General features: G+C 73.0%; 43 protein-coding genes and 1 pseudogene. 21 read left to right on the top strand and 23 right to left on the bottom strand.

What is annotated here, in order from left to right; all coding sequences use genetic code 11:
• Positions 1-316: 316 nt before the first annotated feature.
• Positions 317-1,630, top strand: coding sequence for an FAD-dependent oxidoreductase (locus AB0O09_RS29680; protein WP_363546728.1), 1,314 nt, complete (start codon positions 317-319; stop codon positions 1,628-1,630).
• Between the two features lie 48 nt (positions 1,631-1,678).
• On the opposite strand, the gene AB0O09_RS29675 is transcribed toward AB0O09_RS29680, so the two are convergent.
• Entirely contained in the window at positions 1,679-3,334 is a 1,656-nt protein-coding gene (locus AB0O09_RS29675; protein ID WP_363546725.1) for a regulator, read from the bottom strand.
• Between the two features lie 298 nt (positions 3,335-3,632).
• On the opposite strand from AB0O09_RS29675, the gene AB0O09_RS29670 reads away from it, so the two are divergent.
• The 7 genes from AB0O09_RS29670 (at position 3,633) to AB0O09_RS29640 (ending at position 11,092) form a co-directional block, all read left to right on the top strand.
• On the top strand, positions 3,633-4,406 hold the full coding sequence (locus AB0O09_RS29670; protein ID WP_363546723.1) for a 3-hydroxybutyrate dehydrogenase: 774 nt from the start codon (positions 3,633-3,635) through the stop codon (positions 4,404-4,406).
• 82 nt (positions 4,407-4,488) lie between these two features.
• Positions 4,489-5,832: an MFS transporter gene (locus AB0O09_RS29665; RefSeq protein ID WP_363546720.1), complete on the top strand. Its 1,344-nt coding sequence runs from the start codon at positions 4,489-4,491 to the stop codon at positions 5,830-5,832.
• An 86-nt stretch (positions 5,833-5,918) separates the two neighbouring features.
• A complete protein-coding gene (locus AB0O09_RS29660) occupies positions 5,919-7,829 on the top strand; it encodes a helix-turn-helix domain-containing protein (protein WP_363546718.1) in 1,911 nt (636 codons plus the stop codon).
• Positions 7,830-7,946: 117 nt separating this feature from the next.
• The gene (lipB, locus tag AB0O09_RS29655) at positions 7,947-8,717 is read left to right on the top strand and encodes a lipoyl(octanoyl) transferase LipB (protein ID WP_363546745.1); all 771 of its coding nucleotides are present in this window, start codon (positions 7,947-7,949) and stop codon (positions 8,715-8,717) included.
• Positions 8,718-8,837: 120 nt separating this feature from the next.
• On the top strand, positions 8,838-9,791 hold the full coding sequence (gene lipA, locus AB0O09_RS29650) for a lipoyl synthase (RefSeq protein ID WP_344626648.1): 954 nt from the start codon (positions 8,838-8,840) through the stop codon (positions 9,789-9,791).
• Positions 9,792-10,034: 243 nt separating this feature from the next.
• On the top strand, positions 10,035-10,238 hold the full coding sequence (locus AB0O09_RS29645) for a hypothetical protein (protein ID WP_363546750.1): 204 nt from the start codon (positions 10,035-10,037) through the stop codon (positions 10,236-10,238).
• A 164-nt stretch (positions 10,239-10,402) separates the two neighbouring features.
• Positions 10,403-11,092, top strand: a complete 690-nt coding sequence (locus tag AB0O09_RS29640; protein ID WP_344626646.1) for a DUF4191 domain-containing protein — start codon at positions 10,403-10,405, stop codon at positions 11,090-11,092.
• Between the two features lie 100 nt (positions 11,093-11,192).
• On the opposite strand, the gene AB0O09_RS29635 is transcribed toward AB0O09_RS29640, so the two are convergent.
• The gene (locus AB0O09_RS29635; RefSeq protein ID WP_363546714.1) at positions 11,193-11,660 is read right to left on the bottom strand and encodes an RDD family protein; all 468 of its coding nucleotides are present in this window, start codon (positions 11,658-11,660) and stop codon (positions 11,193-11,195) included.
• A gap of 228 nt (positions 11,661-11,888) precedes the next feature.
• Here AB0O09_RS29635 and glnA (AB0O09_RS29630) point away from each other — a divergent pair, with 228 nt between their 5' ends.
• Entirely contained in the window at positions 11,889-13,304 is a 1,416-nt protein-coding gene (gene glnA, locus AB0O09_RS29630; RefSeq protein ID WP_363546712.1) for a type I glutamate--ammonia ligase, read from the top strand.
• Positions 13,305-13,307: 3 nt separating this feature from the next.
• On the opposite strand, the gene murQ is transcribed toward glnA (AB0O09_RS29630), so the two are convergent.
• The gene (murQ, locus tag AB0O09_RS29625; RefSeq protein WP_363546709.1) at positions 13,308-14,276 is read right to left on the bottom strand and encodes an N-acetylmuramic acid 6-phosphate etherase; all 969 of its coding nucleotides are present in this window, start codon (positions 14,274-14,276) and stop codon (positions 13,308-13,310) included.
• Positions 14,273-14,524, bottom strand: a complete 252-nt coding sequence (locus AB0O09_RS29620) for a DUF6011 domain-containing protein (RefSeq protein ID WP_363546706.1) — start codon at positions 14,522-14,524, stop codon at positions 14,273-14,275. The genes murQ and AB0O09_RS29620 overlap by 4 nt, the downstream gene beginning before the upstream one ends.
• Positions 14,525-14,584: 60 nt before the next feature.
• Here AB0O09_RS29620 and AB0O09_RS29615 point away from each other — a divergent pair, with 60 nt between their 5' ends.
• On the top strand, positions 14,585-15,199 hold the full coding sequence (locus tag AB0O09_RS29615; protein WP_363546703.1) for an exonuclease: 615 nt from the start codon (positions 14,585-14,587) through the stop codon (positions 15,197-15,199).
• 1 nt (position 15,200) lies between these two features.
• Here the strand turns inward: AB0O09_RS29615 and AB0O09_RS29610 are convergent, their stop codons facing one another.
• Entirely contained in the window at positions 15,201-16,418 is a 1,218-nt protein-coding gene (locus tag AB0O09_RS29610; protein WP_363546700.1) for a cytochrome P450, read from the bottom strand.
• A gap of 179 nt (positions 16,419-16,597) precedes the next feature.
• Here AB0O09_RS29610 and AB0O09_RS29605 point away from each other — a divergent pair, with 179 nt between their 5' ends.
• Entirely contained in the window at positions 16,598-16,957 is a 360-nt protein-coding gene (locus AB0O09_RS29605) for an ArsC/Spx/MgsR family protein (RefSeq protein ID WP_363546697.1), read from the top strand.
• 66 nt (positions 16,958-17,023) lie between these two features.
• Here AB0O09_RS29605 and AB0O09_RS29600 read toward each other — a convergent pair whose 3' ends face one another.
• Positions 17,024-17,494: a pyridoxamine 5'-phosphate oxidase family protein gene (locus tag AB0O09_RS29600; RefSeq protein WP_344626638.1), complete on the bottom strand. Its 471-nt coding sequence runs from the start codon at positions 17,492-17,494 to the stop codon at positions 17,024-17,026.
• Between the two features lie 39 nt (positions 17,495-17,533).
• Between AB0O09_RS29600 and AB0O09_RS29595 the strand changes: the two genes are divergently transcribed.
• Positions 17,534-18,079, top strand: a complete 546-nt coding sequence (locus tag AB0O09_RS29595) for a DUF1697 domain-containing protein (protein WP_363546694.1) — start codon at positions 17,534-17,536, stop codon at positions 18,077-18,079.
• Positions 18,080-18,149: 70 nt separating this feature from the next.
• Here the strand turns inward: AB0O09_RS29595 and AB0O09_RS29590 are convergent, their stop codons facing one another.
• Positions 18,150-20,426 carry a terpene synthase family protein gene (locus AB0O09_RS29590; RefSeq protein ID WP_363546691.1) on the bottom strand — a complete coding sequence of 759 codons (2,277 nt, stop codon included), beginning with the start codon at positions 20,424-20,426 and terminating at the stop codon, positions 18,150-18,152.
• Between the two features lie 226 nt (positions 20,427-20,652).
• Entirely contained in the window at positions 20,653-21,621 is a 969-nt protein-coding gene (locus tag AB0O09_RS29585) for a DUF1152 domain-containing protein (protein WP_363546688.1), read from the bottom strand.
• Between the two features lie 135 nt (positions 21,622-21,756).
• Here AB0O09_RS29585 and AB0O09_RS29580 point away from each other — a divergent pair, with 135 nt between their 5' ends.
• Positions 21,757-23,163 (top strand): MBL fold metallo-hydrolase, encoded by a 1,407-nt coding sequence (locus AB0O09_RS29580; RefSeq protein WP_363546685.1) that lies wholly within the window; start codon positions 21,757-21,759, stop codon positions 23,161-23,163.
• A 9-nt stretch (positions 23,164-23,172) separates the two neighbouring features.
• On the opposite strand, the gene AB0O09_RS29575 is transcribed toward AB0O09_RS29580, so the two are convergent.
• Complete coding sequence (locus AB0O09_RS29575; RefSeq protein ID WP_363546682.1) at positions 23,173-23,862, bottom strand: TetR/AcrR family transcriptional regulator C-terminal domain-containing protein; 690 nt, start codon at positions 23,860-23,862, stop codon at positions 23,173-23,175.
• Positions 23,863-23,939: 77 nt separating this feature from the next.
• Between AB0O09_RS29575 and AB0O09_RS29570 the strand changes: the two genes are divergently transcribed.
• Positions 23,940-25,373: an FAD-dependent monooxygenase gene (locus AB0O09_RS29570; RefSeq protein WP_363546679.1), complete on the top strand. Its 1,434-nt coding sequence runs from the start codon at positions 23,940-23,942 to the stop codon at positions 25,371-25,373.
• 7 nt (positions 25,374-25,380) lie between these two features.
• Here the strand turns inward: AB0O09_RS29570 and AB0O09_RS29565 are convergent, their stop codons facing one another.
• Positions 25,381-26,106 carry a hemerythrin domain-containing protein gene (locus AB0O09_RS29565; RefSeq protein WP_363546676.1) on the bottom strand — a complete coding sequence of 242 codons (726 nt, stop codon included), beginning with the start codon at positions 26,104-26,106 and terminating at the stop codon, positions 25,381-25,383.
• A 343-nt stretch (positions 26,107-26,449) separates the two neighbouring features.
• A complete protein-coding gene (locus AB0O09_RS29560) occupies positions 26,450-27,484 on the bottom strand; it encodes an alpha/beta hydrolase-fold protein (RefSeq protein WP_344626630.1) in 1,035 nt (344 codons plus the stop codon).
• 435 nt (positions 27,485-27,919) lie between these two features.
• On the opposite strand from AB0O09_RS29560, the gene AB0O09_RS29555 reads away from it, so the two are divergent.
• The gene (locus AB0O09_RS29555) at positions 27,920-28,663 is read left to right on the top strand and encodes an SDR family oxidoreductase (RefSeq protein WP_363546673.1); all 744 of its coding nucleotides are present in this window, start codon (positions 27,920-27,922) and stop codon (positions 28,661-28,663) included.
• Positions 28,664-28,831: 168 nt separating this feature from the next.
• Positions 28,832-29,071 (top strand): annotated as a pseudogene (locus tag AB0O09_RS29550) (1,3-beta-glucanase); the annotation flags it as partial.
• 44 nt (positions 29,072-29,115) lie between these two features.
• Here the strand turns inward: AB0O09_RS29550 and AB0O09_RS29545 are convergent.
• The 3 genes from AB0O09_RS29545 to AB0O09_RS29535 form a co-directional block, all read right to left on the bottom strand.
• Positions 29,116-29,427 carry a hypothetical protein gene (locus AB0O09_RS29545; protein WP_363546748.1) on the bottom strand — a complete coding sequence of 104 codons (312 nt, stop codon included), beginning with the start codon at positions 29,425-29,427 and terminating at the stop codon, positions 29,116-29,118.
• Between the two features lie 35 nt (positions 29,428-29,462).
• The gene (locus tag AB0O09_RS29540; RefSeq protein WP_344626219.1) at positions 29,463-29,693 is read right to left on the bottom strand and encodes a hypothetical protein; all 231 of its coding nucleotides are present in this window, start codon (positions 29,691-29,693) and stop codon (positions 29,463-29,465) included.
• A 151-nt stretch (positions 29,694-29,844) separates the two neighbouring features.
• The gene (locus tag AB0O09_RS29535; RefSeq protein WP_363546670.1) at positions 29,845-31,941 is read right to left on the bottom strand and encodes a carbohydrate binding domain-containing protein; all 2,097 of its coding nucleotides are present in this window, start codon (positions 31,939-31,941) and stop codon (positions 29,845-29,847) included.
• 343 nt (positions 31,942-32,284) lie between these two features.
• On the opposite strand from AB0O09_RS29535, the gene AB0O09_RS29530 reads away from it, so the two are divergent.
• A complete protein-coding gene (locus AB0O09_RS29530; RefSeq protein WP_344626218.1) occupies positions 32,285-32,794 on the top strand; it encodes a SigE family RNA polymerase sigma factor in 510 nt (169 codons plus the stop codon).
• A 50-nt stretch (positions 32,795-32,844) separates the two neighbouring features.
• Positions 32,845-33,657, top strand: a complete 813-nt coding sequence (locus AB0O09_RS29525) for a hypothetical protein (RefSeq protein WP_363546667.1) — start codon at positions 32,845-32,847, stop codon at positions 33,655-33,657.
• A 17-nt stretch (positions 33,658-33,674) separates the two neighbouring features.
• Here the strand turns inward: AB0O09_RS29525 and AB0O09_RS29520 are convergent, their stop codons facing one another.
• The 4 genes from AB0O09_RS29520 to pulA all read right to left on the bottom strand — a co-directional run bounded on the left by AB0O09_RS29520 (position 33,675) and on the right by pulA (position 43,916).
• Positions 33,675-34,013: a P-II family nitrogen regulator gene (locus AB0O09_RS29520; protein WP_030269157.1), complete on the bottom strand. Its 339-nt coding sequence runs from the start codon at positions 34,011-34,013 to the stop codon at positions 33,675-33,677.
• The gene (locus AB0O09_RS29515; RefSeq protein WP_363546665.1) at positions 34,010-35,329 is read right to left on the bottom strand and encodes an ammonium transporter; all 1,320 of its coding nucleotides are present in this window, start codon (positions 35,327-35,329) and stop codon (positions 34,010-34,012) included. Before AB0O09_RS29515 ends, AB0O09_RS29520 begins: the two co-directional genes overlap by 4 nt.
• Positions 35,330-35,544: 215 nt before the next feature.
• Positions 35,545-37,839 (bottom strand): M4 family metallopeptidase, encoded by a 2,295-nt coding sequence (locus AB0O09_RS29510; RefSeq protein ID WP_363546742.1) that lies wholly within the window; start codon positions 37,837-37,839, stop codon positions 35,545-35,547.
• A 542-nt stretch (positions 37,840-38,381) separates the two neighbouring features.
• Positions 38,382-43,916 (bottom strand): pullulanase-type alpha-1,6-glucosidase, encoded by a 5,535-nt coding sequence (gene pulA, locus AB0O09_RS29505; RefSeq protein WP_363546662.1) that lies wholly within the window; start codon positions 43,914-43,916, stop codon positions 38,382-38,384.
• Positions 43,917-44,343: 427 nt separating this feature from the next.
• Between pulA and AB0O09_RS29500 the strand changes: the two genes are divergently transcribed.
• On the top strand, positions 44,344-45,309 hold the full coding sequence (locus AB0O09_RS29500; RefSeq protein WP_363546659.1) for a phosphatase PAP2 family protein: 966 nt from the start codon (positions 44,344-44,346) through the stop codon (positions 45,307-45,309).
• A gap of 39 nt (positions 45,310-45,348) precedes the next feature.
• Here AB0O09_RS29500 and AB0O09_RS29495 read toward each other — a convergent pair whose 3' ends face one another.
• Positions 45,349-48,372 (bottom strand): bifunctional [glutamine synthetase] adenylyltransferase/[glutamine synthetase]-adenylyl-L-tyrosine phosphorylase, encoded by a 3,024-nt coding sequence (locus tag AB0O09_RS29495; RefSeq protein ID WP_363546657.1) that lies wholly within the window; start codon positions 48,370-48,372, stop codon positions 45,349-45,351.
• 174 nt (positions 48,373-48,546) lie between these two features.
• Positions 48,547-49,755, bottom strand: coding sequence for a glycosyltransferase family 2 protein (locus AB0O09_RS29490; RefSeq protein ID WP_363546654.1), 1,209 nt, complete (start codon positions 49,753-49,755; stop codon positions 48,547-48,549).
• A gap of 379 nt (positions 49,756-50,134) precedes the next feature.
• Here AB0O09_RS29490 and AB0O09_RS29485 point away from each other — a divergent pair, with 379 nt between their 5' ends.
• Positions 50,135-50,938, top strand: a complete 804-nt coding sequence (locus AB0O09_RS29485) for a beta-glucanase (RefSeq protein WP_363546651.1) — start codon at positions 50,135-50,137, stop codon at positions 50,936-50,938.
• Between the two features lie 39 nt (positions 50,939-50,977).
• Here AB0O09_RS29485 and AB0O09_RS29480 read toward each other — a convergent pair whose 3' ends face one another.
• The 3 genes from AB0O09_RS29480 to glnA (AB0O09_RS29470) all read right to left on the bottom strand — a co-directional run bounded on the left by AB0O09_RS29480 (position 50,978) and on the right by glnA (AB0O09_RS29470) (position 55,116).
• A complete protein-coding gene (locus tag AB0O09_RS29480) occupies positions 50,978-51,265 on the bottom strand; it encodes a hypothetical protein (protein ID WP_363546649.1) in 288 nt (95 codons plus the stop codon).
• A 624-nt stretch (positions 51,266-51,889) separates the two neighbouring features.
• On the bottom strand, positions 51,890-53,584 hold the full coding sequence (locus AB0O09_RS29475) for a DUF262 domain-containing protein (RefSeq protein ID WP_363546646.1): 1,695 nt from the start codon (positions 53,582-53,584) through the stop codon (positions 51,890-51,892).
• Between the two features lie 170 nt (positions 53,585-53,754).
• Positions 53,755-55,116 carry a type I glutamate--ammonia ligase gene (glnA, locus tag AB0O09_RS29470; RefSeq protein WP_363546643.1) on the bottom strand — a complete coding sequence of 454 codons (1,362 nt, stop codon included), beginning with the start codon at positions 55,114-55,116 and terminating at the stop codon, positions 53,755-53,757.
• A 211-nt stretch (positions 55,117-55,327) separates the two neighbouring features.
• Here glnA (AB0O09_RS29470) and AB0O09_RS29465 point away from each other — a divergent pair, with 211 nt between their 5' ends.
• Positions 55,328-57,082, top strand: a complete 1,755-nt coding sequence (locus AB0O09_RS29465) for an NAD+ synthase (RefSeq protein ID WP_363546640.1) — start codon at positions 55,328-55,330, stop codon at positions 57,080-57,082.
• The last annotated feature ends 122 nt before the right edge of the window (positions 57,083-57,204 follow it).

Below are 57,204 nucleotides of genomic sequence, written 5' to 3'. Positions count from 1 at the left end.
CGCCCACCGGGCGCACAGGGGCGCACGGTTGCAGACGGAGGGCGCGCCGTCGCGCCCTCCGTGACCGTGCGCGCCCGGCGCCGCCGGATCGCCGCTGGTCCGGCGCACGCTCGGTGACCGGGCCCCTCCGCAGTGCCACCACGACCCGGCGGCCGGACCCGATTCCACCGACCGCGCCGGTCTGATCAGCACATTGACGGGGCATCACGTTTGACGGACCGTACCCGGCACCCCGCTGCCCGCCTCGGCCGGAGCTCCACGGGCCCGGCCGCCGCCGCGCGGGCCCGGAGGCCGCCGTCAGGGAGGGAGCACACCCGTGCCCGCATACGACTTCATCCGCCGTTCCCGCCAGCCGTCCGACCCGGACGTGGTCGTGGTCGGTGCCGGCCTCGCGGGCCTGGCCGCCGCCCGCGCGCTGACCGGACAGGGCCTCAGCGTCCAGGTCCTGGAGGCCGCCCGGCGCATCGGCGGCCGGATGGCCTCGGACGAGCTGGACGGATTCCGGCTCGACCACGGCATCCACCTGCTCAACACCGACCACCCGGAACCGGCCCGCCGGCTCGACCTCGACCGGCTGGACCTGCGCCCGCTGGCCCCGGGCGTCCTGGTGCACAGCGCCGGCCGCCGCTACCGGGCGGGCGTCCCCCAGCAGGCCGCCGGACGCGGGGCGCTCGGCGGGGCACTGGGCAGCCCGCTCGAACGGGCCCGGCTGGCCGCCTCGCTGAACCGGCTCGCCGCCACGCCCGTCCCCCGGCTGCTCGCCCGGCCGGAGACCACCGCGGCCCGCGCGCTGGCCGACCGCGGCCTCGGCGGGCGGACCGTCGACGGCTTCCTGCGGCCGCTGCTGGGCGCCCTGCTGGCCGACCGCTCGCTGACCACCAGCAGCCGGGTGGCCGACCTGGTGCTGCGCTCCTACGCCCGGGGCCGGCTCTGCCTGCCCGCCGACGGGACGGCCTCGGTGCCCGCACAGCTGGCCGAGGGGCTGCCGGCCGGCACGGTGCGGACCGGGGTGGCGGTCACCGCGGTGTCCGCGGACGGTGTGGAGACCGCCCGGCACGGCCGGGTGGGCGCGCAGGCCGTGGTGCTGGCCTGCGACGCCCGCTCCGCGACCGCGCTGCTGCCCGGGCTGCGGCTGCCGGACTTCCACCCGGTGACCACGTACTTCCACGCGGCGGACCGCTCGCCGCTGGGCGAGCCGGCGCTGCTGCTGGACGCCGACCGGTCCGGGGTGTCGCACACGCTGGTGCTCAGCGACGTGCACCCCTCGTACGCGCCTGCCGGGCGGGCGCTGGTGGCGACCACGGTGCTGGGCCGGCGAGGCTACGACATCGGCGGCCCGGCCGGTTTCGAGCCGGTGGTGCGCCGGCGGCTGGCCGAGCTGTACGGCACGTCCACCGCCGGGTGGGAGTTCCTGAGCGTCCGCCACGCCCCGGACGCGGTGCCGGCGATGCCCGCCCCGCACCACTTCCGGCGGTCGGTACGGGTGCTGGCCGGGCTGTACGTGTGCGGCGACCACCGGGACACCAGCAGCCTGCAGGGCGCCCTGGTGTCCGGACGCCGGGCCGCGCAGGCGGTGCTGCGCGACCTCGGGCTGGAGACGGCGGTGCGGGCCTCCGACGTGGCGGCCTGACCGTGCCCGTCCGGCGGCCCGCCGTCGTGGCGGGCCGCCGGACGGCGCTCAGATCACCCCGGCCTGGCGGGCGGCCTCCTCGAAGGCCCGCACGGTCGGGGTGGCCCGGTAGGGGGCGAGGCGGCGGTGGAAGTCCCGCAGGTACTCCACCGTGCGGGCGGAGCGCATCTCGCCGGCGGCGCGCAGCGACTCGCCCGCCATCGTGCAGGACTCCTCGACCTCGCCCATGCCGAGCCGCGAGGTGGCCAGCACCAGGCGGCAGAGGATCCGGCTGCGGGCGTAGGCGGGGGCGCGCAGCCGCAGCGACTTCTCGGCGTGCTGGGCGGCGGGCCGCCACTGCTGCAGGTCCCGGTAGCAGTGCGCGAACTCGTCGGCCAGCTGGGCCTCGTCGAAGTAGCGCGACCAGGACGGCGCCTCGTCGCCCGGCCGGGCGGTGGCCAGCGCCCGTTCACAGCGGACCATCGCCGCGGTGCAGGCGCGGACGTCGCCGAGCAGCGCGTGGCCGCGGGCCTCGGCGGCGTGCATCAGCGCCTGGACGACCGGGGCCGCCGTGGTGCCGACGCCCTGCTGGGCGACCCGGGCGAGCTGGATCGCCTCCCGGCCGTGGCCGAGGTGGACGGCCTGCTGGCTCATGGTGGTGAGCACGAAGCCGCCGAGCACGCGGTCCCCCGCGGCCTGGGAGAGCCGCAGCGACTGGACGAAGTACCGCTGGGCGAGGCCGTGCGCGGCGATGTCGAAGGACGTCCAGCCGGCCAGCCTGGTGAGGTCGGCGACGGCGCCGAACAGCGCCCGGCCGATCTGCTCGCCGTAGCGGCCGCGCAGCATCGGCTCGGCCTCGCTCTCCAGGTAGCGGACCAGGGCCTGCCGGGCGTGGCCGCCGCCGTAGGCGTGGTCGAGCGCCCGGAAGAGGTCGCCGACCGCGCGGATGGCGGCGATGTCGCCGCGGCCGACCCGGACGGCCGGGCGGGAGTCCCGGCCGGGGGCGTTCTGCTCGGCGCCCTCGGTGCCGGGGAGCGGCCGGCGGGCCTGCTGCGGGACCCGTCCGGGGACGGGGCGCGCCGGGCCGCGGACGGCTCCGGCGGCGGCGGGCCGGGTGCCGGCCAGCTCCTCCGGGGGCAGCGTGGTGGCGTCCCGGGCGACCCGTTCGTCGGTGCGGCCGATCAGCCAGTCGCGGCTGGGGACGACCAGGCCGGCCGGGGTGAAGGCGATCTTGCGGAGCTCGGCGTACGGGCCGTTGTCCTTGCGCCACATGGAGGCGACGATGTCGACGGCCTCCTGCGGGGTCTCGGCGAATTCCAGCCCGGCGTAGACCGGGGCGCACGCGTCGAGGCCGACGTCCTGGGCGGTGAGGCGGCGGCCGAGCCGCCGGGTGAAGACCTCGGCGATCAGTGCCGGGGTCGCGCCGCGGGGCTGCTGGCCGCGCAGCCAGCGGGTCACCGAGGTCTTGTCGTAGCGCAGGTCGAGGCCGTGCTCCAGGCCGAGCTGGTCGACCCGGCGGGCCAGACCGGCGTGCGAGAAGCCGGACTCCTCGATGAGCGCGGCGAGTTGCGGGTTCTGGGTGCGGTGGTTCCCGGTGGCTGTCTCCACCGGGCGGTCGTCGTCTTCGTCGGACACCTGCGGAGGGGCCCCGGCCTGCACTTCGTGCGGGTCGAGCGCATCGAGCGGTCCGAACGCCGGGCTGTCGGTCACAGGCCGTTGGGGCATGTCAGTCAACACCTCTCGAGCGCCGCTCCGGTCCCCCCGGTTTTCGGGCGACGCCCCCTGTCGGGAATCGGCGTGACAGTAGCGAGCATTCGGGCGCTATGGGTCGATTCGGGCGTGCAATCCTCCGAACGGGTGATGCAAGGGCGCCCGATACGGGGAAGCGGGCGCACACGGGGTTTGGCTTGCACCACCGGTGCGCCCTGGGCCCGGCCATGGCGTCCCACCACACCTGCCGGGGCCGGCCTGTGTCGTCCGGACACATGGGAGCGGAGGCGGAGGATTCCTACCGTTCTCGGCCATGGACACCACTTCAGCCACCGCCCCGCCGGCGGCCCTGCGGGGCCGGACGGCGCTGGTCACCGGAGCCGCCTCCGGGATCGGCCGGGCCTGCGCCGAGGCCTTCGCCGCGGCCGGCGCACGGGTGTACGTCGTCGACGTCGCCGCCGCCCCGGCCGAGGAGCTCGCCGGGCGGATCGGCGGGGTCGCCGTCGTCGCCGACCTCTCCGACCCGCAGGCGGTGGAGGCCCTGCCGGACGACGCCGACATCGTCGTCAACAACGCCGGCCTGCAGCACGTCGCCCCGCTGCACGAGTTCCCGACCGAGCGGTTCGCGCTGATCCAGCGGGTCATGGTGGAGGCGCCGTTCCGGATCATCCGCCGCACCCTGCCGCACATGTACGGGAACGGGTGGGGACGGATCGTCAACATCTCCTCGGTGCACGGGCTGCGCGCCAGCGCCTTCAAGTCGGCGTACGTGACCGCCAAGCACGGGCTGGAGGGGCTCAGCAAGACCGCCGCCCTGGAGGGCGCCCCCCACGGCGTCACCAGCAACTGCATCAACCCGGGCTACGTGCGCACCGCCCTGGTGGAGCGGCAGGTCGCCGCCCAGGCCCTGGCGCACGGCATCCGCGAGGACGAGGTGGTGGAGCAGATCATGCTCGACCGCACCGCCGTCAAGCGGCTGATCGAGCCCGACGAGGTCGCGCAGCTCGCGCTCTGGCTCTGCTCCCCGTCCGCCTCCTACATCACCGGCGCCAGCCTGCCCGTGGACGGCGGCTGGACGGCCCACTGACCCGGCCCCTCCCGGCCTCCGTCCCGCGGGCCCCCCGCCCGTACCCTCCCGCACAGCCCCTCCCCCGAGAACAGGTGACCCCATGGCCCACTCTCCCGACGTCGCGAGACCAGGCTCCCCGCTCTGGAAGGTGGTCGGCGCCAGCCTCATCGGCACCACCGTCGAGTGGTACGACTACTTCCTCTACGGCACCGCCGCCGCCCTCGTCTTCGGCAAGGTGTTCTTCCCCGACAGCGACCCGCTGACCGGCACCCTGCTCTCCTTCCTCACCTACGCCATCGGCTTCGCCGCCCGCCCGCTGGGCGCCCTGGTGTTCGGGCACTTCGGCGACCGGATCGGCCGCAAGCGGCTGCTGGTGCTGAGCCTGCTGCTGATGGGCGGCGCGACCACGCTGATCGGCTGCCTGCCGACGTACCGCCAGATCGGCGTCGCCGCGCCGCTGCTGCTCACCGCGCTGCGGCTGGTGCAGGGCTTCGCACTGGGCGGCGAGTGGGGCGGCGCGGTGCTGCTGGTCTCCGAGCACGGCGACCGGGCCCGGCGCGGCTTCTGGGCGTCCTGGCCGCAGGGCGGCGCCCCGGCCGGCAACCTGCTGGCGGCCGGCGTGCTGTCGTTGATGACGGCGACCCTCTCGGACGAGGCCTTCCTCTCCTGGGGCTGGCGGGTGCCGTTCCTGCTCTCCGCGGTGCTGGTCGCGGTCGGCCTGTGGATCCGGCTCGCGGTGGACGAGTCGCCGCTGTTCCAGCAGGCGCTCCGGGCGGCGAAGGCCCGGACGTCCGTGGAGCAGCCGCCGCTGGTCGCCGTGCTGCGCAACCACTGGCGGGACGTGCTGGTCGCCATGGGCGCCCGGATGGCGGAGAACATCTCGTACTACGTGATGACCACCTTCGTGCTGGCGTACGCGGTCGGGCACGTCCACCTGCCGAAGCAGACCGCGCTGAACGCGGTGCTGATCGCCTCCGCGGTCCAGTTCGCGCTGATCCCGCTGTTCGGCGCGCTCTCCGACCGGGTCGGCCGCAAGCCGGTGTACCTGGCCGGCGCGGTCGGCGTGGGCGTCTGGGCGTTCGTCTTCTTCGGCATGGTCGACACGAGGTCCTTCGGCGCGCTGGTCGCGGCGATCACGATCGGCCTGGTCTTCCACAGCGCGATGTACGCCCCGCAGGCGGCGTTCTTCTCCGAGCTGTTCGCCACCCGGATGCGGTACTCCGGCGCCTCGATCGGCGCCCAGTTCTCCTCGGTCGCGGCCGGCGCCCCCGCCCCGCTGATCGCCACCGCGCTGCTCAAGGACCACGGCAGCTCGACCCCGATCGCGGTGTACGTGGCGATCGCGGCCGCGATCACCGTCCTCGCGGTGCTCTGCTCCCGGGAGACCCGCGGCGAGGACCTCGCCGACACCGAGCCGGCCCGCGAGGGCGTGCCGGTCGGCTGACCCGCCGGCGCGGCCCGGGGCGACTCCCCCGCCCCGGGCCGGGCCGCTCCCGGACCGCACGGATGAATGGCACGATGGCCCGCACCATGAACGAGCCCCCCGAGAGCGCCGCCCCCGCACTGCGCCGGCTGATCGACCTGCTCGCCTCCGGCGCGGCCACCGAGGACTTCGCCGAGGTGCTCGCCGAGGCGCGCCGGCAGGGCGCGCCCGCCGCCGTCCTCGCCGAGATCGACGCCGCCGCCTGGCAGGCCCTGCGGGTGCACCGGACGCTGCGCCAGCACCGGCGTCGCGAGGCGGAACTGACGGCGCTCTTCGACACCGCCGGCGACCTCGCCGCCTCCCGCGACCTGGACGCCGTGCTGCAGGCCATCGTCCGCCGGGCCCGGATGCTGCTCGGCACCCACACCGCGTACCTCACCCTCCCCGACGAGGAGGCCGGGGACACCTACATGCGGGTCACCGACGGCTCGGTCTCCCAACTCTTCCAGACCCTGCGGCTCAGCCTCGGCGACGGCCTCGGCGGGCTGGTCGCGCAGACCGCCCGGCCGTACGCCACCCCCGACTACCGCACCGACGAGCGGTTCCACCACACCGGCACCATCGACGCCGGTGTGCTGGACGAGGGCCTGGTCGCGATCATCGGCGTGCCGCTGCTGCTCGGCGGCCGGGTGATCGGCGTGCTGTTCGCCGCCGACCGCTCCCCGCGGGCCTTCTCCCCCGACGAGGTGGCGCTGCTCTGCACCCTCGCCGCGCACGCCGCCGTCGCCCTGGACACCGCGAAGGCGCTCGCCGACACCCGGGCCGCGCTCACCGACCTCGCCGCCGCCAACCACGTCATCCAGGCGCACGCCGCCGTCGTCCAGCGCGCCGAACAGGCCCACGACCGGCTCACCGACCTGGTGCTGCGCGGCGCCGAGGCCGCCGACGTCGCCGCCGAGGTCGCCACCCTGCTCGGCGGCGAGGTCGCCGTCCACGACGGCGACGGGCACCCGCTCACCGGCCGCCCCGGCCCGGACGGCGCCGCGGGCCCGTCCCGGCACCTCGCCGACGCCTTCGCCGCCTCCCGCACCGAGGGCCGCGCGGTGCGCCGCGGCGAGGACTGGGTCTGCGCCGCCCTGGCCGGCCACGACCTGCTCGGCGGCCTCGTGCTGCGCGGCCGCGCCGACCTCGACGACGCCGACCGGCGGATCTTCGAACGGGCGAGCGTGGTCACCGCGCTGCTCCTGCTGCTGCGGCGCTCCGTCGCCGAGACGGAGAACCGCGTCCGCGGCGAGCTCCTCGCCGACCTGCTCACCGCACCCGACCGCGACCCCGCCGGCCTCACCGCCCGCGGCCGCCGGCTCGGCGTCGACCTCGGCCGCCGCTACCTCGTGCTCGTCGCCGAGGCCGACCCCGCCGACCGCTCCCGGCTCGCCGGGGCCGCCGCCCGCCACCTCTTCGGCACCCGCGGCATCAGCGCCGAGCACGGCGAGGCCGTCGTGCTGCTGCTGCCCGACGACGGCACCGCGCCCGACCGGGCCGCCGCCGACGCCGCCGAACGCCTCGCCCGGCTCGCCGGCTGCCCGGTCACCGTCGGCGCGGGCGGGCCCGCCGCGGGGCCGGCCGCGCTCGCGGCGGCGCACGGGGAGGGGGTGCGGTGCGTGCGGGCCCTGCGGGTGCTCGGGCGCGAGGGCTGCGGGGCCTCCGCCGCGGGGCTCGGCTTCCTCGGCGTCCTGCTCGGCGACGGGCACGACGTCGCGGGGTTCGTCGGGGCCGCGCTCGGCCCGCTCGTCTCCTACGACGCCCGGCGCGGGACGGAGCTGGTCCGCACCCTGCGGGCCTACTTCGACTGCGGCGGCAGCCTCACCCGGGCCAAGGACGAACTGCACGTCCACGTGAACACCGTCGTCCAGCGGCTGGACCGGATCGAGGTGCTGCTCGGGCGGGACTGGAACTCCCCCGAGCGCGCCCTGGAACTGCAGCTCGCCCTGCGCCTCCAGCTCCTCGCCGGGGCCTGACGGCGGCGGCCTCCTCGGGGGCCGAACGGCTCTTCCGGGGGCAGGCGTACAGTGACCGGGTTGGTCTCGAACGCCTGGCAAGGAGCAGCGGTGAGCGAGGACGTACGGTTCGTGACGATGGGGATCGGCGAGGGTGCCGTCCCGTACCCGGAGGCCTGGGAGGAACAGCAGCGGCTGCACGCGCTGCGCGTCGCGGACGAGATCCCGGACACCGTGCTGCTGCTGGAGCACCCGCCGGTGTTCACCGCGGGCAAGCGCACCAACCCGGAGGACTACCCGCTGGACGGCACCCCGGTGGTGCAGGTGAACCGGGGCGGCGAGATCACCTGGCACGGGCCGGGGCAGCTGGTGGGCTATCCGATCGTGAAGCTGCCGGACCCGGTCGACGTGGTGGCGTACGTGCGCCGGCTGGAGGAGGCGCTGATCCGCGCCTGCGCCGAGGTCGGGGTGGCGACCTCGCGGGTGGAGGGCCGCAGCGGGGTGTGGGTGCTCGGCGAGGACATCCCGGACGCGGTGGTGGATCCGTCGCAGGTGGTGGAGATCGGCAAGCTGACGCTGCGGATGGGGCTGCCGCTGGGGATCGATCCGCGCCTCGCCGGTCCGGAGTACGCGCCGTCGAACGCGGGGCAGCGGGGCGACGACCGGAAGCTGGCGGCGATCGGCGTCCGGGTGGCGCGCGGGGTGACGATGCACGGGTTCGCGCTGAACTGCGATCCGGACATGACCTGGTTCGACCGGATCGTGCCGTGCGGGATCCGGGACGCCGGGGTGGGGTCGCTCTCCGGTGAGCTGGCCCGGCCGTTCGGCGTGGCGGACGCGCTGCCGGTGGTGCAGAGGCACCTGGCGGAGGTCTTCGCGGAGCTGCCCGAGCCCGCGGTCGCCCGCTGAGGCGGGAATCTACCGATCAGTAGCCACGTTGCCCTGCGATTGAGGGGCAACAGGCCCGGTACAGGCGATGAAAGCACAGGCGTACCCTGGGGGTACCCCGTCTAGTTCTAGGAGTTGCACGTGTCCGCTGTCGCGCCCGACGGCAGGAAGCTTCTCCGCCTGGAGGTCCGCAACAGCGAGACCCCCATCGAGCGGAAGCCCGAGTGGATCAAGACCCGGGCGAAGATGGGCCCGGAGTACAACGCCCTGCATTCGCTGGTGAAGAAGGAGGGGCTGCACACGGTCTGCCAGGAGGCCGGCTGCCCCAACATCTTCGAGTGCTGGGAGGACCGCGAGGCCACCTTCCTCATCGGCGGTGACCAGTGCACCCGCCGCTGCGACTTCTGCCAGATCGACACCGGCAAGCCCGCCGAGTTCGACCGGGACGAGCCGCGCCGGGTCGCCGAGTCCATCGTCACCATGGACCTGAACTACGCCACCATCACCGGTGTCGCCCGTGACGACCTGGAGGACGGCGGCGCCTGGCTGTACGCCGAGACCGTCCGCCAGGTGCACGCGATGACCGCCGGCCGCGAGGCCGGCCGCACCGGTGTGGAGCTGCTGATCCCGGACTTCAACGCCGTCCCGGAGCAGCTCGCCGAGGTCTTCTCCTCCCGTCCCGAGGTGCTGGCGCACAACGTGGAGACGGTCCCGCGGATCTTCAAGCGGATCCGCCCGGCCTTCCGCTACGAGCGCTCGCTGGACGTCATCACGCAGGCCCGCGCGGCCGGCCTGGTCACCAAGTCCAACCTGATCCTCGGCATGGGCGAGACCCGCGAGGAGGTCAGCCAGGCGCTGGCCGACCTGGTCGGGGCGGGCTGCGAGCTGATCACCATCACCCAGTACCTGCGGCCCTCGCTGCGCCACCACCCGGTGGAGCGCTGGGTGAAGCCGCAGGAGTTCGTGGAGCTGCAGGAGGAGGCCGAGGAGCTCGGCTTCGCCGGTGTGATGTCGGGTCCGCTGGTGCGGTCCTCGTACCGCGCGGGCCGGCTGTACCGGCAGGCGCTGGAGCACCGCGAGCGCGCGGCGGTCTGACGCCGGCACCCGGGTCCGGCCCGGAGGGGTCCGCGCGGGGCCGTACGAGGGTCGTACCGGAAGCTTCGGGGGCGGCGGGCAGGAGCCTGCCGCCCTCCGGCGTACCTGCGGCGCGGCCGTCTTGCAGTCGTGCGGCTTTCATGCGACTTTGACCGGCAGGTCACCGATCGGTAACACCTGCGGGCGACCCTGACGGTGTCAGTCGTCCGCCGGTCCTGAGGGGAGCTGTTGAGCATGGGGGCAGTGAGCGGAGTGCAGCGCGGCCTGTTGCCGGCGCGGATGCCGTCGGTGGGCGGCGCCCTGCGCTACGCCGAGAGCGTGCTGCTGGCCGGCGGCCAGCGGCAGGCCCGCCGCAACGCCTGGGCCGCGGTCTGCGAGAACCGCCGGCACGCCGCCGAACGGGAGCTGGACGCGGGCGCGGCACCGGGCCTGCGCCGCCGTTCCTGAGACGCCGTTCCCGGGACACCGTTCCCGAGACGTCACCGGAGCCTCGCGCCGGGCCCTTCCCCGCTCCCCGCGCGGGGTGCCCGCGGGTCCGTACGGGCGGGGTCGGCACCGGTCGGGGCACCGCCCTTGGATAACCCGCCCCCCCGGCACGTACCATGAGCCCTATGGCGAGGGAAACATCCGAGAACCCCGGGCGGCTGCAGCAGATCCGCACGGCGTACACCATGACCAAGAAGGTCGACACCAAGATCGGCCTGATCATCGCCGCAGTCGGCCTCATCACCTTCGGCGTGTTCCTCGCCATCGGCTTCGCGATCGGGCACCCCGTCTACCTGGGCATCCTCGGCTTCGTCGTGGGCTTCCTGGCGGTGGCGGTGGTCTTCGGACGCCGGGCCGAGCGGGCCGCCTTCGGGCAGATGGAGGGCCAGCCGGGCGCGGTCGCTGCGGTGCTGAACAACATCCGGCGCGGCTGGAACGCCAACCCGACCCCGGTGGCGGTGACCCGCAGCCAGGACGCGGTCTACCGCGCGGTCGGCCGCCCCGGCATCGCGCTGATCGGCGAGGGCAACCCGAACCGGGTCCGTCCGCTGCTGGCCGCCGAGAAGAAGAAGATGGCCAAGGTCGTCGGCGACGTCCCGGTGCACGACATCATGGTCGGCAACGGCGAGGGCGAGATCCCGCTGAAGAAGCTGCAGATCCACCTGATGCGGCTGCCGCGCGCGATCACCCCGGCCCAGGTCACCGAGACCAACGACCGGCTGCGCGCGCTGGGCGACCTGCTCTCCCGCGCGCCCATCCCCAAGGGCCCGATGCCCAAGGGCGCCCGGATGCCCAAGGGCGGCCAGGTCCGCTGAGCCCCCACCCCCACCGACACCACGGCCCCGCCGCGAATCCTCGCGGCGGGGCCGTTCGACGTTCCGGGCCGGCGCCCGGGCCGGGCACGGGTGCCGGGTGTCAGATGCGGACCTCGACGGTGCCGACGGCCTTGTCGTGGAGGCCGCGGGTGTCGCGGTCCCAAATCGCGGCGGGCACGATCAGGCAGAGCAGCAGGGTGCGCAGCAGCACCTGCGGGATCGAGGCGCGGGCGCCGTCCAGCCGGACGACGCGCAGGCCGAAGAGCCGCTTGCCGATGGTGGTGCCGCTGGTGGTGAGCAGGACGACGGTGACCACGTAGAAGAGCGGGGTCGTCCACAGGTTGGCGCCGGCCTGGTCGCCGCGGGAGAGCAGGCCGTAGGCGACGAGGCTGCAGAGCCAGCCGTCGACGAACAGGGCGCCGAGGCGCCGGCCGGGGCCGGCGACGGAGCCGGGGCCGTCCTTCGGCAGACCGAGGCGCTCGCCGCGGTGGCCGAAGTCGGCGCCCATCTTCTCGGCGGCGGCCTTCGGCCCGTCCAGCCACGATCCCAACGCATCTCTGGTGTCCACGAAATCCACAGTATCCGGGCTTCACGTGCGATCTTCCGGGGCCTCCCCCGACACGCACGGCACCGGCGGGCGGCCCGGACCGATCGATGCCCGTTTTGAGCGCTTTGCACATCCCGTATGACTTTGCCCACACTCGGGGTGCTGCTGGTTAACATGCAGAGGACGGGGAAATCACCAACCGGAAACGGCCGGCTCCTACGGTGGGCCGGACGCAGCTGAGGAGGATGGATGTTCACCAACGCCGACGAGGTCAGGCAGTACATCACGGACAACGACATCAAGTTCGTCGATGTCCGGTTCTGCGACCTGCCGGGCGTCATGCAGCACTTCTCAGTGCCTGCCTCGACCTTCGACCCGTCCGAGATCCTGATGTTCGACGGTTCCTCGATCCGGGGCTTCCAGGCCATCCACGAGTCCGACATGGCACTCGTCCCCGACCTGGCGACGGCCCGGCTGGACCCGTTCCGATCCGAGAAGCACCTCAACATCAACTTCTTCATCCAGGACCCGATCACGGGCGAGGCCTACAGCCGCGACCCGCGCAACGTCGCCAAGAAGGCCGAGGCCTACCTCGCCTCCTCCGGCATCGCCGACACCGCGTACTTCGGCCCGGAGGCCGAGTTCTACGTGTTCGACGAGGTCCGCTACGAGACCAGTGCGAACGCCTCGTACTACCACATCGACTCGATCGCCGGCGCCTGGAACACCGGCCGGATCGAGGAGGGCGGCAACCGCGGCTACAAGGTGAAGTACAAGGGCGGCTACTTCCCCGTGCCGCCGGTGGACCACTTCGCCGACCTGCGCGCCGAGATGTCGCTGGAGCTCGCCGCCGCCGGCCTGCAGGTCGAGCGGCAGCACCACGAGGTGGGCACCGCCGGCCAGGCGGAGATCAACTACAAGTTCAACACCCTGCTGCACGCCGCCGACGACCTGATGCTGTTCAAGTACATCATCAAGAACGTGGCGTGGCGGAACGGCAAGACCGCCACCTTCATGCCCAAGCCGATCTTCGGCGACAACGGTTCCGGCATGCACGTCCACCAGTCGCTGTGGACCGAGGGCTCGCCGCTCTTCTACGACGAGCAGGGCTACGCCGGCCTCTCCGACACCGCGCGCTACTACATCGGCGGCCTGCTCCGCCACGCGCCCTCGCTGCTGGCCTTCACCAACCCCTCGGTGAACTCCTACCACCGCCTGGTGCCGGGCTTCGAGGCGCCGGTCAACCTGGTGTACTCGCAGCGCAACCGCTCCGCGGCGATCCGCATCCCGATCACCGGGTCGAACGCCAAGGCCAAGCGCATCGAGTTCCGCGCGCCCGACCCGGCGTCCAACCCGTACCTGGCCTTCTCCGCCATGCTGATGGCCGGGCTGGACGGCATCAAGAACAAGATCGAGCCGCTGGAGCCGGTCGACAAGGACCTCTACGAGCTGGCCCCCGACGAGCACGCCGCGGTGCCGCAGGTGCCCGCCTCGCTCGGCGCCGTCCTCGACGCGCTGGAGGCCGACCACGAGTACCTGCTCGCGGGCGGGGTGTTCACCCCCGACCTGATCGAGACCTGGATCGACTTCAAGCGCACCAACGAGATCGCCCCGATCGCGCTGCGGCCGCACCCGCACGAGTTCGAGCTCTACTTCGACCTGTAGGCCCTACGGTGCGCCGTCGGCCTCCGTCCCCACCCCGGGGACGGGGGCCGCGGTGCGCCCGGCGGCGTCCAGGGCCTCGCGCAGGCGTCCGCCGTGGGCGGCCAGCAGGCGGACGGCGTCGGCGGGGGCGAGACCGGTGAGCAGGGTGAGGACCGCGGGCTTCACCTCGCCGCCGGCGGCGTCCAGGGCGCGGTCGGCGGCCTCGGGGGCGGCCCCGGTGGCGAGGGCGACGATCCGGCGGCAGCGGGCCCTGAGCTTCTCGTTGGTGGCCCGCAGGTCGACCATCAGGTTCCCGTAGGTGCGGCCGAGCCGGACCATGGTGATCGTCGACACCATGTTGAGCACCAGCTTCTGCGCGGTGCCGGCCTTCAGCCGGGTCGAGCCGGTGAGCACCTCCGGGCCCACCACCACCTCGATCGGGTGCTCGGCCGCCGCGCCCAGCTCGGAACCGGCGGTGCAGGCCAGGCCGACCGTCAGCGCGCCGCGGGCCCGGGCGTGCGCGACGGCGGCCACCGCGTACGGCGTCCGCCCGGAGGCGGAGACCCCGATCACCGCGTCGTCCGCGGTCAGGCCGATCCCGTCCAGGTCCGCGACGGCCAGCCCGCGGTCGTCCTCGGCCCCCTCCACGGCGTTCAGCACCGCCTCCGGGCCGCCCGCGATCAGGCCGACCACCAGCTCCGGGTCGGTGCCGAAGGTGGGCGGGCACTCGGCGGCGTCCAGCACCCCGATCCGCCCGGCGGTGCCCGCCCCCGCGTAGACCAGCCGCCCGCCGCGGGCGAGCCGCGCGGCGATCGCGTCCACCGCCGCGGCGATCTCCGGCAGTCGGCGGCCGACCGCCTCGGGCACCGTGCGGTCCTCGCCGTTCATCAGCGCGGCGATCTCCAGCGTGGGCAGCCGGTCGAGGCCCGCCAGTTCGGGGCGGTGCGCCTCGGTCGCCAGGGTGTCCAGCCGGGCGCGGAGGTCCTCCGTCACGGCGCACCGCCTTCCGTGGTCATGGGGGTCGCGGTGGGCGCGGACGATGTCGGGGCCGGCGCGGCCAGGCCCGGGAGGGTCTCCTGCTCGCCCTCGACGACCCGCACCGGCTCCTGCGGGCCGCGGCACTCGCGGCCGAGGCGCAGCATCCGGGAGAGCGGGTCGTGCAGCAGGCGGCCGCAGCGCCGGCACCGGACGCGCTCCGGCAGCCGCGGCGGGACGGGCGGGATCAGGGCGGGCTGGGACATGGGCCGATTCTCGCGGTAATCCGGTCGCGGCGGCACCGTCCGGCCCGGAAGAATCCCCGCATGTCCGCCGCGCGCCGCACCACCCCGACCGTGTACATCTCCGTCGACGTCGAGGCCGACGGCCCGATCCCCGGCCCGTACTCGATGCTCTCCTTCGGCGCCGCCGTCGCCGGGCACCACGACGCGGACGGCTTCCGGCGGGCCGGCCGGCAGGCGGCCGGCTTCTACCGCGAACTGCGGCCGGTCTCCGAGCGCTTCGACCCGCAGGCGCTGGCCGTCTCCGGGCTGGACCGCGCGGCGCTGCTGACCGGGGGCACCCCGCCGGAGGCGGCGATGGCGGCGTTCTGCTCCTGGGTGGAGCGGGTCTGTGCCGGGCCGGACGGGCGGCGGTACCGGCCGGTCATGGTGGGCTACCCGGCGCCGTACGACTGGCTGTTCCTGTACTGGTACCTGATGGAGTTCGCCGGGCGCAGCCCGTTCGGGCACTCGGGCTGCCTGGACGTGAAGACGCTGTACGCGGCCCGGGCCGGGGTGCCGTTCGCCGGGATCGGCAAGCGGTCGATGCCGGCCTCGCTGCTGCCGGACCTGCCGCACACCCACCACGCGCTGGACGACGCCCGCGAGCAGGCGGAGCTGTTCGCCAACCTGATGGAGTGGGGCGGGCCGGAGCACTGAGTCAGGCCACCCGGACGGGCAGGGTGCGGTACCCGCGCAGCACGAGGCGGTCGCGCCGCTCGGCGGGCCCGGCCGGGGCGAGCGCGGGGAACCGGGCGAACAGCGCGGGCAGCGCGATCCGGGCCTCCAGCCGGGCGAGTTGGGCGCCGAGGCAGTAGTGCGGGCCGCCGCCGAAGCTCAGCGGGTGGCTGTCCCTGCGGGTGGGGTCGAAGCGGGTCGGCTGCTCGTACCGGGCCGGATCCCGGTTGGCCGCGCCGAGCAGCACGAAGACGCCGGTGCCGAGCGGGGCGGGGACGCCGCCGACGTCCAGGCCCTCGGCGAGGGCGATCCGGGAGGTCAGCTGGACGGGCGAGTCGTGGCGCAGCACCTCCTCGGTGAGGCCGGCCGGGGTGACGGCGCCGGACCGCAGCCCGGCGGCGGCCTCCGGGTGGTCGAAGAGCAGGGCGACGGCGTTGCCGAGCAGGTTGGTCGTCGTCTCGAAGCCGGCGACCAGCAGCAGCACCAGGTTGGCGAGCAGCTCGTGGCCGGAGAGCAGCTCGGGCTGCGCCGCGCCGACCTGCACGAGGGCGCTGACCAGGTCGTCCTGCGGGTGGGCGCGGCGGGCGGCGGCCAGCCGGGTGAAGTAGTCGGACAGCTCCTCGGCGGCCGTGTCGGCGGCGGCGAGTTCGCTGTCGTCGATCAGCAGCTCCAGCGCGGCGGTGAGGTCGGAGGCGAGGCCGCGGAAGCGGTGCCGGTCGGCCTCGGGCACGCCGAGCAGCTCGCAGACGACGCCGACCGGCAGCCGGAACGCGAAGGCGTCCATGAAGTCGACCGGGCCGCCGTCGGCGCCCTGCGCGGCCATCGTGTCGAGCAGCCGGTGGACGGCGGCGGTGACGGCGGGCTCCAGTGCGGCGACCCGGCGGGCGGTGAAGACGGAGGAGATCAGCGAGCGCATCCGGCCGTGGTCCGGCGGGTTGCGCTCCAGGATCGAGCGACTCAGCAGCACCTTCGCCGGGTGGTCGGCGAAGCCCGGCTCCCACGCCTCGCGCTGCACCGGGTCGGGGACCCCGAAGGCGGGGTTGCGCAGCACCTGGTCGCAGGCGTGGTGGCCGACGGCCATCAACACTCCGGGACCGCAGGGTGCGACCGGCCCGAGGCCGTGCGCCAGCTCGTACAGCGGGTACGGATCGGCCCGCCCGTCGGGGCCCACCAACTGCTCGATGATCGCTGCGCCGTCCATCCCACGGCCTCCCTCTCGTGTCCTGCGGGTACAACCCTTCGGTGCGGGGCGGGAGTTCCCGGACGGCCCCGGAACCACCCGCCGGCGTGAGGGGTGGCCCGCGCGGCGCCGGGAGTGCGGAGGCCGGCGCGGACACACGACGCCGGAGGGGTCCGGGGCGCCCTCGCTAGGCTGGCGGCATGGAGATCTGGATCAACCCGCGGTGCAGCAAGTGCCGCAGCGCCGTCGCGGACCTGGACGCGGCGGGCGTCGAGTACACCGTGCGGCGCTACCTGGAGGAACCGCCGACCCCGGCGGAGCTGGCGGACGTGCTGTCCCGGCTCGACCTGGAGCCGTGGGACATCACCCGGCTGGACGAGGCCGCGGCCGCGGAGCTGGGCATGCGGCAGTGGCCGCGTGAGGAGGCGGACCGGGGGCGCTGGATCGCGGCGCTGGCCGAGCAGCCGATCCTGATCCAGCGTCCGATCATCACGGCGGACGACGGTCACGCGGTGGTGGCCCGGACGCCCGAGGCCGTCCGCTCGGTGCTGCCCGAGTAGCGGTTCCCCGGGCGACGGCTCCCCGGGCAGCGGCGGCCGCCCGCGCGGCGGCTGCCGGGTCGCCGGTCAGGTCCGCTCGAAGACCCGCACGCCCTCGCCCCGCCGCCAGGCGTGGATCACCAGCCGGTCGCCGGCGACGGTGGTGAGCACCACCTCCTCCGGTTCGAGCCGGAAGGCGTGGAAGGCGCCGGGCGGCGCCTCGGGGAGGTCGCCCTCGTAGGCGGCGAGCTCGGCCGGGTCGGTGATCTCGACGGCGGTGCCGGAGACCTTGGCGTCGCCGTCGGCCATCGACCCGTCGCCGGGGTTGCTGTGCAGCGCGAAGCGGCCGTCCCGGCGCAGGTCGAGGGCCTTCACCGCGCCGTGCATGGAGCCGACGGTCAGGTCGGCGCCGATGAACCGGACCTCGGTGCCGCTGACCCGGGGCGCGCCGCCGCGCCGCAGGGTGGCCAGCACGTGGTGCTTGTTCGCCTCGAACCGGGCCCGCACCAGCGGGGCGAGATCCGGCGCTTCGTACTCGAAGTCCTGCCAGGTCGTCATGGTCCCCAGTCTGGCAGCGCCCGCTGCCAGACTGGCTCCATGACGCAGACGTACACCGCCTTCCTCCGTGCGATCAACGTGGGCGGGCGCACGGTGACCATGCAGCGCCTCCGCGAGCTCTTCGAGGAGCTGGGCCTGGCGCGGGTGCGGTCGTACATCCAGAGCGGGAACGTGTTCTTCGAGACGGAGGAGACCGACCGGGCGGCGCTCACCGCACGGATCGAGGAGCACCTGGAGCGGGCGCTGGGCTACCCGGTGCCGACGGTGCTGTGCACGCTCGACGAGCTGGAGGCGATCGTCGCGGCCGACCCGTTCGCCGGGATCGAGGTGACGCCGGAGCTGCGGCTGTGCGTGCTGTTCCTGTCCGAGCCGCTGCCGGCGGAGCTCGCCCCGCCCGCCTCCTCCCCCAAGGGCGACTGGGAGCTGGTGGGCGCGACGGCGAACGCGGCCTTCGTGGTGCTGCACCTGCGGAACGGCCGGCTGGGCGGCAATCCGGCCACGCTGTTCGGCAGGGCCTACGCCGGGACGGCGACCTCGCGCTTCTTCCACACCACCGTCAAGATCCTGGCGGCGGCGAAGAAGTGAGCCGGGGCGCGGGGAACCTCGCGGTTCCCCGCGCCCGTCACGGGCACCGGCGGGCCGTCGGGGGCACGTCTCAGGGGAGGGCGGGGACGGCCGGGGCGGGCAGCCGGACGCCCGCGGTGCCGAGGCCGGTCGGGCCCGGCGCCACCTGGACCGGCGGGGGCTGGACCGGCGAGGGCTGGACCGGCGGCACCTGGACCGGTGCCGCGGGCAGCGCCGGGCGGTGGTGCCGGGCGATGTCCTCCTCGCTGTAGCGGCGGCACTCCCGGTGCCAGGTGAGCACGGCGGCCATCCAGTCCTGCAGTTCGGCGACGTAGCCGTCGAGCACCGCGCGGGCGGCCGCGTCCAGCTCGAAGTCCTCGTGGAGCTGCGGCAGTTCGTGGTCGGCGACGTGCTGGAACTGGCTCAGCCGGGACTTCATCAGGTCGAGCACGATGCCGAGCGCGGTCGGGTGGTCGCAGTCGAAGAAGTTCTCGGTGACCAGCACCAGGTTGTGCAGCTCGCCCTCGTGCTCGACCTCCTTCCGGTACGAGAAGACGTCGTTGACGAGCATCGCGTAGTCGGCCGCGGAGTTCTCCAGGGCCAGCATCGAGGCGTGCCGGTGGACCTCGTCGGGGACGCCGGGGCCGTGGCCGAGCCGGGCGAGGCTCATGGTGAGGTCGGAGCCGAAGGTGAGGCGGCGCATCTCCAGGTAGTCCACCGGGTCGGGGATGCGGTTCTGCGCCTGGTTGAGCATCTCCCAGAGCCAGGAGTCGAGCATCCGCTCGACCGCGGCGCGGAAGCGGCGGCGGGAGCCGTCGTCCATCGGCTCCGCGGTGCGGGTCCACAGGTCGGCGAGGCCGCGCTCCAGGCCGTCGAGCGGGTCGGCGGCGGGGCCGTCCAGCGGCATGAGGGCGAGCAGCCGCTCGTTGCGCCGCCTGGCGCCGGCGAGGTCCCGGGCGGCGCCGTGCACGGCCGGGTAGAGGTCGTCCGCGTAGGTGCCCCAGGCGAGCCAGTCGGCGGCCAGGTCGAGCTGGTCGGGGGCGGCGTCCGGGGCGATGCCGGCGGCGCAGAGCGCGAAGTCGAAGTCGACCAGCTTCTCCTCCGTCCAGACGCCGGGGACGGGGTCGATCAGCCGCACCCGCCGGGCCCAGTCGACCAGCCGCCGCCGGGCGCCGTCCAGGTGCGGGTTGAGCCTGGTCGGGAAGGGCATTTCGAACCCGGGCGGCGGCGCGGGGGCGACCGGGCGGAACGGGGTGTGGCCGAAGCTGCGGGCGCGGGCCGGGTCGGTCAGGCCGCGCAGCGCCTTGAGCAGGTCGGCGGCCCCGGTGCCGACGCCGGTCGGGCCGGGCAGGTCGGGGACGCGCCCGGCCGCGGCGCCGCCGCCGTTCATGTAGCGGCTGGAGCGCAGGTGCCACTCGTGGCCGCCGGACTGCCAGTCCTGGAGGCCCTTGACGTACTTCATGACGTCGGCGGCCTCGCCCGCGTCGAGTCCGTGCTCGGCGAAGAGCAGCGGGAGTTCGGCGAAGACGGTGTTCTCGAACTGGTGCAGCCGGGAGGTGAGCAGGTCGTTGACCCGCTCGGCCGCCTCCTGGGTGGAGCAGCCGAGGAAGGTCTCCAGCACCAGGACGCCGTTGGAGAGTTCGCCCTCGTCCTCGACCTCGCGCTGGTAGGAGAAGAGGTCGTTGCGCAGGTGGACGCCGTCGGAGAAGGCGTCGCGCAGCACCCGCATCGGCCGGGAGGCGGCGATCGCGGCGGGGACCTCGGCGCCGACGGCGTGTTCGACCAGGCCGGCCGACCAGGGGGCGCCGCCGACCTTGCGGCGCATCTCGATGTACTCGACCGGGTTGGAGATCCGGCCGGCGTCGATGTTGGAGAGCTCCCACATGGACTCCTGGAGCAGGTGCTCGGTGGACTCCCGGAAGCGCTCGCGCCAGTCGGTGGACGTGCCGGGCACGGTGCGCAGCCACAGGTCGGCGAGACCGGCCTCGACCGGGTTGGTGGGCTCGGGCGTGCCCTCGGCGGGGTCCATCGGCATGAAGGCGGGCAGCCGGTCGAGGTAGGCCTTGCCGCCCTTGCGGTCCTGGGTGCGCTTGAACAGCTCGAGGAAGTGGTCGTCGAAGAAGAAGACCCAGACGTACCAGTCGGTGACGAGGGCGAGTTCCTCGGCCGAGCAGTCGGGGTGGGTGTAGGCGCACAGCAGTGCGTAGTCGTGCGCGTCGAGGTCGCGCTCCTCCCAGACGCCCGAGCCTTCCAGCATCCCCATGCCGCGGGCCCACTGCTTGGTGTGGGCCCGGGCGTGGTCGAGGTGGGGGTTGAGCGTCGCCGGGTGCGGGACGTAGAAGTCCGGGAGCTCGAAGGGTTGTGGCACTGCCGGGTCGCCTTTCCTGGGCCGTCCGGCGGTCCGGACGGGTGCGTCCGGGCCGGCGGTCATGATCGCGGCGGAGTCTGCCCGAGCGGCGGCGGCGACACACCGTCGGCGGAGCGGGCGCGGAGGCACGGACGCCCGGTGCGCGCTGGGCGTGAATCGCTGCCCGCCCGGCGCGCACCGGACCGTGCACGCCCCTTTGGCCGCCGGCGGACCGGGGCGGTGCCGGTCAGTGCGGGAAAACCCGAGGTGGGCGCTGTGCGGGCAGCCCGTCGCGGAACTCCTCGACGACCGAACTGATCTGCCGCATCAGAACGGTCCGTTCGATCCGGTCGAGGTAGAGGTGCCGGGCGGCGAGCGCCTCCACCGTGACGCCGAACCAGAGCGTCATCAACGGGTTGACGAACAGTTCACCGCCCTTCGTCCGCTCGGTGAAGCGGACGTCGCCGAACTCGCCCCGCAGCGCGGCCGCGACCGAGCCGTGCACGATGCTGGGGTGCTCCGGGCAGGAGGCCCGGGCGTGCTCGACGGCGTCCAGGTAGAGCGCGCCCTCGCGGCTCTCCCGCGGCAGCGAGAACGCGCCCAGGTAGCCGCCCGCGCGGTCGAGTGCGGCGAGGTTCTCCAGCACCAGCGCGTGGTTGACCCCGTGGTAGGCGTCGACGCCGAAGCCGAGGCAGGCGACCAGCCGGGTCGGGAGGTGGGCGAGGCCGGCGACGGCGGCCAGGCTGGCCATGTCCTCCTCGGGCGTGCCGAGCCCGGCCTCGTCGCCGCGCATCAGGATGTCCGTCCCGCCGTCCACCAGCAGCACCGCGTCGACGCCGAGGTGGTCGGTCAGCGCCCGGTAGGCCGCGCGCAACGGTCGGACGCCGACCGGGGCGAACGCCCAGACGGTGTCCGGCATGCCGTGCAGCCGCAGCCAGCGGGCCAGGGTGCGCTCGGGGAAGTACCGCTCGGCGCTGCGGGTGTCGGGGCGGATCGCGGCGACGTCCGGCGCGAGCCAGACGTCGGTGTCCAGGCCGTACAGGTGGCTGAAGGAGAGGTTGGCCAGGTGGACCTCCTTGCCGGCGGCGCGCAGGGCGAGGGCGATCGGGAGTCCGGCGTAGACGTCGAAGCCGCCGCCGGCCCCGGCGACCAGGATCCGGTCGGCGGCCCTGAGGCGGGTGAGCAGCGGCGGCTCGAAGAGTGCGGGAGCGGTCATCCGGCGGACCTTACCGGTGCGCCCCCGGCCGGGGGTGCGGGTTTTCCCCGCCCCTCCCCCGGACGCCCCGGCGTGCTTCCGCCGGAGTGGAGGAGAGATACCCCCAGGGGTACCCTGGAACGGGAAGGGGCAGCGATGTTCTTCATCGACACCGTGGAACTCACCGGCCTCGGCAACCGCAGCTACCTGGCGGGCGGCGCGGGGGCCGGCGTGGTCGTCGATCCGCCGCGCGACGTCGACCGGCTGATCGCCGCGGCCGCCCGGCACGGGGTGCGGATCGCGCTGGTGGTCGAGACGCACGTGCACAACGACTACGTCAGCGGCGGCCTGGAGCTCGCCCGCCTCACCGGCGCCCGCTACCTGGTGCCCGCCGGCGCCCGGGTCTCCTTCGACCGGGTGCCGGTCGAGGACGGCGACGTGCACCCGGTGGACGCCGGACTCGCCCTGCGGGCCGTCGCGACCCCGGGGCACACCCCGCACCACACCGCCTACGTGCTGGAGGAGGACGGCCGCCCGGTCGCCGCCTTCACCGGCGGATCGCTGCTGATCGGCACCGTCGGCCGCCCCGACCTGGTGGAGCCGCGGCTCACCGAGCAGCTGGCCCGCGCCCAGCACGCCTCCGCGCACCGGCTGGCCGACGCCCTCCCCGACACCACCGCGGTGCTGCCCACCCACGGCTTCGGCAGCTTCTGCGCCGCCGGGCACACGGACGGCGCCCCCGCCGGAACGACCGTCGGCGCCGAGCGCACCTCCAACGACGCCCTGGTCAAGGACGTCGACACCTTCGTCACCGACCTGCTGGCCGGCCTGGAGGACGTCCCCGCCTACTACGCCCACATGGGTCCGGCCAACGCCGCCGGCCCGGCGCCGGTCGACCTCACCCCGCCCCGGCGGGCGGACGCCGCCGAGCTCGCCGCCCGGCTGGCCGCCGGCGAGTGGGTGGTCGACCTGCGCAGCCGGGTCGCCTTCGCCGAGGGCCACCTGGCCGGTTCGTTCAACATCGAGGGCACCGGCAGCCTCGCCACCTACCTGGCGTGGCTGATCCCCTGGGGCAGGCCGGTCACCCTGCTCGCCGCGACCGCCGAGGAGATCGCCGCCGCCCAGCGCGAGCTGGTCCGGGTCGGGATCGACCGGCCCGCCGCCGCGGCCACCGGCGGCCCCGCCGACTGGACGGCCGCCGGCGAGCGGCCGCGCTCCTTCCGACGGGCCGACTTCGCGGCCCTCGCGGCGGCCCTCGCCGCGCCGCCGGCGAACGGCGGCCGGCCCGTCGTGCTGGACGTCCGCCGGGCCTCCGAGCGGGCCGACGGTGCGGTCGCCGGGTCGCTGCACATCCCCGTGCACCTGCTGCCCGGCCGGATCGGCGAGGTGCCGCCCGGGCCGGTCTGGGTGCACTGCGCCGGCGGCATGCGGGCGGCCATCGCGGCCTCGCTGCTGGACGCCGCCGGGCGCGAGGTGGTGGCCGTCGACGACTCCTTCGACCGTGCCGTCCTGGCCGGGCTCACCGCCGCCCCGCGGCGGAGCACCGGCGACGCGACGGCCTGACGGGCGGGGTCAGGGCAGCAGCACGGCCTCGATCCCGGCCACGACCACGGCGAGCCCGCGCTCGAAGCGCCGCTCGAAGTCCTCGAACAGGCCGGTGCCGGAGGCGGCGGCGAGCGGGTGCTCGGCCCCCATGGCACGGGCCCGCTCCTCGGGGTCGTAGCCGGGGGCGCGTTCGCCCGGCAGCGGATGGACGGCCTGTTCCTCGATGACGAAGCCCACGGTGAAGGAGTAGGCGGTGAAGTAGGCCTCCACCGCGTCGTCGACCGTGAAGCCGCCGCGGACGAAGGCGCGCAGCTGCTCCTCCAGGCGGCCGGCGTGGCCGGTGTCGGTGAGGCGGGTGCCGCTGAAGACCTTGGCGCCGTCGCGGTGGCCGAGCAGGGCGCGGCGCAGGGTGCGGCAGGTGAGCAGCAGCCAGTCGCGCCAGTCGGCGTCGGGGCCGGGCGGTTCGGCGGCGGCGGTCATCCGGCGCAGCATCTCGGTGGCCATCTCGTCGAGCAGGGCCTGCTTGTTGGCGAAGTGCCAGTACAGGGCGGGTGCCTTGACGTCGAGTTCGGTGGCGATCCGGCGCAGGGTGAGGCCCTCCAGGCCCGTCTCGTCGAGCAGGCGCAGCGCGGTGTCGACCACGCGTGCGCGTTCCAGTTTGGCCGCCACGTCCTCCACCTCCGCCGCCGGGCCCGTCCGGCCCGCACTGTGCCGCATCCGCACCCCCTTGACAATTTAACACCGTTAAGTGGATCCTCGGCGCATCGCCACTTAACAGCGTTAAGGAGATCGGCATGCACACCGACGTCCTGATCGTCGGCGCCGGCCCGACCGGCCTCGTCCTCGCCTGCGACCTGGCCCGCCGGGGCGTCCGGTTCCGGCTGCTGGAGCAGGCCCCCGGCCTCTTCCCCGGCTCGCGCGGCAAGGGCCTGCAGCCCCGCACCCAGGAGGTCTTCGACGACCTCGGGGTGATCGGCGCCGTCCGCGCCTGCGGCTCGCCCTACCCGCCGATGCGGTCCTGGCAGGGCGCCGAGCCCGGCCCCGAGTGGGACCTGATGGAGCGCCGGCCCGCCGAGGACGGCGTGCCCTACCCGGAGGCGTGGATGCTCCCCCAGTGGCGCACCCAGGAGATCCTCCACGCACGGCTGCTGGAGCTCGGCGGCTCGGTCGAGTTCGGCACCGGCGTGCTCGCCGTGCGGCAGGACGCGGACGGCGTCGAGGTGGACACCACCGCCGGCACCGCCACCGCCGCCTACCTGGTGGCCGCGGACGGCGGCCGCAGCACGGTGCGCCGCGCCGTCGGCATCCCGATGGCCGGCGAGACGGTCGACCCCAGGGCGGCCCTGATCGCCGACGTCCGGATCGAGGGGCTCTCCCGCGACCACTGGCACGTCTGGCGGGACGCCCCCGGCGGGGCCGCGCTGCTCTGCCCGCTGCCCGGCGGCACCGCCCGGGACTTCCAGCTGTTCGTGCAGTACGACGAGGGCGAGCCGGACACCTCCGCCGAGGGCGTGCGGCGGACGGTCGCCGAGCGCACCCCGCTGCCGGCCTCGGCGGTCCTGGAGGTGCGCTGGGCCTCCGGCTTCCGGCCGCGCGCGGCGCTCGCCGACCGCTTCCGCAGCGGCCGGGTGTTCCTGGCCGGGGACGCGGCGCACGTGCACTCCCCGGCCGGCGGCCAGGGCCTGAACACCGGCGTGCAGGACGCCTACAACCTGGGCTGGAAGCTCGGCCGGGTGCTGTGCGACGGCGCCCCCGCACACCTGCTGGACAGCTACGAGCCGGAGCGGCTGCCGGTGGCGGCGGACGTGCTGGAGATGAGCACCTCGCTGCACCGGGCCGGCGCGGTCGGCCCCTCCGCCAAGCGCGGTCCGCGCACCGGGCAGCTCGGCGTCGGCTACCGCGGCGGCCCGCTCAGCGAGGAGCGCCGCAGCGGTCTCGGCGAGGACGACCTGCAGGCCGGCGACCGCGCCCCGGACGCGGCGTGCACCGCCGCCGACGGCACCGGGCAGCGGCTGTTCGACGTGCTGCGCGGCCCGCACGCGACGCTGGTCGTCGCGGGTACGGCGCTGCCCGTCCCCGCCGGGCTGCCCGCGGACGTCCGCACGGCGCGGGTCCCCGAGGGGTGGGGCGAGGGCTACCTGCTCGTCCGGCCGGACGGCTACGTCGGGCTGGCGACCGCGGACGCGGCCGACCTGGGCCCGTACCTGGCGGCGCTGGGCACCGCCTGACCGGGCGTCAGCAGCCCCGGCCCCAGAGCTGCTCGGAGCAGCGGGCGTAGGTGGCCCGCCAGTGCGGCCAGTGCCGGGCGGTGGCGTCGTCGCAGTCGGCGAGCAGCCGGTCGATCTGGGCCTCGTCGACGCCGTCCAGCAGCCAGACCAGGGCGTCCGAGGAGGCCGGGCCGTCGGCGGCGCGCAGCAGGTCGAGGAGCTCGGGCAGGGTGCCGATCCGCGAGCCCGCGGGGAAGATCCCGGCCATCCGCGGCAGCAGCTGGCGCTCCTCGATCCGCAGGTGGGTCTCCAGCCGGGCGGCGAGCTCCTCGACCGCGTAGGCGACCGGCCAGGTGCTGGCCGGGTCCCGGGTGGCGATCCGGACCAGGGTGGTGACCCGGGTGAAGGAGTGGTCGAGGTTGTGGTGGTCGGCCTCCAGCCAGTTGAGCAGCAGGCGCAGCTCCGGCGCGAAGCGGCGCAGCAGCGGCCAGAGCCGGGTGTCCTGCTGCTCGTGGTGGCAGGTGAGCATGGCGGTCATGAAGTCCCAGTGCCGCTGCAGGGCCTGGGCGGCGGCCTCGTCACCGGGCTGCAGCAGGCGCAGGGCGTTGGGCAGCCGGGCGAGGTCGCGGCGCAGCGCCGCGTGCACCAGGCGCAGGCCGGCGAACGGGATGGGCTCGACGTCCGGCATCCGACGCTCCGCGTGCGGCTGGGCGGGGACCTGTGGCGAGTCGACGGGGAGCAGGTGACAGGACATGGCGCTCTCTTCGCGGCTGACTGGGGCTGGAACGGCTCCGGCACCGCGAGTGGTGCTCGGCCTGGGGCTCCAGCGTGCGGAAAGCCCATCAGAGTCGAATCAATGACCGATTGACGCGCAGGTCAGCGGGGTGATCGGGACGTTCGAACGATCCGGTCGATCGCCGCGGGCCCGGGCGCCGGGGTGCCCGGCGCCCGGGCGGGCGCACTGCGGCTGGAACGGCGCGGGCCGGCGGGCTGCACCCGCCGCCGGAATGGAGTATCCCGCTCCGCGGCGGCCGGCGGGGGCGGACTCGCCGAATTCGTGCACCCCGCCGTCGCGCCCGCCGTCCCCCGACGGTGCGTCAGTCCGCCTCCGGTCCGGCCAGGTTCTTGCTCAGCCACTGCAGGGTGTCGGGGATCATCTTCTTGAAGTCGGAGGTGAGGTGCTTGCCGCCGGGCTGCTCGTAGTACTCGACGGTCAGCGGCGGCGCCGCCTTCTTGACCCAGGCCTTGACCAGCCCGGTCTCGTACGCGTTGGAGCCGCCGGCGGTGGCGAGCATCCGCACGTCCGCCTTGCCCAGGGCGACCAGCTGGCCGGGGCTGTTGGCCAGGCGCTCCTGCTCGTGGCCGTGCCAGAGCGGCGAGTCGGGGTTGAAGTAGCCGTCGATCGGGACGGCCGCCTTGAACGTCTCCGGGTGCTGCAGGGCGAGCTTGGCGCTGCAGAACGCGCCGGTGGAGGCGCCCATCAGGCCCCAGCCGTCGCGGCCCTTCACGGTGCGGAAGTTCGCGCGGACGAAGTCCGGGATGTCCTCGGCCATCCAGGTGCCGATCTTCGGCTGGCCCGGGATGTCGGAGCACTCCAGCGCCTTGGACTCGCTGGAGTTCAGGTTCTGCACCGGCATGATCAGGATGAACGGGTGGGCCTTGCCCGCCTTGGAGAGCTCGGCGTCGATCTTCTGGATCGGCAGCTGGTTGTCCGTCCAGGTGTTGTAGCCGGCGCTCTGCCCGCCCGCGTACAGGGTGAGCACCGGGAACCCGTGCTTGGCGTACGCGGGGTCGTTGTACTGCGGCGGCAGCCAGACCCAGACCTTGCCGCTGACCCCGGACTTCGGGCCGTTCAGCGTGGTCATCATGATCGGCCCGGCCTCGGTGTCGCGGACCTTCTTCAGGTCGGCGGCCGGCCCGGTCGGCATCAGCACCTTCGAGGGCTTCGGCGGCGGCGTGGGGCTCGCGGACGCGCTGGACGCGGCCGGCTTCGCCCCGTCCTGCGAGTTCGACGGCCCGCCGGAGCTCCCGCAGCCGGTCAGCGCGGCGGCCAGGGCGGCCGCGGCGGTGCCCGCGAGGAGGGTACGGGTACGGACGGCCCGGCGGCGGGCACGGGAGGGCTGCGGCTGCACGTTCGATCTCTCCGACGGTGGGACGCCCCGGGACGGCCGGACGGCCGCTGCCCCGGGCGGGGCCTGTCCGGGGCGCGGCGCAGCGGCCCCGAACACCCCGGAACGGCACGGTTGCCCGAAGGGCGAACGTCCGTGCCGTTCGTGATCCTATGACGCCGGCCCGCGCGGACCCGGTTGCGACAGGGCGGGCAACCGGCCGACCGGCGGGGATCCGCCCCCGCCGGTCGGCGGGGTACGGGAGGTTGCACCAGCCGCGCACCGCCCGGGCGGCCGGCGTGTTGGCGGCTTCGACGGGTGACACCGGGCGGCCCTCGGCGCGATCATCGACGGACGCCGGGAGTACCGCGCGGCCCCGGCCCGCCGGACGCCCCGGGCCACCGCCGGACACCGCCGGACTTCCGCCGAAACCGCCGCCGAACCGAGGGAGCGCCCGCCGTGCCGCAGCAGATCGCCGTCGTGACCGGGGCGGGCAGCGGGATCGGCCGGGCGGTGGCCCTCGAACTGGCCGCCGCCGGCTGGGTGCCGGTGCTCGCCGGCCGCCGGGCCGGGCCGCTGCGCGAGACGGCCGCACTGGCCGGCGGCGGCGCGGTCGCCGTGCCCGCCGACGTCACCGACCCCGCCTCGGTGGACGCACTGTTCGCCGAGGCCGCCGAGCGCTTCGGCCGGATCGACCTGCTGTTCAACAACGCCGGCACCTTCGGCGCGCCCACCCCGGTCGAGGACCTCGCGGTGGCGGACTGGCTGGCGGTGGTGGACCTCAACCTGACCGGCGCCTTCCTCTGCGCGCAGGCCGCCTTCCGGCAGATGAAGGCGCAGCGCCCGCAGGGCGGCCGGATCATCAACAACGGCTCGATCTCCGCCCACGTGCCGCGGCCGCACTCGATCGCCTACACCGCGACCAAGCACGCCGTCACCGGCCTCACCAAGTCGCTGTCGCTGGACGGCCGGCCGTACCGGATCGCCTGCGGCCAGATCGACATCGGCAACGCCGCCACCGACATGACCGCGGCGATGGCCGCCGGGGTGCGGCAGGCGGACGGGCGGATCGCCCCCGAGCCGGTCATGGACGCGGCCGACGTCGCCCGCACCGTCCGGCACATGGCGGAGCTGCCGCTGGAGGCGAACGTGCAGTTCGCCACCGTGATGGCCACCGCGATGCCGTACATCGGGCGCGGCTAGCGGCCCGGCCCTTCAGGGGCTTCCGGGACGCCGTGGACCATGCCGACGGAGACATGACATGAGAGCGCTCTCGACCAGAAGGTGGCGCCGGGCCGGGAAACTGTCAACCCGTCACGTCGATTCGCGAAGGAAGAAATCGGCGGCCAGCGCGCCTGCACGCCCGCCCGCCAGAGCGGCTTCCACACCTACGCGGTGGAGTGGGACCGCTCCACCAGCCCGCAGCAACTGCGCCGGTACCTGGACGGCGTGCGGTTCCACACCGTCGACTCCGACCAGGTGGACGCGACGACCTGGAACAACGCCACCGGCCACGGCTTCTTCGTCATCCTCGACGTGGCCATGGGCAGCGGGTTCCCCGGTGCCTTCGGCGGCGGACCGGACGGCGGCACCGTCTCCGGCCCACCGGTCCCCGCCCCGCGGCGGGGACCGGCGCCGTCGGACGGAGCACCGGGTCAGCTGCCGTACCGGGCGGCACGGGCTTCGGCGTACAGGCACGGCGGGAATTCGGGGTGCGTCACCCAGCCCGCGAGGGCCTCGACGACCACGGCCCACGCGCCTGCGGCCCCGACCGGCTCACCGCGGTCCACGGCCACCTTCGCCCTCGCCATGTGCTTGTCCACCACGTGGGACCAGGCGTCGAAGGCCGCCACCACCTCGGGCCCGCAGGTGCCGAGCTCCGCCCGGTTGCGTCGCTGCCGGGTGATGACGAACGCCCTCGCCGCGTCGAGCTGTTCGCCGGTCGGCGGGGTGGGGGCCGTACTCATGGGTGTCTTCGCTGTCCGTCCGGTCGGGGCCGTGGTCACTCGTCGTGCGAGTGCCGGTAGCACGGTACCGGGCCGTCGGGGTCGAGCCGGTAGACGCTGGTGGTGGGCCAGTACTCGCCGGCCTCGGTGGCGGGGAGGTCGGCGCGCAGGACCATGCGGAGGGAGGGCGGGGGCGCGAACGCGTGGACGCGCTTCAGATGGCCGTCCCAGCGGCCGCCGCGGAGTTCGAGGTCCAGGATCGCAAAGGTGGTGGGGGTTGTGGTCACGCCGGCGATGCTGGCAGCCGGGCGCCGAGCGGAGCGGCGGGACGGCCCGCACTCCACTCCTTCGGGGGGTTTCGCCGCGGCAACCGTGACGGCCGCCGCACCACGGGGGTGCGGCGGCCGTCCGGGTGGGGCCGTCGGGTCGGGACGGGTGTCAGCTGCGGAAGGTGTCGTTCAGGGTGACGAGGCCGCTCGCCGGGACGGTGGCCGTCCGGTTCGCGCCGCTCTCCCAGGTGACGTTCCCGCTCGCGTCCTTGCGGATGTACTTGTACTCGAAGGCGGTGCCGGCGGCCATCGCGACGTCCAGCTTCCAGACCGGGTAGCTCGCCGGGGAGAGCAGCAGGGCGGAGCCGGCGTTCCAGTTGCCGAGGGCCGTGTTGTTGCCGACCACGTAGATGTTCTGGCCGGTCACGGTGGCGGCGTTGACCGCGAACGAGGCCCCGGTGGTGGAGGAGGTCGGGGTGCCGGTCGGGGTGGCCGTCGGGGTGCCGGTGGCGCACGGGTCGCCGCTGCCGACCACACCGTCCTTGACGGTCACGTTGCCGGTGCCGAGCGCGTAGTTGGCGCTGTTGTTGTTGTCCCAGGTGCCGGAGCCGTTGTTGAAGGTGGCGGTGAGGCCGGTCGCGCTGCCCAGGCTCGCGGTGTACTTGACCCAGCCGGTGCAGGCCGCGGTCATCGCGACGCCGGGGACGGTGGTCCAGGTGCCGCCGGTGGGCGCGTAGTGCAGGTAGTAGGCCGACCAGTTCTTGTTCGTGGAGTAGAAGACGGTCGCGCTGTTGCTGCCGGTGGGCGTGGCAGTCGGGGTCGGGGTGGAGGTGGGCTGGCCGCCCGCGCCGACGTAGATGGCGACGGCGTCGCCCGCGCCGACGGTGGCGGTGAACCTGCCGTCGGAGCCGACGGTGTAGCTGGTGCCGGTGCAGCCGCCGGAGACCGGGTCGCCGTGCTGGACGTCGCAGTAGGTGCCGGCGGGCAGCGAGGTCTGGAAGGTCTGGGTGATCGAGGAGGACTCGCGGTTGATCGCGACGAAGCCCTTGCTGCCGCGGCCGAACGCGACGGCGTTGTTGCCGTTGGACCACCAGTCGGTCATCGCGGTGCCGGAGACGGCGTTGCGGAAGCCGACCATGTTGGCGACCTGGCGCCAGGCGTGGGTGCAGTTCCAGCCGTCGCTGTAGCAGGCGTTGACGGTGCCGCCGTTCGGCGGGCCGTCGTCGTTGTTGGTGAAGGCGTAGCCGGAGTAGACGTTCGGCGAGCCGTACGGGTGGGCCAGCATGAAGACGTTGGCCAGCGTGTAGGCGGAGCCGTACTTGTAGGTGAGGGTCGAGCCGTTGCGCTCGGTGTCCCAGTTGTCGACGAAGGTGCGGGCCTGGTCGCTCGCGAGCAGGCCGTTGCCCCAGGTGGACAGGTCGGAGATCCTCCCGCCGTTGAAGGCGCTCTTCAGCCAGGTGCCGGAGCGGAACTCGTCGACGTCGCCGAGGCCGGTGTACTCGGACGGCTGGATCGGCTCGCCGGCGCCGTAGATGACCTCGGTCACCCAGTAGGCGTTCGGGTTGCTCATCTTCGCCTTGATGGCGGACAGGTCGGAGGCGGCGATGTGCTTGGCGGCGTCGATCCGGAAGCCGTCCACGCCGAGGGTGAGCAGGTCGCTCAGGTAGTTGGCGATGGTCTGCTGGACGTAGCCGGAGCCGGTGTCCAGGTCGGAGAGGTTGACCAGTTCGCAGTTCTGCACGTTGGAGCGGTCGCCGTAGTTGCTGATCGCCTGACGGCAGGAGTGGAAGTCCTGGTCCTGGTAGTAGCCCGGGTAGTTGTACTTGGTGTAGACGGTGCCGCCGGTGCCCGTCCCGGAGCCGGCCGACATGTGGTTGACCACCGAGTCGGCGATGACCTTGACGCCCGCCGCGTGGCAGGTGCTCACCATGGACTGGAAGGCGGTGCGGTCGCCGAGCCGCCCGGCGATCTTGTAGCTGACCGGCTGGTACGACGTCCACCACTGGGCGCCCTGGATGTGCTCCTGGGGCGGTGAGACCTCGACGAAGCCGTAGCCCTTGGGGCCGAGCGTGTCGGTGCAGGCCTTGGCGACGGAGTCGAACTTCCACTCGAAGAGGGTGGCGGTGACGTCCTTGGTGCTGGGCGGGGTGGCCTCGGCGGTGGGGGCGATCGAAAGACCGGCACCGATCGAGAGGGCCAGGGCGGCGGACGCGGTGAGTGCGCCGATCGCGCGGCCTCTGCGGCCCGCACTGACGGTGGTGACCACGGTGTCTCCTGGGGCTGGGTGGGGGTGAGCCTGGCCGCCCGCGGCGCAGGGGGTGTGGCGGGCGGTGGCGCAGGAGTGGTGCGGAGGGTGGGGGCGCGACCGCGATACGCCGTCTACGCGGAACCGACTGTGCGAGTTTCTGCAAGACCATTGAAACTTGCAGGAAACTTGCAACGCACCGAAGTTACGACCGGTGTGAACGGAGCGTCAAGGGAGTGGAAGGCAACGAATCGGACTCACCGGTAACATCCGCGAACTCCTGTGATACCTCACACCCGACCCGCCGCATCTAAGAGGGGGACGCCAACCACACCGACAATCGAACGCACCGGGGGACGACGGCATGGAGAGAGCACTCGACTTCGAGGAGTTCGCGAGCTCCCGCACGCGCAGGCTCTTCCAGGTCGCCTACCTCATGTGCGGGGACTGGCACCAGGCGCAGGACCTCGTCCAGACGACGCTCGCCAAGATGTTCGCCGTCTGGCCACGGCTGCGCCGACGGCAGGACGAACCCGGGCTCGACGCCTACGCCCGCACCGTCCTGCTGCGCACCTACCTCTCGCAACGCCGCCTGAAGCGCTCCACCGAGGTCGTGCTCGCCGAGATGCCCGACAATCCGCAGCCGGCCGGCCACGGCAGCGACCTGAAGCTCACCCTCGCCGCCGCGCTCGGCCAACTCCCGCCCCGCAACCGGGCGGTGGTCGTCCTGCGATACCTGGAGGACCACAGCATCGAGGCGGTCGCCGACATGATGGGCATCTCCGCCGGCGCGGTGAAGAGCCTCAACACCCGTTCCCTGGCCCGACTGCGGGAGATCCTCGGCGAGGACCGCGAACTCCTCTTCCGGCTCTGATTCCGGCTCTGATCCCTCCCCGCCCCCTCACAGCTCCCGGAGTGCGCACCATGGACATCGAAGACGACCTCAGCAGGCTGCTCGGCGCGGGCGCCGACCGAATCCACGTTCCCGTTCAGACCATCGTCGCCGAGGCCGCGGCCCGCGGCCGCAAGCTGCGCCGCCGCCGGCGGATCACCCGGGCGCTCGGGGCGGTCGCCGCCGTGGCCCTGCTCACCGGCGGGGTGGCCGCGTTCGGCTCCGAAGGCTCCGACCGCAGCCAGGCACCCGCGACGAACGCGCCCAGCGCCTCGGCCGTGTCCGTCCTCGGCCCGACCGACCCCCCGGTGAACGGCAAGGTCGCCACCAGCGGAGCCGGGCTGCTCGGCATCCTCGCCGAACTGCTGCCCGACTCGACCCGGTTCACCTCGTACTCCGGCAGCGGCCACCCGGACGATTCCGCCATGATGCGGGTCGACGTGGACTTCGGCGACCACCTGCCCAGCACCGTCACCGTGGAACTCAGGAAGGACTGGGTGAAGGACGTCTGCCCCCAGGGCGACAGCCCGCAGGCCCGCGCCTGCATCGACCTGCCCGTCGGGGAGCACCTGTACCAGGACTCCGTCCCCGGCGACGCGCCCTCCCGGAGCTACCGGATCCATGTCAGGCGGAAGGACGGCTCGGCGGTCGAGCTGCACGTCTACAGCGGGCAGCTCGACACCGGCACCCGCGGGAATCCCCTCACCCTCGACCGCACCCGGCAGGAGCCGCCGCAGACGTCGGCGTTCTGGGTCGACGTCGCCAAGTCCCCGCTGTGGAGCCTGCGCGTCCCGGTCGACACCGCCAAGGACGGTGCCAACCGGGCTTCCGCCGCCCAGCAGTGAGCGCCGGGCCGGGCGGGTCAGACCGCGTCCGGCCCGCGCTCGCCGGTGCGGACCCGGACGATCCCGTCCACCGGCACGCACCAGACCTTGCCGTCGCCGATCTTCCCGGTGCGGGCGGCCGCGACGATGGTGTCCATCACGTCCTCGGCGTCCTCGTCCTCGACGACGACCTCGATCCGCACCTTGGGCACCAGGTCGATCCGGTACTCGGCGCCGCGGTACACCTCGGTGTGACCGTGCTGGCGCCCGTAGCCGCTCGCCTCGGTGACCGTGAGCCCGTGCACCCCGCGCTCCTGCAGCGCGGTCTTGACCTCGTCCAGCTTGAAGGGCTTGACGACGGCGGTGATCAGCTTCATGCGGTGGCGGCCTTGTCGGACGGGTGCTGTGCCAGCACGGTGGCGTGGGCCGTCGTGCCGTGGCCCAGGACGCCGTGATCGTACGCGCTCTCGGCGTGCACGGCGAGGTCGAGACCGGTCAGTTCGTGCTCGGCCGGGGCCCGGAAGCCCATCAGCCGGTCGATCGCCTTGCCGATGCCGTAGGTGGCGCCGAAGGCATACGCCCCGACCACCGCCACCGCCAGCAGCTGCTTGCCGATCAGGGTGAAGCCGCCGTGCAGCAGGCCGACCGGGCCGCCGGTCATCACCGCGGAGGCGAAGACGCCGATCAGCACGGTGCCGATCACGCCGGCGACCAGGTGGACGCCCACCACGTCCAGCGAGTCGTCGTAGCCGAAGCGGAACTTCCAGCTGACCGCGTAGGAGCAGACCACGCCGGCGGCGAGGCCGACGGCCAGCGCGCCGAGCAGGTCGACGCTGCCGCAGGAGGGGGTGATCGCGACCAGGCCGGCCACCGCGCCGGAGGCCGCGCCGAGCGTGGTGGCGTGCCCGTCGCGGCGCTTCTCCACCAGCAGCCAGCCCAGCAGGCCGGTGCAGCCGGCCGCCTGGGTGTTGAGCAGGACGGCGGCGGCGGTGCCGTTGGCGCCGAGCGCGGAGCCCGCGTTGAAGCCGAACCAGCCGAACCAGAGCAGGCCGGCGCCGAGGACCACCAGCGGCAGGTTGTGCGGCCGCATGGCCTCCTTGCGGAAGCCGAGGCGCGGGCCGAGCAGCAGGGCGAGGGCCAGGCCGCTGGCGCCGGAGTTGACCTCGACCACCGTGCCGCCCGCGTAGTCCAGGGCGCCGAGCTTCGACAGCACCCAGCCGTCGGGCGAGAACACCCAGTGCGCGACCGGCACGTAGACCAGCAGGGTCCAGGCCGCGGTGAAGGCCACCCACGAGCCGAACCGGGCGCGGTCGGCGATCGCGCCGCTGATCAGCGCGGCGGTGACGATCGCGAAGGTGAGCTGGAAGGTCGCGAAGAGCAGGGTCGGCACGTGGCCGGTCAGGCTCGCCGGGGTGATGCCGGCCATGCCGAGGTGGTCGAGGGTGCCGATGACGCCCCAGCCGCCGGCGTCCGGGCCGAAGGCGAGCGAGTAGCCGGCCACCAGCCAGACCACGGTGACGACCGCGATCGACACGAAGCTCATCATGATCATGTTGAGCACGCTCTTGGTGCGGACCATGCCGCCGTAGAACAGCGCGAGCCCGGGGGTCATCAGCAGGACGAGCGCGGTGCTGGCGAGCAGCCAGGCGGTGTCGCCGGTGTCGAGGCCGGCCGTGGAGTCAGCGAGCAGCATGCGGAACCTTCCCGTGCGGCGCGCCTGCGGGTGGTGGGGGCGCGCCGGTCGGGAGAGTCTGTCCGGGCCGTATTTCCCGCTGCGGACACCCGTGTTTCCGTGGTGTTTCGTGTTGCGCGGGGGTTTCCGGAGTCTCACACCGCGAGATGGCGGCGGGGATGCGCGAGGGCCCGGCGGCCGTGGCCGCCGGGCCCTCGCTCACTGCCGGATCAGACTCAGCCGGTCTGGATCGAGGTGTCGTCGATCACGAAGCTGGTCTGCAGCGAGGAGTCCTCCACGCCGTTGAACTTCAGGGTGACCGACTGGCCCGCGTAGGCCGACAGGTCGATCGTCTTCTGGCTGTAGCCGGTCGCCTTGTTGAGGTTCGAGTACGAGGCGACGGTGGTGCCGTTGACCGTGACGGTCAGCTTGTCGTACGCGGTGGAGGTGGTGGTCTCCGCCGTGTCGATGTGCAGCCAGTAGCTGAGGGTGGCCTTGCAGCCGGACGGGATGCTCACCGTCTGCGAGAGGCTGTCCGTGTGGCTGGAGCCGTAGCCGTCCAGCCAGGCCTTCCAGGAGCCGCTGTGCGAGGCCTCGGAGGTCGAGCTGTCGATGACGCCGCTGGAGGAGGTCCAGGTGGTGGCGCCGGACTCGAAGCCGGCGTTGCCGAGCAGTTGCGCCGGGGTGCAGTTGCCCGTGGTGCCGACCGTCCAGGTGAAGCTGGTGGTGCCGGTCTTGTTGGCGGCGTCCTTGGCGGTCACCGTCACGTTGTAGGTGCCCGCGGTGGTGGCGGTGCCGGTGATCAGGCCGCCGGAGCTGATCGACAGGCCGGTCGGCAGGCCGGTGGCGCTGAAGGTCAGCGGGGCGGTGCCGCCGCTGGCCTGGATCTGCAGGTTGGCGGTGCCGTTGACGGTGGTGCTCTGGTTGCCCGGGTTGGTGACGGTGACGGTGCCGCTCGGCAGCGAGCCGACGTTGACCGCGGCCCAGGCGGTGGCGACCGCGTTGTACTCGGCGCTGCCGTTGCCGTACAGGTCGGTGGCGGCGTTCAGGGTCGCGGTGCGGGCGGCCGCGTAGTTGGTGGTCGAGGTCATGTAGACGCTCAGCGCGCGGTACCAGATCTTCGCGGCCTTGTCCCGGGTGATGCCGGTGACGGCGATGTTGTTGACCGTCGGCGAGTTGTAGCTGACGCCGTTGATGACCTTGGCGCCGCTGCCCTCGGCCAGCAGGTAGAAGAAGTGGTTGGCGACGCCGGACGAGTAGTGCACGTCCAGGTTGCCGACGCCCGAGTACCAGGAGTCGGCGGAGCTGCCGTCCTTGGAGGGCTTGTCCATGTAGCGCAGCGGCGTGCCGTCGCCGTTGATGTTGATGAGCTCGCCGATGAGGTAGTCGGGGTTGTCCGACGGGATGTTGGCGTTGAACTCGACCATGCTGCCGAAGATGTCGGAGGTGGCCTCGTTGAGGCCGCCCGACTCGCCCGAGTAGTTCAGGTTGGCGGTGTTCGAGGTGACGCCGTGGCTCATCTCGTGTCCGGCGACGTCGAGTTCGGTCAGCGGGGCGTTGTTGCCGGAGCCGTCGCCGTAGGTCATGCAGAAGCAGCCGTCGTCCCAGAACGCGTTCACGTAGTTGTTGCCGTAGTGCACGCGGCTGTAGGCGCCGACGCCGTCGCCCTTGATGCCGCTGCGGCCGTGGACGTTCTTGAAGTAGTCCCAGGTGGCCGCGACGCCGAAGTGGGCGTCGACCGCGGCGGACTCCGAGTTGGAGGCCGAGCCGTTGCCCCAGGTGTCGGTGGACTTGGTGTACAGGGTGCCGGTGCCGGAGGTGCCGTGGTTCAGGTTGGTGGTGTAGCCGTTGCCGCGGCCGCCGTCCTTCATCTGGTACGTCGAGCCCGACAGCGTGGTGCCGATGGTGACGTTGCCGACGAAGACGCCGGTGCCGGTGCCGGTCTTGATGCCCTCGGCCTTCTGGATCACGTTGCCGGTGGTGGCGTCGGTGATCACGTGCAGCTTGCTCGGGGTGCCGTCCGACTCGGTGCCGGAGACGACGGTCTCCCAGGCGAGGCGCGGGGTGCCGTCGGCGGCCCAGACGACCAGCCGCGGGGCGGTGTCCAGGGCGGAGCCCGACTCGGCGGCCAGCGCGGTGGCCTGGGCCTTCGGCGCGGCCAGCTTGGGCGTGGTGTTCACGCCGGTCAGAACGGCCTGGCTGGCCTTGTCCACGCTCTTGGTCGCACCGGCCGCGGTCTGGTGCACGACCAGGTCGCCGCCGAGGACGGGGAGTCCGGCGTAGGTGCGCTCGTACCGCAGGTGGCGGGTGCCGTCCGCGTCCACGATCGCGTCCTTGACGACGAGCTTCTCCTGCGCGCCGAGGCCGAGCGTCTGGGCGACGGCGGCGCTGCGCTGGCCGGCGTCGGACAACAGCTGGGCACGGTTCACGGCCGCCTGCGGGGCCACGGCGGAGGGCGCGGTGGGTGCGGCGTTGGCCACGACCGGGATGCCGGTCACCAGCAGGGCGGTGGTGGCCGCCAGCGCGGCCATACTCACCCGGGCAGGGGTGTAGCGGGACATGCGGACTCCTTTTCCGACCGGTCGCGGGGTCACGAGCGGTGGAGAGAACCTGGGCCGCGGGGTTGCGGCGCAGCGGGGGCCCGGGCCGGTGGGTGCGCGGCTCGGGTGCGGTGCAAGCAGAGGCGGTGCAGGTGGAGCGGCGGCGCTGGACCTGTCGTTGGTACGGCCGCACCGGGGGTGGGGGACCAGCCCGTCTGCGGCCGGAGGAATCGTGGCAGCAAACGGCCGATGAATGACAGATGCATGCCACCAGATTGGCCAAGAAACGCCAACGGGCGTTAACGCCTGACGGGAAGTCGCCTCGATCACCGCGGCGGACCTCCGCCGCGGCGGCGGCCCGACGGCCGGGGTGCGGATCGGCCCCTACCGGCCCGGTGGCACGGCCGGTGGGGATGCGAACCGACTGCCGCGTACCTGACATGACATGCCATCACGCCGCCCGGGGACGGTTTTCGGCCATAACGAAGGGGCTCCGCATGGCTGCGGAGCCCCTTCTCCCTACGGACGTTCCGTCAGTGCTGGACGAACACCGCCACCGTGCGGGCCGGCACCGTGAAGGTGCCGGTGGCCGGGTCGAAGGCGGACTGCTTCACCACCGCGTCGGCGCCGCCGGCCAGCACCGGGTGCAGCGCCTGACCGGTGCCCTTGAGGGCGGCCAGGGTCTGCTGCTGGGCGGTGGGCGTGGCGTTGAAGACCACGGTGATGCCCTTCTCCGCACCGGGCAGGCCGGTGCCGTCCAGGTGCATGGTGATCACACCGGGGGCCTCCGCGGCGGTGCCGGAGAGCGGGAAGGACAGCCGCTTCTGCACCTCGGCGGCGGTGCTCAGCGAGAACAGCGGCGAGGACTGCCGGATCCGCAGGAACTGCTGGTACATCGAGGTCGAGGCCTTGGTCTCGTTGCAGCCGACGGCCAGCTTCGGGTCGGCGAGCAGCGACTTGGCGGTCGGCCACATCGACTTGTTGTCGGCGGCCATCGGCAGGCCGCGGCCCCAGCCGTTGCCCTGGGTGCAGTCCCAGTGGATGGCGTTGAACCAGTCGCCGGAGTCGAAGGCGTTGGCGTCCAGCGACTTGGAGCGCAGCAGGTCGCTGCCGGCCTGGGCGAAGCCGGGGCCCTGGCCGAGTGCGGTCAGCGACAGGCCGAGCGCCTGCATCCGGGCCCGGTCGGCCGGCGAGGTGCCGGTCGGCAGCTTGTAGGCGAGGGCGTCGAACAGGTCGGCGTTGTCGTGCGCGTCGAGGTACTCGACGGCCTCGCCGGGCTGCGCCGCGTAGCCGGTGGGGGCGCCGTTGTAGTCGACGGCCCTGCCGGTGACGGTCTTCCCGTTGGTGTCGGTGAAGGAGTAGCCGGCCAGGTTGCCGGTGAGGCCGACCTTGACCTGGTCCATCTGGTGCAGCAGGCGGGCCTTCTGCTCGGCCGCGGTGCCGTTGTCCGCCGAGCCGTTGGGGTCGGTGAACAGGCCGGAGGCGAAGCCCTGCTGGGGCGCCGAGGAGAGCATGAAGTTGCCGCCGCGGGCGGCGTCGCGGATCCGGTCGTTGAAGGTGGCGATGCCGGTGCCGGCCATGTTGGTCTGGGTGGCCTGGACGAAGCGGGCGTCGTTGGCCACGACGCCGAAGTTCCAGCCCTCGCCGTACAGGAAGACGCTCGATCCGTCGACGCCGTCCTTCTGCGGGGTCAGCGCGCGCAGCGCCGACTGCACGTCCAGCATGGTCGACTTCGGGTCGATGCCCATCAGGTCGAAGCGGAAGCCGTCGACGCGGTACTGCCGCGCCCAGGTGACGACCGAGTCGACGACCAGCTTGTTCATCATGGCGTGCTCGGGCGCGGTGTCGGCGCAGCAGCTGTCCGTGGTGACCTTGCCGGTGTCGCTGAGCCGCTGGTAGTAGCCGGGGACGATCTTGTCGAGCACGGAGTGCTCGGCCTGTCCGGCGGCGGCGGTGTGGTTGTAGACCACGTCGAGGACGACCCGCAGGCCGGCGTCGTGCATGGCCTGCACCATCTGCCGGAACTGCACGGTGCGGGCGGTGCCGTCGGGGTCGGTGGCGTACGAGCCCTCGGGCACGGTGTAGTGCAGCGGGTCGTAGCCCCAGTTGTAGGCGTCGTCGGCCTGGACGGCGGCGACGCACTCCTGCTGCTTGTCGCTGTCGGCGGCGAGCGAGGCGAGGTCGCAGGCGGGCAGCTTCTGGTCGGCGCGGTTCTCGCGGATGGTGGCGATGTCGAAGGTCGGCAGCAGGTGGATCGTGGTGACGCCGGCCTTGGCGAGGTCGCGCAGGTGCTGCATGCCGGCCGAGGCGGAGTGGGTGAACGCCAGGTAGGTGCCGCGCTCGTCGGCCGGCACGGTGGTGTCGGCGCTGGAGAAGTCGCGGACGTGCAGCTCCTGGATCTGCTGCTTGGTGGCGGGGATCGCGGCCGGGCTGCGGTGCGCGTCCCAGCCCTTGGGCTTGGTGCCCGGCGCGGAGAGGTCGGCGACCAGGCTGCGGGTGGAGTCGGTGGAGAGCGCGACGGCGTACGGGTCGGTGACGGTGTTGGTCACCACCTGCTGGACGCTGGGCGCCCAGACCTTGACCTCGTACGTGTAGTACTTGCCGTCGAGGTCGTCGCGGTCGCGGGTGAGCGACCAGACGCCGGTGGCGTCGTCCCGCTTGAGCGGCACCTTCTTCGGGGTGCCGCCGGTGGCCTTGTCGTACAGGTCGACGGAGACCTCGGTGGCGGTCGGCGCCCAGAGCGAGAGGGTGACCTTGCGGTTGTCGTCGCCGAACCAGCCGCTCTCCTTGCGGCCGCTGTAGACCGGGCCGAGCTGGGCCTTGGCGGCCTTGGCGCCGTACAGGTCGTCGAGGGCGCCGGGGATCTGCACGCCGGTGGCGGCCAGCGCGGCGCCGTTCGGCAGGTGCTCGCTGAAGATCAGCTGGCTGCGCAGGGCGTCGGTGATCCGGCCGGTGTCGCGGCTGTCGACGGTGAAGGCGCGGTAGCCCGCGAGGTGCGGGAACGCGGCCTTCTGGGCGTCGGTGAGGGTGCCCGGGTTGAGCCGGATCCAGCGGCCGGGCTTGCTGAGCACGCCCTTGTCGACGGTGATGCCGCCGGCCGGGTCGAAGATCAGCTGGGCGCTGGTGCCGCCCTTCAGCGCGGCGTCGCCGGCGCCGTAGTTGGCGGGCACCACGACGGTCTTCGCGTCGATCCACTGGGCGCGTGCGGAGGTGAGGTCGAGCTGCGAGGAGGTGCCGGCGGCCTGCGGCAGCAGGTAGCCCTCCTGGCCGCCGACGATCCAGATCTCGCGGCCGCTGGTGGCGAAGTTCAGCGACTGGTCCTGCGGCAGGTCCTTGTCGTTGCCGTTGTGGAGGATGTAGCTGAGGCTGGTCGCGCCCTCGGCGAGCGGCACCTCGAAGACCGCGCCGTACGCGTCCTTGCGGGCCGGCATCAGCGGGCTGCCCCAGTCGGTGGGGTTGGCGGCGCCCGTCCAGTCGTGCAGGCCCCAGCCGTCGTAGTTGCCGTCGGCCCGGTGGTAGTGGATGACCGCGGTGTTCTCCTTCACCGGCACGGCCGGGTCGGGGTCGGCGGTGCGGACGGCCGGGTCGCCCTCCTTGATCCACACCTCGCCGGTGGTGCCGAGGTCGATGTGGCGGTCGGCGTCGACGTCCTTGGTGCCGTTGTTCTCGACGACGAAGCCGACGTCGGAGGCGCCGGACTTCAGCTTGACGTAGGCGAAGGCGCCGTAGGCGTCGCGGCCGACGAAGCCGTGCCCGTCGGGCCAGGTGGTGGACTCGCCGTCGGCGAGGTCGCCCCAGGCGTACAGGTTCCAGCCGTCGTAGTCGTTGTTCTTGCGCTGGTAGTGCACGACCGCGTACGGGCGGGAGGTGGAGCTGGGGGCCTGCTGCGGCACCGGGGTGCCGGTGGTGAAGGAGCCGGTGGTGGAGGCGAGCCGGCCGGCCGAGTCCTGGACGACGGCCTTGTAGCGGACGACGGTGCCGGGGGCGGCGGCCGAGACGTCCTGGGTGACCTTGAAGGAGCCGTTGTCGGCGGTGCCGAGGACCTGCCACGGGCCGGTGCCGACCTGCGCGGCGAAGGTGACCCGGTTGAAGCCGCTGCCGGGCACCGTGGCACCGACGGTGACGGTGCCGGTGGAGCCGTCGCCGGGCGCCTGCAGGGTGATCTGCGGGCCGGCGGCGGGCTTGGCGAGCTTGCCGGCCGCCTTGTAGACCACCGAGGACATCGGCGGCACGGTGACGGTGAGCTTGTGGTCGGCGCCGGTGGTGCTCTTGGCGCCGGCGGCCGGGTAGACCGGCCGGAAGTCCATGCCGGCCGAGTAGGTGTCCACGGCGACGGTCTTCGGCTCGGCCGCGTTGTTCACCGCGACCAGGTACTCGACCTGCTGCTTGGCGTCGATCCGGGAGAAGGCGTACACGCCGGCCCCGTCGGCGGCGTACCGCTCGACCTGGGCGCCGTCGGCGAGCGCCGGGTGGGCCTCGCGCAGCGAGGCGAGGTCGGAGATGCCCTCGTAGAGCGCGCCGTGCTTGCCGTACCGATCCGCGGAGCCCTTGCTGCCGCCGATCACGTTGTCGGCGTTGTACGAGGGGGTCTTGGAGGCGAACATGTCCTGCCGGGCGTCCTTGTCGCCGCCCGCACCGGTGAAGCCCTGCTCGTCGCCGTAGTAGACGACCGGCTGGCCGCGGGTGAGGAACTGCAGCTCGTTGGCGAGCAGGTCCTTCTTCAGCAGCAGGTCCTGGCTCGCGCCCGGGTTGTCGCTCTGCAGGAAGCTGCCGAACCGGCCCATGTCGTGGTTGCCGAGGAAAGTCGGCAGCTCGTACGCGTCGGTGGCGCCGGTGGTGTAGCGGTAGTCCTGCGCGTACAGCTCGGCGAGGGACTTGGCGGAGCCGTTCTGCGAGACGAAGCGGCGGGCCGCGTCCTGGAAGGCGAAGTCCAGGGTGGCCTGCAGCTTGCCCTTGGTGACGTACGGCGCGGTGACGGACGGGTCGGCGGAGTAGACCTCGCCGAACATGAAGAAGTCCTTGTTGCCGCGCCGGGCGGCGAACTGCTTGAGCGCGGGCGCCCAGTTCTGCCAGAACGCCATGTTGACGTGCTTGACGGTGTCGATCCGGAAGCCGTCGACGCCGGCGTCGGCAACCCAGGTCTGGTAGATCTTCTTGAAGCCCTCGACGACCTTGGGGTTCTGGGTGTCCAGGTCGTCCAGGCCGGAGAAGTCGCCCTCGGTGGCGGACTCGCCGACGAAGGTCGAGTTGCCGCGGTTGTGGTAGAGCGAGGGGTCGTTCAGCCAGGACGGCACCTTGGCGTTCGCGTCGGCCGGGGTGCGCAGCACCGGGCTGTAGGGGAACGAGTCCTTGGTGATCTTCGGCCAGGCGGTGCCGGCGTCCGCGACGGCGGTCTCGTCGACCGGGTTGCCGTCCGCGTCCAGGGTCGGGTAGGCGCCGGCGGAGCGGTAGTCGTAGCTGTGCTCGGCGAAGTCGACGACGTCGGCGGTGTGGTTGGTGATGACGTCGAAGAAGACCTTGATGCCCTTGTCGTGCGCCTTGCGGATCAGCTCCTTGAGCTGGTCGTTGGTGCCGAAGTGCGGGTCGACCTGGGTGAAGTCGGTGATCCAGTAGCCGTGGTAGCCGGCCGAGGCGTCGGCGCCGGTGCCCTGGACGGGCTTGTTCTTGAAGATCGGCGCCATCCAGATGGCGGTGGTGCCGAGGTCCTCGATGTAGTCGAGCTTGTCGATCAGGCCCTGCAGGTCGCCGCCGTGGTAGAAGCCCTTGTCGGCGGGGTCGAAGCCGTTGTCGAGGCGGCCGCCGGTGATGCCCCCGGTGTCGTTCGCGGTGTTTCCGTTGGCGAAGCGGTCGGGAAGGACGAAGTAGAACTGCTCCCGCGTGAGGTCGTGCCGGGCCGCGGTGGCGGCGAGCGCGGCGTCGGAGGGCGGGGCGGGCGGGGCCGCGGCGGCGGCCAGCGGAGCCGAACCGAGGGTGGCGGAGATCAGGGACGCGGCCAGCAGGACGGCTGCTCGGCGGGGTCTGCGGTACGGGGTGGTGCTCCGAGAACGGCGGGGCTGAGCATCGGCCACGGCGGGCTCCCTTGGGGCGGCTCGTTCGTCATTGAGTTGAGGTGGCGTGGACGCTAGCGCGCTGCAAGATGTTTCAGCAAGATGCTGAAAATGTTGCAATCAACCTCTTGACCGAACCGTTGCGAAGGCCGCAGAGTCGTACGTGTGCCCGGGTAGTACCGCCGGATGCCGGGCGCGTTTCACGGGGATTGCCGCCCGCCGGGTCCGGACGACCCGGTCCGGTGCCTGACAGCACCCGGCGGGCTCCCCCCGTGAACCCCACCGCCCCGGGGCCCCGGGTCGACCCCCCTGATGCGCACACGCAACAATGGATTGCATGCGTCCCCCCAGGCCCACTCCCCCTCCATCCGCAGGGGGACAGCCGGTGAAGAATCCCCGACCAGAGGATGAGCGGACGGCCACGGGACGTCTGGCAGACTTCTCGTCCATGGGGGAACCGACCGAGATCCACGCAGCCGACGCCGACCGCGCCGGTGCGGCGCCCACCGGCGGTTCCGTCCCGGGCGAGGGCGTTCATCCCAGGACCTCGCTGCCGGACGGAGCCACCAGCGCCGCCCGTACGCGCTCCGCCGCGCTCCGCGCCCGGGTCCGCACCCAGCGCCGCTCCCCCGCCCGGCCCCGGCTCTGGTTCGAGCTGGCGCTGATCGGCATCAGCTACTGGCTGTACTCGCTGGTGCGCAACGCCGTCCCCGAGCAGGCCGCGATCGCCCAGAAGCACGCCGACTGGGTGTGGCGCTTCGAGCGCACCCTCGGCGTGGGCATAGAGCGGGCGGTCAACCACACCGTCGACCGGGCCGAGTGGTTGATCGTCGGTATGAACTACTACTACGCGACCCTGCACTTCGTCGTCACGATCGGGGTGCTGGTCTGGCTGTACCGCAGGCATCCCGGCCGCTACGCGGCCACCCGGACGGTCCTCTTCGTCACCACCGGCATCGCGCTGGTCGGCTTCTACTGCTTCCCCCTGGCACCGCCCCGCCTGATGACCGGCGGCAACTTCATCGACACCGTCGCCGCCCACCACACCTGGGGGTCGATGGCCTCCGGCCCGGCGGCGCACGTCTCCAACCAGTACGCGGCGATGCCCTCGATGCACATCGGCTGGTCGCTCTGGTGCGGTCTGACGATCTTCTTCCTGGCCCGCCGCACCTGGGTGCGGGTGCTCGGCCTGATCTATCCGGCGGCCACCCTGGTCGTGATCGTCTCGACCGCCAACCACTTCTGGATGGACGCCGTCGGCGGCGTGCTCTGCCTCGCGGTCGGCTTCCTGGCCGCCCGGCTGCTCTACCACGTCTGGGCGTACCAGCTGCCCAGGGTCCCGGGCGGGCCGCGCCCGCAGCCGGTCACCGTGCCGGTCCACTGGACGACCCCGGTCGGCGCCGGCCGCAACTGACCGCCCCGGCCGCACTCCCCCGGCCCCGGCGCGCGACCGTCACGGACCGTAGAACAGCCGCTCCACCACCGCACGGGCCCGCCGGGTGGTGCGCCGGTAGTCGTCCACCAGCTCCCCGGAGTGCCCGGCCCCGTAGCCCAGGTAGCGGGCGACGCCGGACAGCTCCCGGGCGTCGCCGGGAAAGCTGTCCCCGGCCCGGCCGCGCACCAGCATCACCGCGCTGCGCACCCGGGAGGCCAGCACCCAGGCGGCGTCCAGCACCAGGGCGTCCTCGTGCGAGACCAGCCCGGCCCGCGCCGCCTCCGCCAGCGCCGCCCGCGTCCGGGTGGTGCGCAGCCCCGGCAGCTCGTGGCCGTGCTGGAGCTGGAAGAGCTGCACCACCCACTCGACGTCGGCGAGGCCGCCCCGGCCGATCTTGGTGTGGGTGGTCGGGTCGGCGCCGCGCGGCAGCCGCTCGGACTCGATCCTGGCCTTGATCCGCCGGATCTCCACCAGGTCGCGCTCCGGCACCCCGCCGCCCGGGTAGCGCAGCGGGTCGATCAGCGCCCGGAACCGCGCCCCCAGCTCGGCGTCGCCGGCCACCGGCTCGGCCCGCAGCAGCGCCTGGCTCTCCCACACGTGCGACCACCGCCGGTAGTAGGCGGCGTACGAGGCGAGGGTGCGCACCAGCGGGCCGTTGCGGCCCTCGGGGCGCAGGTCGGCGTCGACCAGCAGCGGCGGCTCGGTGGAGGGGGCGGCGAGCAGGGTGCGCAGCTCGTTGCAGACGGCGTGCGCCGCCCGGGCGGCGTCCTCGTCGAGGGCCTCCAGCACCGGCTCGTGGACGAGCAGGACGTCCGCGTCGGAGCCGTAGCCCAGCTCGTGGCCGCCGAAGCGGCCCATCGCGATCACCGCGATCCTGGTCGGCAGCTCGCCGTTGCGGGCCTCCCAGCCGGCGGTGCAGGCCCGCAGCGCGCCCTGCAGGGTGGCCGCGTTGAGGGCGGTCAGGGCCTCGGCCGCGGTGTCGAGGGCTTCCGCGGGGTCGTCGCCGAGGCGGCCGAGCACGTCGGCGGCGGAGGTGCGGAACAGTTCGCGGCGGCGGACGGCGCGGGCCGCGGCCACCCCGGCGGCGGCGTCCCCGGCCCGGCCCACCGCGGCGAGGATCTCCTGCTCCAGCGCGGCCCGGCCGCGCGGCACCAGGCCCTGCGGGTCGCCGAGCATGGCGACCGCCTCGGGGGCGCGCAGCAGCAGGTCCGGGGCGAGGCGGCCGGCCGACAGCACCCGGGCGAGCTGCTCCGCGGCGGCGCCCTCGTCGCGCAGCAGCCGCAGGTACCAGGGGGTGCGGCCGAGCGCGTCGGAGACCTGCCGGAAGTTGAGCAGTCCGGCGTCCGGGTCGGCGGAGTCGGCGAACCAGCCGAGCAGGACGGGCAGCAGGGTGCGCTGGATGGCGGCCTTGCGGCTGACGCCGGAGGCGAGGGAGGACAGGTGGCGCAGCGCGGCCGCGGGGTCGGCGTAGCCGAGCGCCTCCAGCCGGGCCTTGGCGGCGTCCGCGCGCAGACCGGCCGCACCGGCCGGCAGCTCGGCGACGGCGTCCAGCAGCGGCCGGTAGAACAGCCGCTCGTGCAGGCGGCGGACCTCGACGGCGTGCCGCTTCCACTCGCGCTGCAGGGCGGCGACCGGGTCCGCCCGGGTGTCGTCGTTGATCAGGACGGCGAGCGAGCGGGCCAGCCGGCGCTGGTCGGCCTGGCCGGTCGGCATCAGGTGGGTGCGGCGCAGCCGGTGCAGCTGGATGCGGTGCTCCAGCGCGCGCAGGAAGCGGTAGGCGGTGTCGAGCGAGGCGGCGTCGGCGCGGCCGACGTAGCCGCCGTCGCTGAGCGCCTGCAGCGCCCGCAGGGTGTTGCCGCTGCGCAGCGAGGGGTCGGTGCGGCCGTGCACCAGCTGGAGCAGCTGGACGGCGAACTCGACGTCACGCAGGCCGCCGGGGCCCAGCTTGAGCTGCCGGTCGAGTTCGGTGGCGGGGATCGCGTCGACGACCCGGCGGCGCATCTGCTGGACGTCGGCGACGAAGTTCTCCCGGGCGGCGGCCTGCCACACCAGCGGGGCGATGGCCTCGGTGTAGGCGGCGCCGAGCTCCTCGTCGCCGGCCACCGGGCGGGCCTTGAGCAGCGCCTGGAACTCCCAGGTCTTGGCCCAGCGCTGGTAGTAGGCGAGGTGGCTGGCGAGGGTGCGCACCAGCGGGCCGTTGCGGCCCTCCGGGCGGAGGTTGGCGTCGACCGGCCAGATGACGCCCTCGCCGGTGGTGTCGGAGCAGATCCGCATCAGCCGGGCGGCGAGCCGGGTGGCGGCCTGCATCGCCCGGTGCTCCTCGGTGTCCTCGGCCGCCTCGGCGACGAAGACCACGTCCACGTCGGAGACGTAGTTGAGTTCGCCGCCGCCGCACTTGCCCATGCCGATCACGGCCAGCCGGCAGGCCGCCGCGGCGTCCGGGTCCTCGGCGGAGGCGATGTCCAGGGCGGTCTGCAGGGTGGCGCCGGCGAGGTCGGCGAGTTCGGCGGAGGCCTGCGGCAGGTCGGTGGTGCCCGTGAGGTCGCGGGCGGCGATGGCGAGCAGGCAGCGGCGGTAGGCGGTGCGCAGCACGTCGGGGCGGCGCGGCGGGTCGGCGGCCCAGACGCGCTCGGCGAGGGCGCGGCGGAACTCGGCGGCGCCCGGGTGGATGTCGTGCTGCTCGAAGCTGACCAGCGCGTGCCAGTCCTCCGGGTGGCGGGCCAGGTGGTCGCCGAGGGCGGCGGAGGCGCCGAGCACGGCGAGCAGGCGGTCGCGCAGCGGCTTGGCGGTGGTGAGGGTGTCGCGCAGGGTGTGCCGCTCGGGCTCGTCGAGGGCCTCCAGCAGACGGGCGAGGCCGAGCAGGGCGAGGTCGGGGTCGGCGGTGGAGCCGAGCGAGTCCAGCAGCACGGAGTCGTCGGCGAGGCCGGTGAGCGCCGGTTCGGCCAGGCGCGCCACGGCGGCGTCCGGGTCCTCGAAGCCGCGCCTGACCAGCCGGACCTCCAGGCGGCTGGTCCGGCCGCCGGTCCGTTCATCCACCGACATCGCCCCTCCCGGTGTTCGCGGCCCGTCCGACGGGTGCGTGTCTACGAGCCTACGGGCCGCGGTGTGCCGTGGCCCGTCCGGCCCGTAGGAGCTGTCCTCAAAGACGTACGGATGCCTCCAGGGGCGCGTGGGGGCACCTGGATCGGCCACCCGAGCGCCGTTCGACGACAACTGCTAGGCGAGCAGCAGCGTCCGCCGGATCCGGCGCCACGGGAGGGCGGCGAACGGCACCGCGACGGCCAGCGCGATCCCGGCGGCGGCCAGGCCGGTGTCGCCGCGGACGGCCCCGAGCAGGGCGGTGCCCCAGCCGGCGCCGGAGCCGAGCAGGCCGAGGGCCCGGCGCCGGCGGTCGGAGATCGGGGTGACGACGGTTCGACGGCGCTGGCGGCCCGTCCAGGAGACCAGGTGCCGGCCCAGCACCCATTCGCGGAACATCACCCAGAGCGCGAAGGCGGTGCCCAGCGTGCCGACCAGCAGGTAGGCGGGGTAGCAGGCGAGCGCCCGCCGCACGCCGAGCTGGAGGCTCGCGGTGGTGAGGGTGACCGCCGCCATGACCAGGAACCACGAGCCGAACCAGCGCACCGCGTCGAACTCGGTGAACCCGGTGGCCAGGTGGTAGAGCAGCGAGACGTAGCCCGCGGCCAGCAGGGCGCTGTCGACCATCATGGCGCCGAAGACCTTGGTGAAGCCCCAGCTGCGGAAGAACAGGCCCTTGTGCTTGTCGATGGCCTGGGCCCAGCCGGAGGCCCAGCGGTGGGTCTGGGCCCAGTACTCGCGCCAGCCGCGGGGGTCGCGGACGGCGACGAACTCGCCGCGGACGAAGCCCGCCGGGCGTCCGTGGCGGTTCATCTTGAGGGCGAGTTCGACGTCCTCGCAGAGGCTGTCGGTGGACCAGCCACCGACCGCGCGCAGGTCGTCCACCCGGTACAGGCCGGCCGAGCCGGAGAGCACCGCGACCCAGCCGTGCCAGGTCTCGACGATCCGGGAGATCCGGTGCGCCGAGGCCCACTCGACGGCCCGGGAGCGCTGGAAGAGCCCGGTGCTGCTGTGCGGGGTGACCGACAGGCAGACGCCGCCGTAGCCGTGCTCGTCCATCACCCGCAGGCAGGTCTCGAAGACCTGCCGGGAGGCGAAGTAGCCGTCGGCGTCCAGCAGCGCGACATGGCTGGTGGTGACCCGCTCCAGGGCGTGGTTGAGCGAGCGGGGCTTGCTCGCGAAGCCGACCTCGATGACCTCGGCGCCGCATTCCGCGGCGATCCGCGCCGTCCCGTCCGTGCACGAATCCGCAATGACGAGGACTTTCTGCGGCGGCACGCTCTGAGAAAAGGCGGATTCCACCGCGGTCGCGATGAAATCCGCCTCGTTGTGTGCCGGAATCAGCACGGTGACCGAATGCGTCACCGGCGTGCGAACCACTTCACTGCCGCGCCGACCGCGGTGGTCGCACCCCCGATGGCCAGCATGGCGAGCGAGGCGACACCGGTATGGGCGAGTCCGTACATTCCCTCTGCCTCCTTTTGTTCCGCCCGCGGACGGGGTCCGTCCGACGGTTCCGGCCGACCGGGGAGATGGTGCGGTCCGGTGAATGAGTCAGATGTACCACGCAGCCGTCTGCTGTCAGCTCATCACACAGCGCGGCCGTCGCGACTCTCCGTCAATTCATCCGGTCAGCTCTGGATACGGGCATCCGCCGGGCCGACCGCGCATCGTGAAACCACCGGAGCCCCGCCGTCAGCGGGACGGCCGCCGGTCGAGGAGGGACATGCACCCGCTCCACCTGCTGCTGGCGGCCGCGCTCGCCGCGGTCCCGGGCGGCGCCCACCGAGCCGTCCCCGCACCGGGCCGCATCGTGTTCATGGACACCTTCGCCACCCTGGACGTCGGCCCGGGGCGCACCTGGGGCTGGCAGACCGCCGCCTACTCCCGGTGCACCGACAGCAGCGACAACCCGAACGCCTGGAAGCTCGACCGGCTCACCACCGCCGCGCTCTCCACCGCGTCCGGCCACCTCGTCATCACCGCCACCCCGCGGCCGGAAGGCGCCTGGAACACCGGGCTGCTCACCACCGGCGACTCCTGCGGCTCCGGCGGCAACGGCGTCCAGGTCCGCACCGGGGACTTCCTGCTCGCCCACATACGCCTGCCGCAGGCCGACACCGGCACCTGGCCCGCGCTGTGGACCTGGCGCGACGGGCACAACGAGGTCGACGTCTTCGAATGGCACGCCGACCGGCCGGAGAACATCGAGTTCGTCAACCACGTCCGCAGCGGCGACACCGTCTTCACCGCGCCCTACGTCGGTGCCGGGAAGTGGATCTACATCGGTGCCAGGTTCGGCGCCGACAACACCACCTGGTACATCGGCACCGACCGCAACCGCCTCACCGCCGCCTTCGCCGACCGCACCGGTGTCGGCCCCGACTTCGCCGCCTACCCGATCCTCAACCTGTCGGTCAGCGACGGCGCCTTCCACTCCCGGCCGCCGGGCAGCACCCACGCCACCCTGGAGTCCGACCTGGTGATGATCCAGCGGCCGGCACCGGTCGGCCTGCCCGACGCACCCTGACCGCCGCGCACCGACCGCCGCGTGCCGACCGACGCCGGCTCAGGCCACCTGGAGGCAGTCGCGCCCGGACGTCCCGGCGCTCGACAGGTACGTCCCGGCGGATCCTCCCCCGGCGACGCTCAGCAGCTCCATCCCGTGCCGGCCGCCCGGGCCGTAGCCCAGCGCGGTGAGCCTGCGGCAGAGTTCCGAGGCCTGCGCGTGGTCGGCGCCCGCCACCGCGCTCACCATCAGCGAACGGCGGGGCAGCCCGGACGGCGAGGGCTGCACCAGCACCGTCCCGTGCGCCACCCCCGGCAGGCAGCGGACCTCCTCCGGGGCGTCCTCCACCACCGCACCGGGCGCCGTCTCGGCAGCCGGCTCCTCCGAAGCCCCCGGCGCGACCGACGGCGCACACGAGGGCCCCACCGGAACGGGGGCCGGCCGGCCGGCGTCCGCCGCGACCTCCCCGTCCGCCCCGCACCCCGTCACCGTCACCGCCACCAGCCCGGCAGCCGCCACGGCCGCCCACGCCAGTCCCCGCACGCGCATTCCCCGCCCCCGAGCCCGTTCGAACCAGCGATGATCATATCGACGCCGGAAGGTGGACCCGGATTGCTCGTCGCAGCTGGCGGCCATGTTCCGCCTGACCAGGAAGGGCCGCGCGCTGAGGGCCGATCCCTAGGGACGGTCCGCCGGTGGCGCGGCGAGTAGCGACGGAGCGCGTACCTGACTGATCACCAGCTCGTGCACGCGGAGCCGCCCGTTACGGCCCCGGGGCGAGCCGGCCAAGTCCCGCCTGATCGGTCTGCGCATAGCGCCGGACGCAAGAATCCGCTCGAACCGCGGAGTGCCACGGGGCCCGCGATCCGCGATTCAGACGGGAAAGTGTGCCGGACGGCGGGATCAGGCGAAGCGCTTCCCGATCTCCAGCGTCCTCGAGAGGTCGTTGACCTCGACCGTGTCGTCTCCCTCTCAAACATAGATCTTGCCGCCCAGCAAGGAGACTTCCTTCTGCTCGGGCACCCTGATCACGATGACGCCGAGGCCGTAGTAATCCGAATACGCCAGGCCCGAGAGAACCGAATCCTTGAGCCCCTGCGTCAACTCGGACGAGCGAATAGCATCCTTCCAGCGGGCAAAGTACTGCTCGGAGGTCTGGCCGAGTGCTGATGCCTCACGGCCCACACCCACGACGTATCGCTGCCCCACTTTCCGTGGCTCGATGCCATCCAGGACACGAATGCGCTTCATGTCGGCTTCCTTGTCAGCCACACCAATGAGGATCGTCCCGGCTCGCCCCTTGCCGTTGTTTGCGATCGCGCAGATCGTCTTTAGCACCTTGTCCGGGACGGCGGGGTCGAGGGTGCGAGTGACGTCCAGGCGGAGGAGCCCCTGCTTGAGCTCATAGTGCGGAGCTTCGATCTCCGAACGCCTGATGATGTTGTCGACGTCTACCGCAGTGTGCTCACCGTAGATGTCGCGGGGGTCACTGTCGACCACGTGCGGGCGGATGAGGCCCTTGATCGTGTCGACGTTCCGACGGCGCTCTGTGGGGCTCGTCGAGGCCCGACTCGTCTCGATCCTCTTGTCGAGATCAGTGATCGCCACCTTCATGCCCGCATAGTCGGCAATCTTCTTGTTCTCGCCGATCAGCAATTCATGGAACGCCACGTAAAGAACGGCGAAGACCGCAGGGAACGGGTTCGTGTTGGTCTTCGAGAAGATGATCGACCGCAGCTTCCTGTCACCGCTCGCAGCACAGACAGCCCGGATTTCGTCGAGGCAGAATTTGAACTCGGCAGAGAATCGATCACCGCCGTAGCTGTCCATCGCCTTCGTGATGCGAGAATTTTCGGCTGTGCCGTTCTGGTAAATAGCGTCGAGCGCAGCCTTGGCCCGCTCGATCAGCTCTCCCCCGATGATCGAGGCCGCAATGTCGGCTACGCACTGCTCGTCCATCGAGTCCCGAAGGTCCGTGGATCTCAGAACTCCCTGCTCAACCCAGAAGACCGTGTCGGCCTCCACTTCGTACCCGTGGCGCGTCTTCGGAAGGTCGATACTGATCGAGGGCATCTTGTCGAGGCCGAGGATGTCGCTGGAAGCATCACCCCTCACTTCGCAGGAAAGCTCTCGCACCAGGGTGGAGAAGTCGTCCCTAACCCCGGCCTGCCTACGCTCCTGATCGCTGAGACGGTGGCCGTAGGTATTGATCCTCGAGAAGACGTCGTCGATCTCCTCATCGGTCGCACCCCTCATCACCGACACGGCAATCGAGTAGTCGAGGAAGGTGCCGACCTCCCGCGCGGTAATAGTGGCGCCAGGGGCCACAGAAAACGCATTCTCCTCGACGGACCGCGTCTTGGCAGTGACGAACTGGTCAACATCGAAATAGCGGTTGTCGATGGTCGTGAATGCCGTCTCCACGAACGAGACGAGCGTGTGGAGCCGCTGCAAACCGTCAATGACCTCGTAGTCGCCGGTCTCTCGCTCTGCCAGCAAGATAGCCGGGATAGGATATCGCTTCAGCACCGACTCGATGAGCTTCTGCTTCTCCTCCAGCGTCCACACCAATTTACGCTGGTAGCGCCGATTCACCCAGAGCTTGTTTTCGCTGTACCATGCGTAGATGGACTGGATTGATTTCGGCTGCGAGTCCAGTTCTGCCATGCGGACAGTCTGCCACGTGCGCGCCATTGGTCGCTCGCAAATTGCCAATTAGGTACGGATCGGGAGTGCAGCCCGGCAAGGCTCGGGCCAGCCCGAAGGCCCCGTGCGGACGATGACGATCCGTCCGCACGGAACCTCTACGGTCCTCGGAAGCTCCACTGTGCAGGTGCCTACAGCACCTGGAGGTTCTTCCGCAGCTCGAACGGGGTGACCTCGGAGCGGTACTCCTCCCACTCCTGGCGCTTGTTGCGCAGGAAGAAGTCGAAGACGTGCTCGCCCAGGGTCTCGGCGACCAGTTCGCTGCGCTGCATGAGGTCGATGGCCTCGCCGAGGTTCTGCGGCATGGGCTGGATGCCCAGCGCACGGCGCTCCCCGTCGGAGAGGGCCCACACGTCGTCGTCGGCGCCGGCCGGGAGTTCGTAGCCCTCCTCGATGCCCTTGAGGCCGGCGGCGAGGGTGACGGCGTAGGCGAGGTAGGGGTTGCAGCCGGTGTCGAGGGAGCGGACCTCGACGCGGGTGGAGCCCTGCTTGCCGGGCTTGTACATCGGGACGCGGATCAGCGCGGAGCGGTTGTTGTGGCCCCAGCAGATGTACGAGGGGGCCTCGCCGCCGGCGCCCGCGGTGCGCTGCGAGCCGCCCCAGATGCGCTTGTAGGAGTTGACCCACTGGTTGGTGACTGCGGCGGTCTCGGCGGCGTGCTTGAGCAGGCCGGCGATGAAGGAGCGGCCGACCTTGGAGAGCTGGTACTCGGCGCCGGACTCGTGGAAGGCGTTGCGGTCGCCCTCGAAGAGGGAGACGTGGGTGTGCATGCCGGAGCCGGGGTGGTCGGAGAACGGCTTGGGCATGAAGCTGGCGTGCACGCCCTGCTCCAGCGCGACCTCCTTCATGACCAGGCGGAAGGTCATGATGTTGTCGGCGGTGGAGAGCGCGTCCGCGTACCGGAGGTCGATCTCCTGCTGGCCGGGGGCACCCTCGTGGTGGGAGAACTCCACCGAGATGCCCATCGACTCCAGCATGGTGATGGCCTGTCGGCGGAAGTCGTGGCCGACGCCGCGCGGGGTGTGGTCGAAGTAGCCGGACTGGTCGGCCGGGATCGGCGCGGTGCCGTCGCCGGGGAGGTTCTTCAGGAGGAAGAACTCGATCTCGGGGTGGGTGTAGAAGGTGAAGCCCTGTGCGGAGGCCTTCTCCAGGGTGCGCTTGAGCACGTACCGCGGGTCGGCGAACGACGGGGAGCCGTCCGGCATGAGGATGTCGCAGAACATGCGCGCGGTGCCCGGGGTCTCGGAGCGCCACGGCAGTATCTGGAAGGTGGTCGGGTCCGGCTTGGCGATCATGTCGGACTCGTAGACGCGGGCGAAGCCCTCGATCGCCGAGCCGTCGAAGCCGATGCCCTCCTCGAAGGCCTGCTCCAGCTCGGCGGGCGCGACTGCGACCGACTTCAGGAACCCGAGGACGTCGGTGAACCACAGCCGGACAAAACGGATGTCACGCTCCTCGAGCGTGCGAAGCACGAACTCCTGCTGCTTGCCCATGGGGACAGTCTCACCTCTGCTCTTTACGTCCGTGTTACGCCCGGCGGCGGCGGGCGCCTGCCGGAGCGGCGCATGGTCCCGCGACCGATCCCATCATGGCGGATCATCGCCCGCCGTCCACCCCTGGGTGGCCGTCGACCGAAGGATGGACGGCGGGCCCCGGGGGTACCCCCCGCGACATAACGTCAGTTAGACGATTACACTCGGGGCCATGCCGAATCTGCGTCTCGCCCTGTGCCAGAACGACCCCTGGGTCGGCGACATCGCCCGCAACAGCGACGAGGTGGTGCGCTGGACCCGGCAGGCCGCCGACGCGGGCGCCCAGCTGGTCGCCTTCCCCGAGATGGCCCTGACCGGGTACCCGGTCGAGGACCTCGCCCTGCGCGGCTCCTTCGTGGAGGCCTCGCGCACCGGCCTGGTGGAGCTCGCCGCCCGGCTGCGGGACGAGGGCCTGGGCGAGGTGCCGGTGGTGGTCGGCTACCTGGGCCGTTCCGACCACGACTCGCCGCGCCTGCACCGCCCGGCCGGCTCCCCGCAGAACTGCGCCGCGGTGCTGCACCGCGGCGAGGTGGTCACCCGCTTCGCCAAGCACTACCTGCCCAACTACGGCGTCTTCGACGAGTACCGCTACTTCGTCCCGGGCGACCAGCTGGTGGTGCTGACCCTGCACGGGGTGGACGTCGCGCTGGCGATCTGCGAGGACATCTGGCAGGACGGCGGCCGCGCCACCGCCGCCGGCGAGGTCGGGGCCGGCCTGCTGCTGGTGGTCAACGGCTCCCCGTACGAGCGCAACAAGGACGACGTCCGCCTCGACCTGGTGCAGCGGCGGGCCGCCGAGGCGGGTTGCACCCTCGCCTACCTGAACATGGTCGGCGGCCAGGACGAGCTGGTCTTCGACGGCGACTCGGTGGTGGTCTCGAAGGACGGCGCGGTGCTCGCCCGGGCCCCGCAGTTCGAGGAGCGGCTGCTGCTCACCGACCTGGAGCTGCCGGCCGCCTCCGCCGAGCACACCGACGGCCTGATCCTCACGGACGGGCTGCACCTGGTGCGGGTGGACCTCGGCGGCGAGCCGCTGCCGGCCCCGGCCGAGCCGGTCGCCGCGGAGGTCGCGCCGCGGCTGGACGACGAGGCGGAGATCTACGCCGCGCTGGTCGAGGGCACCCGGGCGTACGTGCGCAAGAACGGCTTCAAGTCGGTGCTGATCGGCCTGTCCGGCGGCATCGACTCGGCGCTGGTCGCCGCGATCGCGGTGGACGCGGTCGGCGCGGAGAACGTGCACTGCGTCTCGATGCCGAGCCGGTACTCCTCGGAGCACTCCAAGGACGACGCGGCCGAGCTGGCCCGCCGCACCGGCCTCAACTTCCGGACCGTGCCGATCGCCCCGATGTTCGACGCCTACATGGGCTCGCTGGGGCTGACCGGCCTGGCCGAGGAGAACCTGCAGTCCCGGCTGCGCGGCACCCTGCTGATGGCGGTCTCCAACCAGGAGGGCCACATCGTCCTCGCGCCGGGCAACAAGAGCGAGCTGGCGGTCGGCTACTCGACGCTGTACGGCGACTCGGTGGGCGCGTACGGGCCCATCAAGGACGTCTACAAGTCGCTGATCTTCCGGCTGGCGAAGTGGCGCAACGAGGCGGCCGAGGCGCGCGGCGAGGTGCCGCCGATCCCGGAGAACACCATCAGCAAGCCGCCGTCCGCGGAGCTGCGGCCGGACCAGGTCGACACCGACTCGCTGCCCGACTACGACCTGCTGGACACCGTGCTCGACCTGTACGTCGAGGGCGACCTCGGCCGGGACGCGATCGTGGCCAAGGGCTTCCCGCCCGAGGTGGTGGACCGGGTGGTCCGGCTGGTCGACACCGCCGAGTACAAGCGCCGGCAGTACCCGCCGGGCCCGAAGATCTCGGCCAAGGGCTTCGGCCGGGACCGCCGTCTGCCGATCACCAACCGCTGGCGCCGCGGCTGACCCCGCGACCCCCGTCCGGCGGGCCCGCTCAGAAAGTGTTGGGTAATTGATCAACTGCGTGGCGTGATCCGCTGGTGGTGATCTTTGCGGTCAAGGTGTCCGCGAAGATCGCCGCCATGTGT

This window comes from Kitasatospora sp. NPDC093679 (assembly GCF_040683455.1).
Lineage (GTDB): Bacteria > Actinomycetota > Actinomycetes > Streptomycetales > Streptomycetaceae > Kitasatospora > Kitasatospora arboriphila.
The sequence above is the reverse complement of the archived record's forward strand: the minus strand, read 5'-3'. Positions and strand labels throughout refer to the sequence as shown.

What these genes read in the sequence shown, in the direction of transcription:
- glnA (WP_363546643.1), bottom strand. Translation starts at nt 55,116, where the DNA reads ATGGGCAAGCAGCAGGAGTTCGTGCTTCGCACGCTCGAGGAGCGTGAC.
- AB0O09_RS29515 (WP_363546665.1), bottom strand. Translation starts at nt 35,329, where the DNA reads ATGCTGCTCGCTGACTCCACGGCCGGCCTCGACACCGGCGACACCGCC.
- AB0O09_RS29660 (WP_363546718.1), top strand. Translation starts at nt 5,919, where the DNA reads ATGAACGAGCCCCCCGAGAGCGCCGCCCCCGCACTGCGCCGGCTGATC.
- AB0O09_RS29525 (WP_363546667.1), top strand. Translation starts at nt 32,845, where the DNA reads ATGGACATCGAAGACGACCTCAGCAGGCTGCTCGGCGCGGGCGCCGAC.
- AB0O09_RS29485 (WP_363546651.1), top strand. Translation starts at nt 50,135, where the DNA reads ATGCACCCGCTCCACCTGCTGCTGGCGGCCGCGCTCGCCGCGGTCCCG.
- AB0O09_RS29595 (WP_363546694.1), top strand. Translation starts at nt 17,534, where the DNA reads ATGACGCAGACGTACACCGCCTTCCTCCGTGCGATCAACGTGGGCGGG.
- AB0O09_RS29465 (WP_363546640.1), top strand. Translation starts at nt 55,328, where the DNA reads ATGCCGAATCTGCGTCTCGCCCTGTGCCAGAACGACCCCTGGGTCGGC.
- AB0O09_RS29520 (WP_030269157.1), bottom strand. Translation starts at nt 34,013, where the DNA reads ATGAAGCTGATCACCGCCGTCGTCAAGCCCTTCAAGCTGGACGAGGTC.
- AB0O09_RS29495 (WP_363546657.1), bottom strand. Translation starts at nt 48,372, where the DNA reads ATGTCGGTGGATGAACGGACCGGCGGCCGGACCAGCCGCCTGGAGGTC.
- glnA (WP_363546712.1), top strand. Translation starts at nt 11,889, where the DNA reads ATGTTCACCAACGCCGACGAGGTCAGGCAGTACATCACGGACAACGAC.
- AB0O09_RS29665 (WP_363546720.1), top strand. Translation starts at nt 4,489, where the DNA reads ATGGCCCACTCTCCCGACGTCGCGAGACCAGGCTCCCCGCTCTGGAAG.
- AB0O09_RS29575 (WP_363546682.1), bottom strand. Translation starts at nt 23,862, where the DNA reads ATGCGGCACAGTGCGGGCCGGACGGGCCCGGCGGCGGAGGTGGAGGAC.
- AB0O09_RS29570 (WP_363546679.1), top strand. Translation starts at nt 23,940, where the DNA reads ATGCACACCGACGTCCTGATCGTCGGCGCCGGCCCGACCGGCCTCGTC.
- AB0O09_RS29620 (WP_363546706.1), bottom strand. Translation starts at nt 14,524, where the DNA reads ATGTCCCAGCCCGCCCTGATCCCGCCCGTCCCGCCGCGGCTGCCGGAG.
- AB0O09_RS29500 (WP_363546659.1), top strand. Translation starts at nt 44,344, where the DNA reads ATGGGGGAACCGACCGAGATCCACGCAGCCGACGCCGACCGCGCCGGT.
- AB0O09_RS29585 (WP_363546688.1), bottom strand. Translation starts at nt 21,621, where the DNA reads ATGACCGCTCCCGCACTCTTCGAGCCGCCGCTGCTCACCCGCCTCAGG.
- AB0O09_RS29475 (WP_363546646.1), bottom strand. Translation starts at nt 53,584, where the DNA reads ATGGCAGAACTGGACTCGCAGCCGAAATCAATCCAGTCCATCTACGCA.
- AB0O09_RS29545 (WP_363546748.1), bottom strand. Translation starts at nt 29,427, where the DNA reads ATGAGTACGGCCCCCACCCCGCCGACCGGCGAACAGCTCGACGCGGCG.
- AB0O09_RS29565 (WP_363546676.1), bottom strand. Translation starts at nt 26,106, where the DNA reads ATGTCCTGTCACCTGCTCCCCGTCGACTCGCCACAGGTCCCCGCCCAG.
- AB0O09_RS29640 (WP_344626646.1), top strand. Translation starts at nt 10,403, where the DNA reads ATGGCGAGGGAAACATCCGAGAACCCCGGGCGGCTGCAGCAGATCCGC.
- AB0O09_RS29610 (WP_363546700.1), bottom strand. Translation starts at nt 16,418, where the DNA reads ATGGACGGCGCAGCGATCATCGAGCAGTTGGTGGGCCCCGACGGGCGG.
- AB0O09_RS29615 (WP_363546703.1), top strand. Translation starts at nt 14,585, where the DNA reads ATGTCCGCCGCGCGCCGCACCACCCCGACCGTGTACATCTCCGTCGAC.
- AB0O09_RS29510 (WP_363546742.1), bottom strand. Translation starts at nt 37,839, where the DNA reads ATGGCCGCGCTGGCGGCCACCACCGCCCTGCTGGTGACCGGCATCCCG.
- AB0O09_RS29530 (WP_344626218.1), top strand. Translation starts at nt 32,285, where the DNA reads ATGGAGAGAGCACTCGACTTCGAGGAGTTCGCGAGCTCCCGCACGCGC.
- lipB (WP_363546745.1), top strand. Translation starts at nt 7,947, where the DNA reads ATGGGGATCGGCGAGGGTGCCGTCCCGTACCCGGAGGCCTGGGAGGAA.
- AB0O09_RS29675 (WP_363546725.1), bottom strand. Translation starts at nt 3,334, where the DNA reads ATGCCCCAACGGCCTGTGACCGACAGCCCGGCGTTCGGACCGCTCGAT.
- AB0O09_RS29605 (WP_363546697.1), top strand. Translation starts at nt 16,598, where the DNA reads ATGGAGATCTGGATCAACCCGCGGTGCAGCAAGTGCCGCAGCGCCGTC.
- AB0O09_RS29580 (WP_363546685.1), top strand. Translation starts at nt 21,757, where the DNA reads ATGTTCTTCATCGACACCGTGGAACTCACCGGCCTCGGCAACCGCAGC.
- AB0O09_RS29670 (WP_363546723.1), top strand. Translation starts at nt 3,633, where the DNA reads ATGGACACCACTTCAGCCACCGCCCCGCCGGCGGCCCTGCGGGGCCGG.
- AB0O09_RS29600 (WP_344626638.1), bottom strand. Translation starts at nt 17,494, where the DNA reads ATGACGACCTGGCAGGACTTCGAGTACGAAGCGCCGGATCTCGCCCCG.